The following is a 57,671-nucleotide window of genomic DNA, read 5'->3' as shown; positions in this document are numbered from 1 at the left end:
TTCTACTTATATACTTCGGCGAACGCGCCGGGAATCAGCCTCGCGGCGGCTCGTTCCTGCGATCGCCCAGGTCGCGCCATCTCTTCATTCCGCTTCAGGAATTTTCATAAGGAGTACAAATTGAAAAACGCAAACCCGAATCTTGAAGTAGGGGAACTCGGCCTGAAGTTGGCTAATCTCCGCGTGGATGGTGCCCTCGCCCTCGGCGCGGAGTTCGACGGCCGGATCGTGAATATCACGCAGGCTGGCGCCAACTTCGAAATACCTGCGCCGGAGGATATGGACGATTTGCTTCATAGCGGTCGTGCTGCCGACGTATCGGCTATCGTCAGCCGCCTTCGGGAGGACGGCGGAATCGAATCGGTTGAGGTACGTGAGGCTGCTTTCGCCCCTCTTGTCACGCGGCCGCGGAAGATCATCTGCGTGGGGTTCAACTACCAGGCGCATGCGGCGGAGACGGGAACGCCCATTCCCAAGGCGCCGCCAATCTTCAGCAAGTTTGCGAACGCACTCAATCACCATGACGGCGACATTGAACTGCCTACTATGGTAGACAAGGAATTCGACTACGAGACGGAACTCGTGATCGTTTTCGGGCGGAAATGCAAGAACGTGTCGAAGGAGAATGCGCTATCCGTTGTTGCGGGCTACGCGGTCGGCAATGACTTCAGCGCCAGAGGTTTGCAGAACATCACGACGCAATTCACGGCGGGGAAGATGTCGGATGGTTTTGCGCCATTGGGTCCCTGGCTCGTTACCCGCGATCGCGTGCCTGAGCCGAACAACCTGAGGCTACAAACCTGGGTGAACGGCGAAAGCAGGCAGGACTGCAATACCAGCGAAATGATCTTCGACTGCCGCGAGATCATCCGCTACGTGGCCGGCATTATGACGATCGAGCCGGGCGACATCCTTTTTACTGGGACGCCGCCGGGTGTGATCTGGGGGCAAAAGGTGCCGCGTGACGAGCGTCAATGGCTTAAAGCGGGCGACAAAGTGGTGTCCGCGATCGAAGGGCTCGGTGAGCTCGCCATTCATCTTCGCTGAGAACGGGGGCAGCCATGAGCCATGACGCGACAATCGAGCGACTCTACGTTCTCGACGCCGGCATAGCGCAGGTCGACGATGCCTCGATTTACTCTCCCGGATTCAATGTCGGCAAACCGATGACGTTGAGCTGCAACGCGTATCTCATCCGCCATCGCGGACAATGGATGCTATGGGACACCGGCACCCAGGACGATCTGATCGGCGAGCCGGAAGGCCGGATCATCGCCCACGGTATCCGCGGAACGATCAGTAAGACGATCGCGTCGCAACTTCAGGAAATCGGGGTTGAGCCTGATGAAATCGGTACGCTGGCGCTTTCGCATGCGCATTACGACCATGTGGGCAATTGCCGGCTGTTCGCGAAGGCCGAGTGGATCGTGCAGAAGGCTGAATACGAGGCCATGTTTGGACCGGATCCTGACGCGTTCGGATTCAGGCCTGAACTGTACGGCACGCTGCGTAACAACAGGCTCAGGTTGATCGAGGGTGACTACGACGTTTATGGAGATGGCGCCGTCCGTATCATTTTCACGCCCGGCCATACCCCTGGCCATTGCTCGCTGTTGCTGAATCTTCCCGAGGCCGGGCGAGTCGTGTTGAGTGGCGATATTGCTCACAATCGGCGCAACTTCCAATGCAGATGTGTTCCTTCTTTCAATGTCGACGCACTGCAGTCAATTGCGTCGATGAACAGGGTCCAGGAGCTTTTGGAGGCTGAAGGTGCGACGTTGTTCGTCAATCACGACGTTGCCCAGAATGCAACTTTGCCTCATGCGCCTGACTGGCTCGCTTGATAACGGTGTGTGTGTGGGTGAGCGGCTGCGTCTTTATAGTGAAGGTTCGCGGCCGCGCGGTGCAATGTTCAACGCGGTGCAATGTTCAATTACGCGAATCGCATCGGAACGGGAGTGAGGGTGTCGGCTGGATTGTGGTTGAAATCAATGACGTACGATGATCGTGAAGTGACTCTGCTGCGATATGGTGAACCTGAGCGTCAATGCAGACATCGAGCCGGTCGTGTTCGCAAGAAAGGTTGTCGCAACGATCATCTCCGACCAGTACGGAGAGTATGGTGCCCTGGTTCCGGCTATTGCATCCGTTCAACCTCGGGCGCCTGCTTACGTCCATGAGCTGAAGGCGTTGCTCCAGCGATTGCAGGAGCAACCACACGGAGGGATAGACGGCTCGTACGCTGAGCATGGCCGCGTCTTGCAACGAGGCTTGCGTGAACTGGATTCTCCGAGTCGTGTAGTGCAGCCAGCGTCAGCTGTGCGCTTTGCAGGACGGCCACTCGACCGGGCAGCGCATATTGACACGAGTCAAAACACACCGCAAGGCGGTCAGATTGAGGACGCAGCGGTCGCTCTGCCGCGCAGCCAGTTCATCGCGGTGAAGAGTAATGTCGCGAACACGATCAGCACCGTCGCCACTGCAAGGATCGATGGATCGATCTGGTCGCGGATGCCGCTCCACATCTGACGCGGCACCGTGCGCTGCTCAGGGCCGCCGATGAACAGGATGACGATCACCTCGTCGAACGACGTGGCGAACGCGAACACGCTGCCCGTCGCCACAGCCGGCGCGATCAACGGCAGCGTGACGCGGCGGAAGGTCGTCCACGGTCGTGCGCCAAGACCGGCGGCGGCGCGCAGCAGGTTCTGGTCGAACGACAGCAGCGACGCGGTCACCGTGACCACGACGAACGGCGTGCCAAGCGCCGCATGCGCGAGCACCACGCCCGGATACGAGTTAACGAGCCCGAGGGGCGAGAAGATGAGATAGAAGCCGGCCGCAACCACGACGATGGGAACGATCATCGGCGAAATCAGCAGCGGCATCACGATCGCGCGAAACGGGAACACCGAACGGCTCAGCCCGAGCGCGGCGAGCGTCCCAAGGCTGGTCGCGATCAGTGTCGCGACCGCGCCGATGCCGATGCTGTTCGCGAATGCGCGCTGCCAATCGTGCGAGCCGAACGCCTGCGCGTACCACCGCAGCGAAACGCCGTCCATCGGATAGGAAAAGAACGAGCCCGAGTTGAACGACAGCGGCACGATTGCGAGGATCGGTGCGACGAGAAACAGGAAGATCAACGCGCAATGCACCCGCAGTCCCGCGCCTGCGATACGCTCGGACAGCATTCGGTGACGTTGGGGTTGCATGCTGGTCTCCCCGCTAGCCGAATCGCAGCCGATCGATACCGACCAGCCGGTTGAAGACGAAATAGAACACGGCGGTGAAGATCACGAGATAGCACGACAGCGCGCCCGCGAGTCCCCAGTTGAGTTGCTCGTTCGTCTGCGATGCGATTAGCTGGCTGATCATCTCGTCCCCTGCGCCGCCGAGTAGCGCAGGTGTGATGTAGTAGCCGAGCGCGAGCACGAAGACGAGAAAGCTGCCCGCGCCGACACCCGGTAGCGTCTGCGGAACATAGACCCGGACGAACGCCGTTATCGGATGCGCGCCCAACGACTGCGCGGCGCGCACGTACATCGGCGACACGCCCTTCATCACCGAGTAAATCGCGAGGATCATGTACGGCAGCAGGATGTGCGTCATGCCGATCAGCACGCCGGTGCGGTTAAAGATCAGCGGCACTGGATGATGAACGATGCCGAAGCGCATCAAGGCGGTGTTGATAACGCCGCCCGGCTGCAGCAGCACGTACCACGCGGTCGTGCGCACCAGCAGCGAAGTCCAGAACGGCACGATCACGAACAGCATGAGCCGGTTGCCCTGTTTCGGCGGCAGCGTTGCGAGCAGATACGCGACCGGGTAGCCGAGCAGCAGGCACAACAGCGTGACGGTCGCGCTGATCTGGATGGTGCGCACGAAGGCGGCGCGATAGACGGCGCTGTCCGCGGGCAACGACGTGACGGAGCCGTCCGCCGAAACCTGCGCATCGATCGCGTTGAGCAGGTAGTCGGGCGTCGGCGACGTGGCGGCGCGCTTCAGCAACCGCCATGTTTCGGTATTGCCCCAGCGCGGGTCCATAGCGATCAGTGCAGGCTTCCATGCGTCAGGCGTTTGCGAGCGCGACTCGCGCGCCGTTTTCATCAACAGGCTGCGGAATTCCGGCTGATAGAAATTCATCCGGCGTGCGACGTTGCCGAGTTCGCCGGCTTCGGCCGAATGGCGCAAACCTTGCGCGAGCGCGGCAAATGCCGGCTCGCCGGGTACGCTGCTGCCATCCCACGCCCGCAGCGTTAGCGTCAGTTGCGGCATGCTGCCGCGCACTTCGGGATTCTGCACGCTGCGCGCAAGCAGGCTGGCGATTGGCGCGATGAATGTGGCGAGCAGGAACACGAGCAGCGGCAACGCCAGCAGTAGCGCCTGCACGGCCGCCTTGCGACGCGCCCGCCGCCAGGCGTGACGATCGCCGCCGCGGTTGCTGGCGCCGATCGACGCCGTGGGTTGCAGTGACGTGTTCATCGTCGCGCCCATTCGCGTCATTGCGTGAGCCATACCTGGAAGCGCTTGTTGACCGCATCAGCGTTGTCGGCCCAGAACGTCGCGTCGATCTGCAACGGCCGCTTGAAATTGGCCGGCGCGGTTGGCAGATCGCCGAGACGGCTCTTTTCGATTAGCGGAATCGCGTCCTTGCGTGGCGGTGCATAAGCGATGTACTTCGACAGGTCCGCGTAGGCCTGCGGGGTCGATGCCGAAACGATGAACTTCGCCGCGTCGGCCGCGTGCTTCGCGCCTGCCGGGATGCCCCACCACTCGTAGTCGTACACCTGCGCATCCCACACGATCTTGAAGGGTTTGCCGTCCTTGTGCGCAGCATCGTCGATGCGGCCGTTATACGCCTGCGTCATAACGACCGCGCCGTCGGCGAGCAGCTGCGGCGCCTGCGCGCCGGCGTCCCACCAGACGATGCTCGACTTGATGGTGTCGAGCTTCTTGAATGCACGGTCGACGCCTGCGGGCGTGCCGAGCACCTTGTAGACGTCCTTCGGCACGACACCGTCGGCGATCAGCGCCCATTCCATCGCCACCTTCGGCGATTTGCGCATGCCGCGCTTGCCGGGGTATTTCTTCAGATCGAAGAAATCGTTGATGGTGGTAGGCGGTGTCTTCAGCTTCGTCGTGTCGTACGCATACACCGTCGACCACACCATCGCCGACACGGCGCAATCGCTGATCGAGCCGGGCAGAAAGTCGCTGGTATTGCCGAGCTGCTTGCGGTCGAACTTCTGCAGCAAGCCTTCGTCGCACGCCGTGATGGCGTCGTTGGTTTCGAGGTCGATCAGATCCCACGTGGGGTTCTTCGCCTGTTCCATCGCCGACAGCTTTGCGAGGCCGCCGTCGTACGATTCCGTCGAGAAACCAATGCCGGTCTTCGCGGTGAACGGCTCGAACCAGGCCTTTTTGGCGGCGTTCTCGTAAGCGCCGCCGAATGTGACGACTGACAGCGTGTCGGCGGCGTGCACCGTCGACGACAGGACGGAGAGGACCGTGACGGCGGTGAGAACAGCGCCGTGCTGGATACGGGAGCGGGTAGCGTGCATGTTTAGTTGACTCCTGCGATGAGTGGCGACGCGGACGATGAAGGCGAAAACACGGTGCGGTCGTCGGCGTTGACCGCGACGCGCGACGAAACGGCGGGAAGTACCTTGCAGTCGTCGCGGCGCCACGTCACGGCCGTGGTATGGCCGAGTGCGGGCAGATCGCGATGCTGCGTGTTAGGCACCTTCACGACGACGCCCTCGCCGTGCGCCAGTTTCAGATGCACGCGATGGTGGTCGCCGCAATAGACGAGCTCCTGCACGAGTGCATGGACGACATTCGATTCGCCTTCGCCGCGCGCGGCATCGGCAGTCGCGGCTGCAGCCGCCGCGATGTGCGCGCGCTCGGGCCGCAATGCCAGCATCGCTTCGCCGCCGGTACTTAGGCCGGTGCCCGCACGGCCGCTGATGGTGGTGCCGTCGGCAAGCTGCAGCGTGGCCCACTCGGCGTCGCTCGCGACGACGCGGCCCGTCAATCCGTTGTTTTCGCCGACGAAGTTCGCAACGAACGCATTCGCGGCGTTCTCGTAGAGTTCGGTCGGTGTCGCGGCCTGCTGGATGCGGCCGTCGGAAAACACGGCGACGCGGTCCGACATTGTCAGCGCCTCGTTCTGGTCGTGGGTCACGTAGACGATCGTCAGCGACAGTTCGCGATGCAGGCGCATGATTTCATATTGCATGCTTTCGCGCAGGCGCTTGTCGAGCGCGCCGAGCGGCTCGTCCATCAGCACCACGCTCGGCTCGAACACAAGGGCGCGCGCCAGCGCGACGCGCTGCTGCTGGCCACCCGAGAGCTGCGCCGGCCGCCGCGCCGCGAGGTGCGGCAGCTCGACCATCTCGAGCGCCCGCGCCACGCGCGCCTTCTGTTCGCTGCGACCGATCTTGCGTACCGACAGCGGAAACGCGACATTCTCCGCGATCGTCATATGCGGGAAGAGCGCGTAGTTCTGGAACACCATGCCGATATCGCGCTGATGCGGCGGCTTGTCGTCGAGCCGCTTGCCGTTCAGGCGGATCTCACCGCGCGTCGGCGACTCAAATCCCGCAAGCATCATCAGCGTCGTCGTCTTGCCCGAACCGGACGGGCCGAGCAGCGACACAAATTCGCCGCGCGCAACGTCGAGATCGAGACCCTCGACGACGCTGTGCACGCCGTCGTAAGACTTGCTGACGCCTGCGAATGAAATGAACGATTGGCTGGACATGGTCGTGTGGTCATCCGGTCCGGTGCGCTATGTCGCGCGTCATGACGTAGCGGTTCGCCGTGCGAGGTAGCGCGCGAATTCGTAGTTCGGTCGCTCGAGATGGCTCAGGTTGCCTGGCTTCGCGAGCGGTGCATGCACACCGCGAAACACGGCTTCGACACCGCGCCGGTCTTCCGCATTGACCTCGTCGAGCAGCGTTTTCAGCGTGGCCATGTATTCGGCCGCTTTCGGATCGTCGACGAACTCGGGGGAAAGTCCGCCGCCGAATTGGATCTGTACCCGGCCCACGCCGCACGGCTGCAGCACGAGGTACCAGAAGTAGCCCGGCGTGAGCGTCACGAGATGCGTCGGGTAGATCGCAAGTAGCGCGGTCGTGCGCCGCCAGTGTCCCTGCAGACGCGTGTTGTCGGGGTGCGCGTTGCCGATCGGCAGCGACGCTTCCTTCGTGATCCAGTGATAGTTGAATGTCGGTCGCCCGGGTGGACACTCCATTTCTTCGAGCCGCGAATGCGGGCCTACCGTCGCGCGATGCAGCATCGGCAAGTGGTAGCTCTCCATGAAATTTTCCGCGAGGATCTTCCAGTTGGTGTCCCACACGTGTTCTTCGTGGAAGGTCTCAACGTAGCCCGACATGCCGTACGGCTCGATCAGCCGCGTGAGCTCCTCGAGCTGCGTCGCGACAGGCGGCAGGTCGGCATCGAGCGTGACGTAGATCCAGCCCAGCCAGGTTTCGCAGCGGATCGACGGCAGGCGATAGCTTTCCTTGCAGAAGCCTGCCTGCCGGTCCATCATCGGCGCGCCGGCGAGCGTGCCATCAAGCGTGTAGTTCCATGCGTGATAGGGGCACACGATGCGTCTGACGTTGCCGCGTCCTTCGAGCAGCACCGACATGCGATGCAGGCACACGTTCGACAGTCCGCGCAGGCCGCCGTTTTCGTCGCGCAGAACGACGACGGGCTGCCCGTCGATCTGCGCGGTCAGATAGTCGCCTGGGCTGCTGAGCACGCTGGCGCGCCCAACGCACAGCCATTCTTTGCGAAAGATCTCGCGCTGCTCGAGCGCGAGAAACGCATCGGACGTATAGACCCTCGGCGGCATTGCGCGCGCGTCGTCGAATGGCCGCTCGCAGTTCGCCTGCAGTTCGCGGGCGATCTCGGGTCCAGCATCCGGCGACGTTGCAAGGATAGCCATAAGGCCTCCGGCTCAGCATTGCGTTGCGATGGACATCAATCTATCAAGTCAAATTGCTAGCCAAAATATTGTTTTCGGATGTAAAAGCCAGTTTTTTCCTATGCAGCACGCCGGCCATCCGATTCAGCCATTGCGATGCAATTCGCGGATCTGCGTCTCGCAAAACTCCGCGAAGCGCTTCACTACCTGACGTGGTTTCAGTTCGCGCGATTGCGCAACGCCAAGCGTCGTAGCCGTTACGTCTTCCTTGAACTGCTTGATCACGAAGTCCGCTCCGTCCACGGTTCTGAACGATTTCAGCGGGAAGTTCAGGATGCTGTAGCCGAGCCCGTTCGCAACCATGCCGCGCACCACTTCCGGCTGCGTCGAACGGAAGGCGGGTACCGGCCGCCTGCCCGCCGCGTCGAACAGCGCCGCGAAGTATTCGCGGCTGTGCGGCAGGTCGAGCATCACGTAAGGCTCGTCGAGCAGTTCGGTTAGCGAAACGGCACGTGCGCGGGCGAGCCGATGCAGCTTCGGCAGGATCACGTAGGGCGGCAGCGAGACCAGTGGCGTGAACGCGATTTCGTCGGTGAGATCGAGGCTGTAGGTGAGCGCGAGATCGAGCGTGCCGTCGCGCAAGCCTCGCAGCAGGTCGTCCTGATGCGCTTCCTGGGTCCGAAAATTGACGCCCGAATGGCTCGCAATGAAACGGCTGATGAGCACTGGCATCACGGGCGGCGCGAGCGAGACCATGCAGCCGAGCGCGATCGCGCCCGACATGCCGCCATCCATCTCGCGCGCGGCTGACTGCAGTTCTTCCGCATTCTTCAGCAGATTGCGCGCCTGTCCGAGCATGTCACGACCGGCCTGGGTGAGCGACAGGCCGCTCGCGTGATGACGGATGAACAACTGCACGCCGAACGACGTCTCCAGTTCGGCGAGCGCCGTCGAGACCGATGGCTGCGAGATGTGCAGTTTCCTCGCCGCCGCGGTGAACGACAGCACTTCCGCGGTGACCACGAAGTACCGCAACTGCCGCAGCGAATAGTGCAATTGGCCCGCTTCCATCGCATGTCCTTCGACGTTCCATCTGTCGCGATTGTGCGCCGACAGAAATTCGTTTGCATAGGTAAAAGCGATGAGTTGCATTTTTGAAATATGTTTTTCGGATGCGCAGTGCGAGCGTAGATTGCACTCATCAGTGCGGATAGCTTTCCGCGATGGCGGCCTTTACACCGACGGCGAAGCCATGACCGCCCCGAATCAAGCCGCCTTTCAAAGGGAAACAGCCATGACAGCTGAAAAAACGTCAATCGATACGCTTGTTGTGGGCGCCGGCCAGGCCGGCGTGGCCATGAGTGAACACCTGAGCAGACAAGGGGTGCCGCACCTCGTCCTGGAACGCAGCCGTATCGCTGAACGCTGGCGCACGGGACGTTGGGATTCGCTGGTTGCCAACGGCCCGGCCTGGCATGACCGGTTTCCGGGGCTGGAGTTCGACGATCTCGATCCCGACGCGTTTCCCTCGAAAGAGCGGGTCGCGGACTATTTCGAAGCCTATGCCAGGAAATTCGACGCTCCCATCCGCACCGGCGTGGAGGTGAAGAAAGTGGTACGTAGCGCGGGCCGGCCCGGCTTCACCGTTGAGACATCGGAGGGCATCGTCGAGGCCAACCGTGTAGTGGTCGCTACCGGAGCGTTCCAACGTCCCTTGATTCCGCCGATCGCGCCTAAAGACGAGAAACTCACGCAGATCCACTCTGCCGATTATCGCAATCCAGGCCAACTGCCCGCGGGTGCCGTGCTGGTGGTTGGCGCCGGGTCGTCAGGCGTGCAGATCGCGGATGAACTGCAGCGGTCAGGCAAGAAGGTGTATCTGTCGGTCGGGCCGCACGATCGGCCTCCACGCTCCTATCGCAACCGCGATTACTGCTGGTGGCTGGGCGTTCTTGGCGAATGGGACAGGGAGGTCGCGACGCCGGGCAGGGAGCACGTCACCATTGCTGTAAGCGGTGCGCGTGGCGGTCATACGGTTGACTTCCGGGCGCTTGCGAATCAGGGAATAACGCTTGTCGGTTTGACGAAGTCGTTCGATTGCGGCGTCGTCGCTTTCGAACCGGACCTTGCAGGCAACCTGGCTCGCGGTGACGAGAACTACATGGCACTGCTCGATGCAGCTGACGCGTATATTGCCCGGAATGGACTGGATCTTCCGGAAGAACCCGAGGCCCGCAGGACCCTTCCCGATCCGGAGTGCGTGACTCATCCCCTCCTCGAACTCAACCTCGCCGAGGCTGGCGTTACCTCGATCGTGTGGGCGACCGGCTATTCGGTCGACTACGGCTGGCTGAACGTCAATGCCTTCGCCGCAAACGGTAAGCCGCAACACCAACGAGGCGTGTCGACCGAACCCGGCGTCTATTTTCTGGGCCTGCCGTGGTTGTCGCGTCGTGGCTCCAGTTTCATCTGGGGCGTTTGGCACGATGCCATGCACATTGCGGACCACATCGCCACGCAGCGCAGATATCTCTCGTATCGTGATGCGTCGCAGCGTCAGGCAGAGGACTGTCAAAAGCCTGGACCTGATGGCGCACAACCTGATTCGCAACCTCTCGCGGACCTTCTCGACTGACACGGTAGGGAAGTCCGTCGGCGCCGCGGCGGCCTGTCGGGCTTCCTCTTCATCGGGCTGGACGGAATTCTCTCACTACGATCAAGGCGCATGATGAACCAACCTACACACACCCGCATCCGCATGTTCAACACCAGGGAGACGTACCCGAACCAATCGCTGGATAACGACCTCTGTCAGGCCGTGCGGGCCGGCAACACCGTCTACGTGCGCGGACAGGTGGGCACGGATTTCGAGGGCAACCTGATCGGGCTCGGCGATCCGCGGGCTCAGGCCGAGCAGGCCATGAAAAACGTCAAGCAATTGCTCGGGGAAGCGGGTAGCGACTTGTCCCATATTGTCAAAACCACCACCTACCTGACCGACCCTCGTTATCGCGAGCCGGTGTATCAGGAAGTCGGCAAATGGCTGAAGGGGGTCTTCCCGATTTCGACCGGCCTCGTGGTTAGCGCCCTGGGTCAGCCTCAGTGGCTGATGGAGATCGACGTGATCGCGGTGATTCCGGATAACTGGAAGCCGAATCAGGCTTAAGGATGAGGACATGACATTCTCCATCGTCGGACGCTGCCCGGAAACTGGCCAGCTTGGGATCGCTATCAGTTCATCCAGCATCTCGGTGGGTGCTCGATGCCCGTGGGTGCGCGCGGGTGTAGGGGCAGTGGCGACACAAAATGTCACGCTGCCCGCCCTCGGGCCGCAGATCCTCGACTTCCTCGACGACAGGCAGCTTGCGCCTGCTGCGGCCTTGGGCCGGGCGCTCGACGCCGACGGATGGAGCCAGTATCGACAGGTGACGGTAATCGATGGTCAGGGCCATACGGCGTTTTTCACCGGTGAGGAAGCGCTGGGCGTTCATCACGCCGTGGCGGGTGAGCAGTGCGTGGCCGCCGGCAACATGCTGGCGGGCGCGGAGGTGATCGAAGCCATGGTTCAGGCATTCGAGAAAACGCCCGGCATGCTTGCCGACCGCCTGCTGTCGTCGATGCGCGCCGCAATCGCGGCCGGTGGTGAAGCGGGACCCGTGCACTCGGCGGCGCTCAAGGTGGTGGGCGACGTGATCTGGCCGATCGTCGATCTGCGGGTCGACTGGGCCGATGCAGGCCCGATCGGACAACTGGATGCGCTGTGGCAAGCCTATCGACCGCAAATGCAGGACTACCTGACGCGGGCGTTGAATCCGACTGCAGCGCCAAGCTACGGAGTGCCCGGTGATGAATGAGTTGTCGAGCCGTCAACTACTCGACCGGCTGATTTCGTTTTAGTAGATGCATGCCTGACGGAGTGGCGCTGGATAAGCTGCGCACGTTCATTCCCGCGGCCATCACGGTCAGCTTTTCAACTGGACGAGCCGCAACCCGACACTAATCAATGCCGACTGAGAAATGGATAACGGGCAGTAGCGCGGAATACCTCAACTGCTCTTCACGCGTGCGGATGCGCGGGGCCGATTACCGGATTTGCCCGAACGTGATTCGGCCTTGTCCGAACGTTGCGTCTCCGGTTGTTTCCTGAAGACGAGTGCCTCGACCATCTGCCAATACGCATCAACAACGGCGGGATCGGACGCAGAAACATTGCTGGTCGCCAGCATTTCCGGGCCGAATCCAGAAAGCGTTGAGGTCAGGCTGATCATGAGATAGTGCAAGAGGATCGGTTCGACTCGTGGCAAGGCGTGTTCGTCCTGAGCCGCGCGAATCTGTGGAATTAACCAGTTGATCAATGGCTTGAGCACGGTGTCGGCGAGCCACTGCAAACGAGGGCTGTACACGAGGAACTCTTGAAGCATGAAGCGATGAAACTGCGGAAAATCAACCGTGAATCGAAACAGGGCTCGATACACAAGTTTTACCCGGTCCGCCGCCATGGCAGGGGGAGTATCGGTCAGGTAGGCGTCCCATTCATGGCGAATGCGTTCGAACACAAACTCCGCCACCGCCTGCCAGAGGTCGTCCTTGGATCGGTAGTGGTATGTGATAAGCGGATGTTGCAATCCGATGCGATCCGCGATGCTACGAATACTCGCGGCCTCAAAGCCCTTCGTGGCGAATTCGGCAAGTGCCGCGTTCAGGATCGCGGAGCGGGTTTCCTGCGCCCGCTGCTGCTCTGCACGTCTGAGTTCGGTTGGTCTGCTTTTGTTGCCAACGTTCTTGGAACCTGTGCTGTCCGCCATTTGGTTTCTCGATTGGAAATTTCGTTATTTCGTTGCTTCTGTGCTCCAGTGCCTTCCGCCTTCTGACAGGCCAACACTGCGTAGGCGTTGCAAGCCGCGACCGTTAACGAAGGCGGGCTTCACAACGGTATCACACACTCGCCGCCGAATCCTGACCGTCGCTGAACCCGTTGAGCACAGGCGATTTGGCCGGCACAGTAACACACTATTTGACTACCGCCGGCCTCACGCGGCGACAACTTCGAGCGAGACGAGGCATGCCGTCCGTATAGCTTTGACGTCGCCCGAGGTCGCTCGCAGACGATCGTTGCCTGAGAACCGAATGCCGTTGTCAATATGCTCATGGGTGATCGCCGTGATGCAATCCTGGTTCGGCAAAATCACGAGGCTAAAGAAGTCCAATCGTCAGACAAAAATTGTATCGCACATGCCGCGTGTTCAGTCGATCCGTCGTCCTATGCTGTCCGATTTTCCTTTAAATTTACGTAACGTAAAGTATAATGAAGATAGCTTGACTGGTCCAGGTGTTCCGCCCGGCCGACGACAGAACTGAATCCGCCTACAGATTTGATTAACGGATCAAGGACAGATGGAAAGCAAAATCACGCTGACATCAAGTGACGACATCGCCTTCGTCACGATGGTGGACGAGGCTCGCGCGAACTCGATCGACAAGGTCTTCTGCGATGAACTGTTGGGCGCCCTCCGCGAGGTTGAGGGGTCGTCGAAGTATCGCGCAGTGATACTTCAAGCCAGAGGCAGAATATTTTCAGCCGGCGGAGATCTTCGCCAGATTTTTGACGGACTGCAGCGTTCCGATTCCTACCTCGAATCGCTAATTGGCGCACTGAACGCCACGATTGTGGCGATGCGGCGCTTGCCGATACCTGTGATCGCTAGCGTTCAAGGGGCGGCAGCAGGTGCGGGCTTTTCGCTGGCAATGGCGTGCGACCTGGTGGTCGCGTCGAGCGCTGCCCGCTTTGTCGTCGGCTACGCCAAGCTGGGAACATCTAGCGACGGCGGTCTGTCTTTTCATCTGGCGCGTCGATTGGGGGCGGCGAGGGCATTCGAGATCCTGTTGACGCGCGACTCGTTGAATGCGGACGAGGCTAGACAGCTAGGGCTCGTCCAGAGCATTGCCGAACCCGCTTCCTTGCAGGACGCCAGTCTGGCGCTCGCGCGGAAAGTCATCGATATACCCGCGGCAGCGGTCAGAGAAATGAAATCGCTTGTTGGGATGGTGGCCGAAGATAACCTCGAGCGCCATCTTGAACAGGAAAAACGTGCGTTCCTGCGATGCGCGTCGACGAAAGCGTTTTCCCAGCGAGTCGCGCAATTCGTCGCGGACTCTGATTCACCCAGAAGCGCATCGACCTGATGATGAAAGTCCTGTCTCAAGGAAAGTCTGCAAAAGTCCTGAATTGAGCTGCTGTTATCTGACGCTGGTCAACACATCCATATCTCCTTTGCCAGTTGGCGTCTTCGTAAAGTCGCTACTGCGCGACGTCAGCATCGATTTCCGATCTGATGGGCTGCCAGATTCAAATTCCCTTCCAGGTCCCTGTGTGGTGTCAGGCACCCGTTCCCTTCATTCGTCAGGCGAAGCATACCTGGGGATACTCCTATCCAAATTAAACTATACGAACGGAAAATTTAGACATATCCTTCTTTCAGCACCTCTGATGTGCCAGTTGGTAGTGCATTCAAAATGACAGAGGAGACTGGAGATGAAGAAATTGTTGTGGGCCGCCGCGCTTTTTTGTGTCACGCCTGCGGTGGCGTACGCCCAAAGTTCCGTCACACTGTACGGTCTGTTGGATGAGGGCTTGACCTACGCAAGCAATCAAAACGGACATTCAGCCTGGTTGCTTCAAAGTGGAGGTGGATCGCTGTCCAGATGGGGGCTGCGTGGCGCCGAAGACCTGGGTGGAGGTTACAAAGCGGTCTTTACGTTGGAAAACGGCTTTGACGTGTCTAGCGGAAACCTGTCGAACAATGGCCGTCTGTTCGGCCGACAGGCGTACGTTGGAATCTCAAGCCCGTATGGGACGTTCACGCTTGGGCGTCAATACGAGGAAGTAGCCGAAATGCTCTCCCCCGTTGCTGCCGGTTTGAACTGGGCGGTCTACTTCGCTCACGCCGGTGACGTCGACAACGTCGGAGGGAGCATACGCATCAACAACTCGGTCAAATACGCTAGCCCCAAAATTGGAGGGTTCACATTTGGTGCGCTCTATAGCTTTGGTGGGCAGCCCGGACAATTCTCCACGAATAGCGTGACGTCGGTGGGACTGAGTTACAGCGGGATAAGCTTCCCACTGCATGTTGCGGCTGCCTATACGATCATCAAGAATCCGTATGCTGCCGCATTCGATAGCATCACGCCGCGAAACATCATATATGCCCCGTACGTGCAGAACGCGGAAAGCGAATCCATCGCAGGGGTAGGTGCATCGTACAAGATCGGCGGCGCTTCAATTGCCTTCGTGTACACGTCGACGCAATTCAAGAAAGGCTTTCTTGGCAGTGACGTGCGGTTTGACAACTACGAGGCAAACGTCGGCTACTTCATTACGCCCTTTCTGTTCGCAGGTGCGGCGTACATCTACACGCACGGCAAAGTGGATGCGACCTCGGCGACGCCAATCTATCGGGCGATCGATCTCTACACCAACTATTTCCTCTCGAAGCGGACGGACGTTTACTTTGCGGCCGAACTGCTGAAAGCGGCGGGTTCGGCGACTCAGGCGCAAATCACGTTGATTCCTTCACCGTCGCGTGGACAAACCCAGGGCTTGTTGCGGGTTGGAATCCGTCACCGGTTTTAACGAACAGGTGATGTCGGTGACGTCGAGAGACAAATGAAATCAGATCGACACCGGAACCAGGTGGCCGATCATCAAGGACAATGCGATGAACAGCATAGGCGATGCCAAGCGGGATGTGCGCGAGATTTTTAACGATATGCCTATGGGGCGTATGCAGTGGACGGTGTTCCTCATCTGCTTCGCGGCAACAGCGATCGAAGGTTTCGACACCATCGTGATCAGTTTTATCGCGCCTGCGATAAGCCAGCATTGGCAGCTATCGAGCGCCGCGCTCTCACCTCTGGTGGCCTTCGGACTAACGGGATTACTGATTGGATCGATCGTTGGCGGAACACTGGCTGACCGTGTCGGTCGCCGAACAGTGAGCATTGTGGCAATCGCCTGGTTTGGAATCGCGGGTGTGATATCGAGCGAAGCACAGTCGATATTTCAGCTGGTTGCCTTGCGTTTCATAACCGGCCTCGGTATCGGAGCAGCGATGCCCGCTACGTCAGCAATCGTCGCGGAATATAGCCGCGACCGTTCACGGTCAGCGATGCTCGCATCGACTTACTGTGGATTTCTTTTCGGTGCGGCAGCCGCTGGTTTGGTGACGTCCTTGGCTATCGGGACACTGGGGTGGCGAGGCATGCTGGTACTCAGTGGTCTTTTGCCGCTGGGGGTCGTTGCCTTATTCGCATGGCAAGTACCGGAGTCGCCGCTCTACATCGTGGCCAGTGGAAGGTCCAATGACGAGGCGCAACGAATTCTCGGCAAAGTGTTTCCGTCTTTAGACTGCTCTGGAATGTATTTATTCATCGCCGAAACACGCGAATCGATACGCGGAAGCAGGGCACTATTGAGCGGGAAATACCGGCTCGGCACCGTGTTGACGTGGCTTGCGGAGTTCGCGGGCTATCTGGTGTTCTTTCTTATTGGAAGCTGGATGCCGACACACCTGAAGCAGATGGGGCTATCGATGCACGACGCCTCGCAAGTGTCGTCAATGTTCCAGTTCGGTGCGCTCGGCGGCGCGGTTCTTTTCGCTATCCTTGTCCGTCGCTATAACGTGGCGTCGGTCGTTTCCGTGGCGTTCGGCGCAGGCTCGCTGCTTGTCATAGCCTTGGGCATGTCCGAAGCCACCCAGTGGCGCGCGAGCGTGGTCTTCTTGTCCGGCATAGCTGTTGGAGGCCCGCTGATCTGTGTCAACACTATTCCGGGTATTTTCTATCCCACTGCGCTTCGCGCGTCCGGCGGTGGCTGGAACGTTGCGATCGGACGGCTGGGGTCAATTGTCGGTTCGTCGTTGATTGGCCTGATAGTCATATCGGGTTTTCCTTATCTGCTCACCTGCGCGTTGTTGTCGATACCGCTCCTGGTGGCTTGCGTATGCATGACCGTCATGGCCCGAGTGCTCTCTGCTCAACGGCGAATATCGAACGAACACGCGACGGACATCAGTACGGGATCGGCAGGTGATCCACCGTTGCCAAACAGCACCACGCAGTGACGGTATGGCACTAGCACCCGAGATCCTGGGCGTGTAGCAGTTCCGGAGTCGCAACTCATTTGGGATTCAAATTTTTATCTTCGGCACGTCGTTCGTCTTGCAGACTTTACGATCGTGAAGTATAGTGAGTTACGAAACCTGCCTGATCGTGCGGCTCTCGAAGAGCGAACGCGAAGCGCATGTCGGCGGGTAAAAGCACATTTTCGGCCTTAAGAGGGCTGTGTGTTGACGCCGAACAGGTCAACGAAGGAGGAGACATGATTGAAGAACGCGACATCGTCGTAACGATGCGGGACGGAACCCGTCTCGCGGTAGACGTCTATCGACCGGATGCGGACGGCAAATATCCCGTGCTGTACGCTTCAGCGCTGCACAACAAGGATCTTCAGGGTCCGGATATTGCGGATGTCTTGCCCCCGCAACCTGCGCATGCGCCGCTCTGGTTCGGGCCCATAGAAGCCGGGGACACTCGCCGCTTCATCGCCAATGGTTACGTGCACGTTATTGCGCAACCGCGCGGCTCCGCCAAGTCGGAAGGCCACTACGGCTCGGAGAATACTGACCACTACGACATGATCGAATGGATCACACAGCAGCCGTGGTCCGACGGCAAGGTCGGAATGGTGGGGATCTCGGGTTTTGCCGGTGAACAATGGCGGGCGGCGGCACAGGGACACCCCGCGCTCAAGGCAATCTTTCCGTACGACGCGTGTAGTGCATACGGCGGTATGTTCGGGTTTCGGGACTTCAATCCCGGTGGCGTCATTCACACGTTCCCGTACCTGCTTGACGTTTTCAGTACTGTGCATGAACCGCGCGGTGTGCCGGGCACGTTACCTGATGCGCAAGAGGAACTCTGGCGCGCAGCCATGCGCAATCCCGACTACAAGATGTACATCAACCTGTACAACATCCTGACGCAGAAGGGGCAGCGCACGGGGGTGATGTACCACATCATGACGAACCCTTGGGAGCCAGAAGGGACTGTCGAGCGCGCCGAGGAAATTTTCAAGTCGATCAAGGTGCCGTTCTATACGGGTTCTGGTGCCTACGCTTACACGTACAAATTGCACTGGCTTGGCGCCCAGCATTACTTCGGCAATGTCAAACAGCCGCGCAAGCTGATCTTTACGGGCCCTGCGCATCTGGAGCGGCCGTTCCATCAATACCACGACGAAGTTATTCGCTGGTATGACTACTGGCTGAAAGGTATCGATACGGGCATCATGGATGAACCCCCGGTTCGTTACTGGGTCATGGGCGCCAACGAATGGCGCACGGGCACGGATTGGCCTTTGCCTGAGACGCAATGGGCGAAATACTACCTTGCAGGTTGGGAGCAGCTTTCCACAGACGCCCCTCGACCTTCGGCGGAGGTTGGTAACGCGCATCGGGAGCCTGATGTTTTCACGCAAATGCCGCTGAAAAAGACATCCAGGGTCGAGCGCCTGCGCTACATGACCGAGCCGCTTGCACAGGACGTATTGGTGGCGGGTCCCATTGCGCTGACGCTCTACGCTGAGATTGACCAGACAGACACGAACTGGATCGTTGTACTCAAGGACGTGGGTCCGGACGTATCGGTCGTTACTGCCCGCGTCGGCGAACGAGCGGTTCCAGAGACGCTGCCAGAGCGTGAACTTACCCGCGGCTGGCTGAAAGCGTCATACCGCGCAACTGATCCTGACCGAACCAAGCCTGCGGAACCGTTCCACAAATTGACGAAAGAGTCGATCGCGCCGGTCACACCCGGCGAGATCGTCAAGTATGAAATCCAGGTGCTCGCAACGGCAAACCAGTTCAAGGCCGGCCATCGGATCTGTATCGAGATCTGCAGCATGGACGCGCCAACGGGAACGGGCGCGATGACCGACGTCGAGTACATTCCGTATCACGTAACCAGCAGCAATACGGTCACTCACAAGGTTTACCGGGACGCGGATCGTCCCTCACATCTGCTTCTTCCAATCATTCCACTGAATAAACAGAATTCCTGAATTTTATGAAACATTCCTGAGCGTCACGGACGCCTGGTGAATTTGACTGAATAGTGAGGTTAGGCGATGAAAAGCATACGTTTCGAGCGCGACGGGAAGGTTGGGCATATCGTTCTGGCGAATCCGCCCTACAACCGGCTCGATACGCGGTTTGCGGAGTGTCTGCGGGAGGCGGTTCACGAAGCTAGCGAAAGCGACATCCGGGTACTGGTCATTCGGGCCGAGGGGCCCAACTTCAGTCTCGGTGGAGAGGTTCGCGAATGGCCAGGAAAGGACGTGAACTGGTTTCGTACATTCGTCGCGGAAATCAACACTTCGTATCGTGCGATCGAAGCGCTCCGGGTTCCGACGGTGGCGGTGGTGCAGGGTCTGGCTTTTGGCGGAGGCTTTGAACTCGCGTTGAACTGCGACTTCATCGTGGCGGCGACCGACGCGGTGTTCCGATGCGTCGAGGTAACGACGGCGATGCTTCCCATTGCGGGAGCGCTGCAGCGGCTGGCTGAGCGAGTGGGGCGTAGCAACGCGTCCCGTTTCGCGATGCTGGGTGAATCGATTCCCGGCAGCGTGGCCCGAGACCTCGGGATTGCAACGCACGTGGCTGAACCCGATGCGCTCGAACGTGTTGCTGCCGAGCTGGTTACGCGTCTCTCCGACGGTCCGACGCTTTCGTACGCGGCTACGCGCACATTGCTCAAGGTGTGGTCGAGCGGCGGCGTCTCCGGTGCGGATGCCGTCATGCTGGATGTTTGCATGGATCTATACAACACAGAGGACGCCACGCGAGGTTTCATCAACACGGCCGAGGCGTTCGACCTCGACCAGGAGCCGGGCGAGATGGTTTTTCATGGGAAATAGCCTGCCGCAGGCTGGGGCAGACACAAGCGTCTTCGGTGCGGGGCCTTCGATAAGGTCCGGTGTCGTTGCAACCGTTACATAACCTCGATTCGACAGACTTTCTGGCAGAAACGCGCAGCAACGATGGAGGATGGCTTCATGCACACTTTACCCAGTTCCCTTACGCTCGATGCACCTGCCGATGGCGTTGCCTACGTACGGGGTTCGACGGACGTTCCGTTGAGCGAGTCCACAGTCGGCCAGTTTCTAAGGGAAACAGCACGTCGGTTTCCCGATCAGCAAGCTGTGGCATTCCGGGAACAACTTGTACGGTGGACATGGAAGGAATTCGACGACCATGTCGATCAGCTCGCCGCAGGTTTCCTGTCATTGGGAATAGAGAAGGGGGACCGTGTCGGCATCTGGTCTCCCAACCGGTTCGAATGGTTGCTCACGCAGTTCGCGACAGCGCGCATCGGTGCGGTGTTGGTCAACATCAACCCGGCCTATCGCGTGACGGAACTCGAGTACGCGCTACAGAAAGTGAAATGCAAAGCGCTCGTCACTGCCGAGAGTTTCAAAACGTCGAACTACATTTCGATGTTGCTCGACGTTGCGCCTGAACTCGCATCGCAGCAGTCGGACGAGTTGAGGGCCGCACGTCTGCCGGACCTTCGTGCGGTGATCTCCGTGGGTGATTGGCGCGTATCGGGCGTCATGTCATTTCACGCGGTCATGCAGCGCGGAGAGGGGATTCTTCGAGACAAAGGGCGTGAGGTAATCGATACCGTCGAGCAAACACTTTCTTCCCATGATCCGATCAATATCCAGTTCACGAGCGGCACCACCGGTAGTCCGAAGGGTGCAACGCTGACACATCGGAACATTGTCAACAATGGGCGTTTTGTTGCCATGGCGATGAAGCTGTCCGAAGCGGACTCACTCTGTATTCCGGTCCCGCTGTACCACTGTTTCGGCATGGTGCTCGGGGTACTTGCGTGCGTGTCGGTTGGCGCGCAGATGGTCTTCCCGGGCGAAGGATTCGACGCCGGTGCGACCCTCGCGGCCGTCTCGGAAGAGCGTTGTACCGCGCTTCACGGGGTGCCGACCATGTTTATCGCCGAACTGGGGCATCCGGAGTTCTCATCGTTTGACCTGAGCAGTCTCCGGACCGGCATCATGGCAGGGTCGCCCTGTCCTGTCGAGACAATGTATCAGGTCGTGACGAACATGCATATGCGGGAGGTCACCATTGCGTATGGAATGACAGAGACCAGTCCCGTGTCGTTTCAGAGCGCAACCACGGATCCGCTAGATAAGCGCACGACAACGGTCGGGCGGATTCAACCTCATCTCGAGGTAAAGATCGTTGATTTCGACGGTAATACCGTATCGATCGGTGAGACGGGAGAACTCTGTACAAGAGGGTACTCGGTAATGCTGGGGTACTGGGAGGACGAGACAAAGACGCGGGAAAGCATCGTTGACGGATGGATGCATACGGGCGATCTCGCAACGATCGACGCCGACGGATATTGCAACATCGTCGGAAGGTTGAAGGACATGGTGATCCGAGGGGGAGAGAACATCTATCCTCGCGAAGTTGAGGAGTACCTCTTCAGGCACCCAAAAATACAGAATGTGCAGGTGTTTGGCGTGCCGGATGAGAAGAACGGCGAGGAGTTGTGCGCCTGGATCGTGCTTCGAAAAGGTGAGGGTTCGACTGAGGAGGACATCAGAGACTTTTGCCGAGGGCAGATCGCACACTATAAGGTGCCAAAATATATTCGCTTCGTTAACGAATTGCCAATGACTGTTACGGGAAAAGTACAGAAGTTTGCAATGCGTGAGGAGATGATCCGCTATCTAAATCTGACCGAACACAAGACCGCCTGACAGGTTAGTGAAAGCCGGGAAGGATCGCAAAAAACAGGGACTCGCAAGCTCGCATGGAATTAGGTATCCGAAATATTCGGACGTGGCGAGGTGCGAAGGCATGACAATTGGAGGTGTCGAATGTATGAAATAACCACGGACGTACTCATCGTCGGGACGGGACCAGCCGGCTCCGCCTGTGCCGCGCTGCTTTCGACGTACGGTATCAACAACATGGTCGTCAACCAGTATCGTTGGCTGGCCAACACGCCTCGAGCGCACATCACGAACCTTCGCACCATGGAGGTCCTGCGCGACCTCGGTCAGCAAGTGGAGCAGGAGGCTTACCTGTACGCGACCGATCAGGATCTGATGGGCGGGACGGTTTTCTGCGAAAGTCTGACCGGTGAGGAGATCGGCAGGGTGCCCAGTTGGGGACTGCATCCGCTCTCAAGAGCGGAACGTCAATTGTCGAGTCCGACAAAGATGAACGATTTGCCGCAGACGTTCATGGAGCCGCTGCTTTTCAAAACGGCTTGTGCACGAGGAACTGAGGCGCGGATGAGCACGGAATATCTGAGTCATACGCAAACTGACGAGGGTGTTCTCACGCGCTGCCGTGACCGATTGTCGGGGGAGGAGTTCACGGTCCGATCAAAGTACCTTATCGGCGCAGACGGAGGGAACTCCAAGGTCGCAAAGGACGCGGGCCTGCCTTTCGAAGGGCAGATGGGTGTGCGAGGGTCGATGAACATCTGGTTCCGCGCGGACCTGTCTGAATTCGTTGCGCACCGCCCGGCAGTGTTGTACCCAATCATGCAACCGGGCGCCGAAGTGGGCGGTATCGGGATGGGCCTCATCCGAATGGTTCGGCCTTGGCACGAGTGGTTGATTGTTTGGGGCTATGACATCAACGGGCCTGCGCCGGTAGTGGACGAGGCAAAGGCCACCACGATCGCACGCCAATTGGTGGGCAAGCCGGATCTCGAGATCGAACTGTTGGGCGCGAATACCTGGACCGTGAACAACATGTACGCGACTCGCATGCAGGAGGGGAGAGTGTTCTGCATGGGCGATGCGACCCACCGGCACCCACCGTCCGGCGGGTTGGGTTCCAACACGTCGATTCAGGATGCGTTTAACCTCGCATGGAAGCTCGCGGAAGTCATCAAGGGGCAGGCGGGTGAAGCGCTTCTCGATACCTATTCGGCTGAGCGTGCGCCGATCGCCAAGCAGGTCGTCACCCGCGCGAACCAGTCGATTGCCGAATTTGCCCCGCTCTATAGCGCGCTTGGCATTGACAAATCGAACGACGCGGAAGTCTTGCAAGCGAATATGCATGCTCGAAGCGGGTCCACCGAGGCCGCGGAAAAACAGCGGGATGAAATTCGGGAAGCGTTGGCGTTCAAGCGATATGAACTGGACGCCCAGGGCGTGGAGATGAATCAACGCTATCACTCGAGCGCTGCGGTGACCGATGGGCAAACCGAACCGGTGTTCACGCGTGACCGCGAGCTGTATTACCAGGCGACGACATGGCCCGGCGCGCGTCTACCGCATGCCTGGATTTTTGACTCCCGTGGACGGCAACACTCCACGCTTGACCTCGCAGGACACGGACGATTCGTATTGTTCACCGGTCTTGGGGGCGAAGCATGGGTCGAGGCTGCCTCAAGAGTCGGTGAGGAGATGGGGTTGAAGGTCGGCGTACACGTTATTGGTCCGCGGCAGCCCTATGCGGACCACACAGGCGACTGGGCTCGCGTGCGTGAAATCGGCGACAGTGGTTGCGTATTGACCCGCCCCGACCATCATGTGGCGTGGCGTAGCCTCACGTTGCCGAATGATCCGGCATCCGAGCTTCGCCGGGTATTGAGGCAGGTGCTCTCAAGGTAAATGCGGAAGGTTAGCTGACATGTGGCCATCATTCTTGATGGAACTGTTTCTGCGGTCTCGCAATCGTGCCCCACGCTGCGAGGCGTCGACCCTTGCCACGAAATGGAGTTCAAAATGAATCAGCGGGAACGCTGGAGGGAGGGCATGAATAGCGGTCTTCCAAAGCGCGTACACATTGTCGAGGTCGGGCCTAGAGACGGTCTGCAGGCGGAAAGCAAGTTCATACCGACCGACGTTAAGATCGAACTGGTCAATCGACTCGTTGGCGCCGGCGTACGACGAATCGAAGCGGCGTCCTTTGTGTCGCCAAAATGGATTCCGCAAATGGCCGACGGTGCGGCAGTCATGGCTGGGATAGATCGCGAGGCGGAGGTCTCGTATGCCGCACTGACACCCAACATGAGAGGGCTTGAAGCCGCGATTGAGAACAAGGTCGACGAGGTCGTCATTTTCGGTGCCGCGAGCGAAGCATTTTCCCTTCGCAACATCAATTGTTCTGTCGCGGAATCGCTCGAACGCTTTTCCCCGGTCGCGCGTGTGGCGAAAGCAGCGGGATTGCGATTGCGCGCCAGCATTTCATGCTCCTTCGGATGCCCGTACCAGGGGCCGGTGAGCGTTGATGCCGTCGTCGATATGGTCAGGCGCTTTCGCGATCTGGGGTGTGATGAAATCGACATTGCCGACACGATTGGGGTAGGCACGGTGCACCAGGTTCAGCGAGTTGTTCAAGCGGCTTCCAGGGAGTTTCCGTTGGCGTCTCTCGCTGGCCACTTTCACGACACCTATGGGCAGGCATTGGCAAATATCGTCGGCGCTCTTCAGGTCGGAATGACAATGTTCCACGCGTCCGTTGGTGGACTGGGCGGTTGCCCCTATGCCAAAGGCGCCACCGGCAATGTCGCTACTGAAGATCTGCTCTACCTTCTGGACGGCCTCGGGATTGAAACTGGAATTGACCTGGACGCCGTCGTTTCGATTGGTGATTGGGTGAGTCAGAAAATGGGCCGCGAGAACGGCGCGCGCGCGGGTAAGGCACTGATAGCGCGCAGGGCACGCAACTGATGTTGTTGTGCCAACGGAGATCGGCCGTTTCGAGCGGGCGTCGGCGCAATACCGCGTTGCGGGTCGCGGCGCCTGCCGCGTGTTTTTAAAGCGTGATCAAGCGCCATACTGGCTGGATGGGCGGGCTGAACTTGCAGCATCGTTTCCTCGGCCTCCCTAGCGTGATGCCAATGCTCCAAACATGAGTTGCTCTACGGTGCGCCAATATTCTTCGGCCAGCGCCGGATCGGACGGTGACAGATCACAGGTCGCCAGGAACTCCGGACCGAAGCCCGAGAGGGTCGACGTCAGACTAATCAACATATAGTGGAAAACAATAGGCTCTACGTTGGGTAGCGCGTGTTCCTTCTGGGCGGCGCGGATTTGTGGCAGCAACCAGCTGATTAGCGGTTTCAGGAAAGTATCCGCGAGCCATTGCAGCCGCGAGCTGGAACCTAGCGATTCCTGAAGTATGAAGCGGTGAAACTCGGGAAACTCTACAGTAAAGCGAAATAGCGCTCTATAAGCCAGCTTGAGCCGATCGACCGCGCTAGCCGGACCGAAGCTGAACAGACTTGCATCGCGTTCTTGCCGGACACGTTCGAATACATATTCGGCCACCGCTTGCCACAGAACTTCTTTGGAACGAAAGTGGTAGGTGACGAGTGGATGCTGCATCCCAATTCGGTCTGCAATGCTACGAATACTCGCGACTTCGAAACCCTTCGATGAAAACTCCGTAAGAGCTGCGTTTAAAATGGCCGAACGAGTTTCCTGCGCGCGCTGCTGTTCAGCACGCTTTAGTTCCGTCGGGCGACGCGTCCGGACATTTCTTGCATCAGGTAGTGTTCGTGATGCCATCTGCGAATACGTTGTGACACGTTGAAGTGAATATTGGGTGTCTAGCTCATTTGGTCCGGACGAAACGCGTTCTACAACCCATCATTTGGTGCGCTACCGTCAAATGCCCGCTGCAGCAACGCACGAATTGCTCCGCGTTCAAGCGGACGGGGGTTCCAGTAAGCGTTTTTGCAGGCAATGTCGGCGGCCTGGTCAAGGTGTTCCTCGAGCATGCCGATCTCCTTAAGAGCGATGGGCGCACCGTTTGCGCGCGCGAGTTCGTAAAGACCTTGCGCTGCGCTTTCGTGCCCGAGCGCCCGCGCAATCCGTCTCATCGCACCGGGCACAGCGCAGGTGTTGTACGCCAGGGCGTGGGGCAGCACAACGGTATGGGTGGGTGCGTGCGGTAGATTGAAACTGCCGCCGAGCGTATGACATAGCTTATGATGCAACGCCATACCGACGCTTCCGAGTACCGTGCCGCAAAGCCAGGCGCCATAGAGCGCATCGGCGCGTGCGGAAGGGTCGTTCGGCTGTGCGACGATTTGGGGTAAGCTGCGCGCGAGCGCCGTGATGCCCTCTTCGGCCATCAGGCTGGTAAGAGGATTGGCATCGCGTGAATATAAACCTTCTGCCGCGTGTGCGATTGCGTTGATGCCACTTGTCACGGACATGCTTACTGGCAAAGTCAGGGTAAGGTCTGAATCGTAGACTACCGTTTTGGGTAATACGCGCAAATCGGTGCCTGTCCGTTTCAGGCCCGATTCGGTCAACCCGAATATGGGCGTCATCTCACTGCCAGCGTAGGTGGTCGGCACGGCGAGAATGGGCAGGCTCGTCTCAAGAGCAAGACCCTTCGCGAGGCCGATTGCCGAGCCGCCGCCCACGGCGATGAGGCAGTCGGCATTCAGCGACGCGGCAACCGTGCGTACTTCCGTGATCAGCTCAACGGGCACGTGCATGGCAGCTCGATCAAAGACACCTGCTGCGAGCACACCCAATTGATCGGCAACCGATACACCCAATGTGCGTTGCTCCTGACTGCACAGAACCAGCGCGCGGCGTACCTGAAGCGTGTGCAATTCACGTTCGATGTGGGTGCGTGAGCCGGACCCGAAGACGACACGCGTGCCGCGCCCGTTATAGACGAATTCAGATGTCGACATGGCGGGTTCCGACGAGAATGTGCCTGTTCATGACCCGTGCGCCGAAGGGTTGAGCACGAAGTCGTAATCGAGCGTGTAAAACGGGGTGTCCATCGCAGTGCCGTCTGGTGCGACACCTGGCGAGTGCTCGATCCAGTCGACAATCAAAGTTGAGCGTACGCCGAATACGGCGTCCGAGTCGAGATACTTGTCCCCGTTCCGGAACACGTGTGTAATCAACGGCTCGTACCCTGGCGCCGTGATCCAGAAGTGCAGGTGGGCTGGGCGCCACGGATGGCGTCCGAGCGCATCAAGCATTCGACCAACCGGTCCATCGTGCGGAATGGGATAGGCCTCAGCGAGAATCGAGCGGAAATGAAAGAGTCCGTCAGGCAGCGTCTGCAAACGACCACGGGCTTGAAACTCTACCTTTGTATCCAGAGGGTCTCCGTACTGCACGTCGTAGTAGCCGTCTTCATCGGATTGCCAGACCTCGATCGCCGCCCCGGCTACAGGTTCTCCCGAAAGACCTCGAACGCGGCCGGCAACAAAGCAGGGGAGACCCGCTGCACCGTTGGAGATATCTTCGCCGTTCCTGTACCCGGGGGCGCCTGCAACAAAGAAGGGCCCAAGAACAGTTGCTTCCGTGCATTCGGCTGGCTTGCGGTTGTTCTGTGTCGTAACCAGCATCGACAAACCGAGCGTGTCCGACAGGAGTACGAACTCCTGGCGTTTTTCGTCGGTGATATGGCCAACCTCGGTGAGGAAGTTGATTGCATACCGCCACTCACTTTCGGTCAACTTCACGTCTCTTGCGAACGAATGCAAATGCTGGACAAGACTGGTCATCACACTGCGCAGCCTGTCGTTGTTACAGCCGGTCATTGCCGCGAGCACCGCTTGGGTGATGGTGTCTTCGTTGATATTGCGCATCGTCTTTCCTTGAACTCCGCATTGCCAGTACAGTTAGCGCGCAAGCAACCGGGCAGCATTTTCCCCGTACACCTTGTCCAACTCAATGCCGGGAATCTGGATGCCATCGAGCACTTTCCCGAATTGTCGGATTGCATTTGTCGGTGCAAACGGGAAGTCCGTCCCGAAGAGAATGTGATCGGGGTCTGCTACTTGCGTCAGCGCACTGAGGGGCGAATTGCCGGCGGAAAGTGCGGTGTCGAAGTAGAAGGATCTCACCGCCGCCAACGTGTCACCCACGCGCTCGGCCACCGCGGGCATCATGGAAATCGAGAGGGCGAGGCGGGGTACGAGAAACGGCAGCGTCCCCCCTGCATGCGAAAGGATGAACCGGATGTTTCTGAAGCGATTCATCGCACCTGAAATGATCAGGCTGGTGGCTGTACGTGTCGTCTCGAATGGATACTCGAGCACGGACGCCGGAGCGACCGGCGGCACATCGTGAGGCGGCTGGTTGGGGTGAACGAAAACCACGGTCCCGCGCCTGTTCAATTCTTCCCACAGCGGCGTGAAATGCTCGTCCCCCAGATACAGTCCGTTGTAGTTCGTAAAAGCAATGAAACCATCAACCTTCAACTCGTCAAGACAATAGCTGACTTCCTTCAGTGCTGCATCGACGTCTGGCAGCGGCAAGCTCGCGAAGGAGCCGAACCGTCCGATATGCCGGGATCTGAGATCCGCTGCGTGGTCGTTGCATTTTCTCAGCAGTGTCGCCGCGTCCGGAAGTGTGGGACCGGAGGAGATGGACAGGATTCCCTCGTCGATGCCGTTTTCATCCATCATCGCGATGGCTGCCTCGACGGACCAGGTTGGGGCCACACCGCCCGGCATCGCCGCAGTCAGCAAGTCCAGTCCAACCGCGTCTATGTAGAGCTTTGGCAGAAAATGTTGGTGCGTGTCAATTTTTCGCTTCGGCATGGCCGTCGTCTCCTATGAACAATTCTTTAGCATCGGGAGGGGCTTTCCCTCCTCGGCTTAGATCCATCTTATACGTTATTTTTTACATCTGCAAAGTTTAGTGAGGAATTCAACCGCCCACGCGCTTCCGGTCAGATTGATGCAAAGTCACATCCGCCGGGCCGGCTTGAAGGAGGTCCTAACGTTCTATCAAGTGCAATGATGCTTTGTCACTCAGGAGATGAACGAGTGAATGTTGCGACCATACTATCGATTCACGAACCAACCCGTCGCGGGTTTCGTTGGACTGATATCGGCTTGATTCCACGCGAAAAAATGACCGTTCGGGCGAGGTTAAGGCAGATCGTCAAGTGCGCCTGCGTTTTCGAACAACCTGAGCAGCATGGAGCGCAACACTTTGACGTCGCCGGCGGTGAAGCCAGAGAGAACCACCGACTCGTGGCGCTTTGCGACAGGGACGATGCGCAGAGCAAGCTCTTCTCCTCTGTCCGTCAGGACAACTCTGATCGACCGTCCATCGGTCGCGCTCCTCTCCCGTCGCACCAACTCCTGCCCCTCGAGACGATCAATGATCCTTGAGAGAGCCGAAATATCGGACGATGCATGGAGAGAAAGTTCAGACAAAGTCTGACCCGGAACATACAGAAGCGAGGCACAGACTCGCCACTCGCTGAGATTCAGGCCAAACGGTTTAAGTGCCTTCGAGAACGCGTTTCCCATTCGGCTGGTGGCACGCGCCATCAGGAAGGGAACCGCTTTTTCCAGTTCTTCTGGTCGCTTGGAAGTGTTCAAGATCGTCGCCAAAACTGAGGGTTGGACTACATTTATATACTTGAAAATTCAATTATACGCCATTCGATAGTGATCGCGGATCGAAGTGCGGTCGGCGGTCGTCAACAGGTCGAGGGTTTACATGGAGTACATGTACTTGAAAAATCAAGTACAGTCAGGTGCATATACTTGAAAAATCAAATATCGAGCCGAGCTAAACAAACCCATGTGATGCCCTTCATCTTCCTTTTGCAGATGAGGTTGCGACGCGTTGAACTGGAGCAGATTGATGAGAAACAAGATTGCGCTTGAAGAGCACTTTGCGATAGACCTCACTATCGAGCAGTCGAAAATTTATGCGCCTGCGCCCGTTTGGGAAATGCTGAAGTCCAATCTGATGGACATTGAGCAGCAGAGACTCGAGCGGATGGAGCAGGGCGGGACCGAGTATTCGATCCTGTCACTCAACTCGCCGGGCATTCAGGGCATCCCGGACGCCAAACAGGCGATTGATGTCGCGAAGCGAGCCAATGACGTCCTCGCCGAACATGTTTCCCGGCATCCAACTCGCCTGGGCGGGTTCGCCGCGTTGCCGATGCAGGACCCCGAAGCTGCGGCACGTGAGCTCGAACGAACTGTGAAGGATCTGGGATTTCACGGCTTCATGGTGAATGGCTTTTCCCAGGTAGGCAATGCGGAAAATGTCGTGTACTACGACGCCCCGCAGTACACCGATTTCTGGACGAACGCGGCGGCGCTTGGCAAGCCTTTTTATATGCATCCCCGCGATCCGTTGCCGTCCCGTGAACCGATCTACGACGGTTTTCCGTGGCTGACCGCTGCGACCTGGGCGTTCGCGGTTGAAACGAGTACTCACGCACTGAGGTTGATAACGTCGGGTCTGTTCGACCGCAATCCCAAGCTTCAAATGATACTTGGTCATCTCGGCGAGGGGATTCCGTTCAACGTCTGGCGTGTCGACCACATTCTCCAGAAGGCGCCGCGAGGACTGCCCTGCAAGCGCAGCGTCGGCGAATATCTCAGGGAGAACGTCTACGTCACAACGAGCGGGAACTTCAGAACCCAGACGCTGCTGTCCACAATGCTGGAAATGGGCAGTGACCGGATCATGTATTCGGTCGACTATCCGTTCGAAACACATGACGAGGCGTCCCAGTGGTTCGACACATGCTCGATCAGCGAAACTGATCGCGTCAAGATTGGACGGGAAAACGCAGGGCGTTTGTTCGGTCTTGAATGATACGAGGAATAGGGAGAAATCGAATGTCCGTGACTGAATTGGCATCAGCAGCCGTGTGGCGCAACAAGATCCATAGCGGCGGGTGGAAAACCGGGGCCGCGGGTACGATCCCGGTGACCGAGAAGGCGACCGGCGCGGAAATGTGCTTGACGACGTCGATGTCGAAGCTGCGGCGAGCGCTGGGGCGTGGGGATCGTTTTTGCATCAGGGGCAAGTCTGTATGTCCGCGGGCCGGCACCTCGTACATGAAAGCATTGCTGACGCGTACATTGAAAGCCTCGTCCGGCGCGCCAGGGCGCTATCGGTTGGTGACCCTTTCAAGGGCAATTTCCATCTCGGCCCCATCATCAATGAACGGCAGGCCGCAAACGTCGACCGCATCGTCGAGGAGCCGGCGGGCAAGGGCGCGAAAGTTCTCGCCGGTGGTACACGCGACGGGTTGTTTTTTAAGCCGACCGTCATGGTAGACGTCGCACCGGGAATGCCTGCGTTTGAGGAAGAGATCTTCGGTCCCGTCGCCGCAGTGACTGTGTTCAAGAACGATTACGACGCGGTAACGCTCGCCAAGTGGGTGACGAGCCGCGACGATCTCCCGGCTTATCCGTTCTAGTTTAAACACCACGAGGTGAATAGTGACCCCCGATACTGCGCAGCGCGCGGAAGAGACACATGCTTCGATCGTCGACATTGGTGCGCTGATCGATAGCCAGCCACTGAGCACCTTCCAGAAATGGATCATGGTAATGATCGGTTGCTCGGTGGTAATGGATGGATTCGACGTGCAGACAATGGGATTTGTCGCACCTGCGATTGTTCGGACGTGGGGCATCAGTCCGGCCGAACTCGGCCCTGTTTTCGGCGCCGGCCTGTTGGGGATGCTCGTGGGCGCCATCGTTCTCGGCGCCATGGCCGATCGCACGGGGCGCCGGCCGGTGCTGATCGGAGCGACCGTCTTCTATGGGTTATGCATGCTCGGGACCACCCTGGTTCAAAGTGTGCCGGAATTTCTTGTCATTCGTTTCCTGACGGGTTTCGGTATCGGTGGCGTGATGGGTAACGCTATCGCGCTGGTCAGCGAGTACAGTCCGCAGAGACATCGGGCGTCTCTGATGACATGGGTTTCGTGCGGCTTCACGGGTGGGGCAATCGCTGGAGGGCTTCTCTGCGCAGCTCTTCTCCCGTCGATCGGCTGGCGGTCGGTGTTCCTCGTTGGGGGCATGTTGCCGCTGGTCATTGCCGCCGTGATGGCCAGGTATCTGCCAGAATCGCTCCAGTTGCTGGTGGTCAAACAGCGCAGCCGCGAAAGGATTGTTCAGTGGCTTGGGCGAATCGCACCGAACGTCCGGGTTGGTCCTGGGACCCGCTTTGCCGTTCACGGGCAGCCGCAAGCGAAGGCCTCAGTTGGCGAGCTCTTTCGCAATGGCCGCGGCGCGATTACGCTGTTGCTGTGGGGGATCAACTTTGCGAACCTGCTTGATCTCTTTTTCCTGTCGAACTGGCTTCCGATGCTTTCCTTGCGAGTTGGCCACGAAGTGTCGACGGCTGTGCTCATCGGTACCTCATTGCAGATCGGCGGCACGGTGGGTGCGCTGATGCTGGGCCCGTTGATGGACCGCTTCGGCTTCTATCGTGTCCTGGCGCTCAGCTTTCTGGTGGCGACAATTTCGGTCTCGTCCGTCGGTCTCCCTGATCTATCGACAGGATTACGCTATGCGGTCGTGCTGATTAGCGGGATCTGTATTGTAGGCGGGCAACCGGCGGTCAATGCGTTGACCGCGACACTCTATCCAACCTCGCTGCGGGCCACCGGGGTTGGCTGGAGTCTGGGAATCGGCCGGGCGGGCTCGATTATCGGTCCTGTAGTGGCGGGACAACTGATCGAACTGCAATGGTCGAACACGGCGTTGTTTGTCGCGGCCGCGGTGCCCGCACTCGCATCGTGCCTGATGCTGGTTTTCCTCAGCCATGTTTCGGGGAGAAATCGGATCGATTGCATCGAGTGCTAGCTGGTCGAGAAAATCTAGAGACAATATTTCTATCATTAAATTAGTATCGCTAATGTAAAAATAGAATCCGCGATGGCGATTTTTGCGCGGTTCCGATCCACAAAAAATGGCATCAGGGATAGGAATTCAAGGAGGATGACATGGGTATTTCGATCACGGTGAACGGCAAGCGACACCTTCTGACCGTAGCGGCTGATTCACCACTGCTCTATGTGCTGCGCAACGATCTTCAGTTAAACGGTCCAAAGTTCGGTTGCGGCGAGGCGCAGTGTGGTGCATGCACGGTTATGGTCGGCGACGATGCGACGCCCTCATGTGTTTTTCCGGTTGGCGCGGTAGGTGCGGCTCGGGTGACCACGATTGAAGGCCTGGGCCATGGCGAACAGCTTCATGCGCTGCAGAAGGCCTTCCTCGCTGAGCAGGCCGCACAGTGCGGCTATTGCTCGAGCGGGATGTTGATGGCCGCGAAAGCGCTGCTGGAGCGAAATCCCGATCCGGACCCGGCGACCATACGGCGCGAGTTGGCCGGCCAGAAATGCCGGTGCGGCGCGCACAATCGAATCGTCCGTGCGATTCAGCGTGCAGCGCAGGAGTTGCGCGGATGAACACCGTCAGACTTTCTCGACGCGCGTTTGGCAAGCTGGCCGGGGCGGTAGTCGCGACGTTCTCGCTTGCGCCATTCGCTGAGTTTGCGTGGGGCGAGCCCGACCTCCCGATTGATCTTCGTGCCAATCGCAGGCTTGACGGCTGGATTCGAATCGACGAGGAAGGCTCGGTCACGATCTTCACGGGAAAGGCTGAGCTGGGGCAGGGTATTCTCACAGCGCTCTTACAGATCGCTGCGGACGAACTCGATGTGGATCTGGCTCGCGTGCACATGATTTCTGCGGATACGGCCCGCAGCCCTAATGAGAACTATACCTTCGGCAGCCAATCGGTCGAGCAAAGTGGGGCGGCGTTGCGTTTTGCCGCGGCCCAGGCGAGGGCGGTCCTGCTTGGCGTGGCGTGCCGGCGATTCAACGTGTCCGCGGCGGATCTGCGCGTCGAGAACGGTGTCATGCTGACCGCCGACGGCCGCCGCATGACGTACGCGGAGATCGCGAGGGACGAACGGGAACTTCTCGCACGCGAGGTGACGGCGGATGTCACGCCAAAGCGTCCGTCGGAATACAAACTGGTCGGCAAATCAGTACCGCGAATTGACTTTCCGGCAAAGTTCACCGGCGGCGCGGCATTCGTTCAGGATATGCGTCTGCCGGGCATGCTTTTCGGCCGTATCGTGCGGCCGCCGAGGTATGGCGCGCAACTGTTTTCATTCGACGACGCATCTGTCAGGGCGCTGGCGGGTGTCATTGCCGTTGTTCGCAATGGCAACTTCCTCGGTGTTGTCGCCGAGCGCGAAGAGCAGGCGATAGCCGCGCGCCGTGCGTTGCAGCAGGCGGCGCAGTGGAGCGCGGACTATGTCGCGTTGCCGGACGTGGACCATCTCCAGCCTGCACTGCTGCGTTGGCGAAGCGCGGATGCCGTGATTGGCGAATCGGGACAGGATACACCCGTGCCTGATAGCGTGACGCAACTGGAGGCGACCTACTCTCGCCCCTACCTTTCACACGCGTCAATTGGGCCTTCGTGTTCCGTTGCGCTGCTCAAGGACGGACACATGACCGTCTGGTCCCACACGCAAGGCGCGTTTCCACTGCGCGGCAATCTCGCTACGGTGCTTGAAATGCCTATGACCGCGGTCGATGTGGTGCACGTGCCGGGTTCGGGGTGCTATGGCCACAATGGTGCTGACGATGTGGCGCTGGACGCGGCGCTGCTTGCTCGCGAGGTGGCGGGACGGCCGGTCAAGCTTCAATGGATGCGCGATGAAGAATTCGCGTGGGCGCCGATCAGTCCGGCTATGGTGATGCGGGCTAAGGCGACCCTCTCCAGGGAAGGCCGCATAGTCGACTGGAACTATGAGGTATGGAGCAATTCGCACGCAATGCGGCCGGGTCAACCCGGTGGTGTGAATCTGCTGGCCGCCTGGCACCTTGCCAAGCCCTTTCAGCCGTCGGTGCCGGTGCCGATTCCACAGCCATACGGCAATGGCGACCGTAATGCGGTGCCACTCTACAATCTGGCGCGCAAGAGGGTGACGAACCATCTGCTGCTGGACGCACCCATTCGCACGAGTTCGCTGCGCACGTTGGGCGCTTACGGCAATGTATTCGCGATCGAGTCGTTCATGGACGAGCTTGCGCTCGCAGCAAATACTGATCCGGTCGCGTTTCGCCTCGCGCACCTCAGTGATCCGCGTGCGATTGCCGTGGTGCGTGAGGCGGCAAGCCAGTCCGGATGGCGGGTCGGGTTGAAGGGCGACGGGCAGCGCGGACGCGGATTCGCGTATGCACGGTACAAAAACATCGGGGCGTACGCCGCGATCGTCGTCGACGTGCACGTTGACCGCTCCACGGGTGTGATCAGTGTGACGAAAGTGACCGCTGCCATTGACGTGGGTCGCGTGATCAATCCTGACGGCGTGAAGAATCAGATCGAGGGTGGCATCGTGCAGGCACTGAGTTGGGCGCTCAAGGAGCGTGTTATGTTCAGTCGCACCGAAATCACCACACGCAGTTGGCAAGACTACCCAATCCTGACCTTCGCCGAGGTGCCGCCGATCGACGTCGTGTTGCTGGGGACTCCGGATGCGGCTTCCCTTGGCGCAGGCGAATGTTCCCTCGGCCCGACGGCAGCTGCGCTAGCGAACGCGGTGGCCCATGCCAGCGGCGCCCGTTTGCGCGATTTGCCCATGGTGCCGGCCAAGGTTCTCGAGCATGTCGTCTGAGGTGTGCTCGTCCCCGATCAGGGGGGCGGTCGAGCTCAAGCTTGAATCCGGTGACATACCAGACATTTTCGAGCCAGTTCATTTCAGTCGCCCTCATCCGGTGGGTCGAGGGTTTACATGGGTGTATATACTTGAAAAATCAACTATACTCCATCTCATATATGATTGAAAAATCAAATAAATATCCCGGTCGAATGCGAATAGTTTTCCTCTGGCCGTGGTGTCTGCACCGGGATCGTGTCTGATACTTATTTTACTCGGCTATGCTTTAGGGAGGAATCGAACCGGTCGAGCACAGGGTTAGCTGACCATGACCGATCCCAGGATAAGTTTTCGATAATGTTATTAGTATAGCTAATTAATAAAGTCATCGAAGCGGCGGGTCTTCCATGCTGGGCTGATCTAAAAAAAGTGGCGCCAAGGGTGGACGGTTCCGATCCGGATCAGGCGGCCATGCGGCGCGAATTGACCGGCTAGAGGGCGTTGACGTCTTGGAGAGACGCCTGAAGCGGAAGTCAGGTTGCGACACGACCCCGGAGCACGTCCGGTAGACAGGGGTAGAAAAGCGGAGATCGGTTTTGGAAACTCAAGTCATCATTGTCGGAGCCGGCCCAGTAGGACTGACACTTGCGATCGACCTCGGCGGGCGCGGCATAGCGTGTGTGCTTGTTGAGCAAAAGGCGGAGTCCCAGTTTCTGCCGAAAATGGAGCGTTGCAACGCGCGGACCATGGAGATTTTTCGGCGGCTGGGTCTCGCGGACCGTATCCGGGCCGCCGGCATGCCCGAGGACGTCCCCATGGATGTCCAGATCATCCGTTCCATGGTGGAGCCGCCAATCCTGCGTTTGCCTTATCCATCGGTGGCGGAGGCGCTCGCGCTGACACGCGAGAGCCACGACGGCAGCCTGCCGCTCGAACCTTATCAGCTCATTTCGCAGTACACACTGGAGCCGCTTCTTCTGGAGGTGGTTGAGCAATTGCCATCGGTCACCGTGATGCGGAGTACCACGTTTCTGGAATTCACCGAAGAGGGTGGCGGCGTTCTGGTGGTGGTCAATGACGCCGACGGTGCGAGAAGGACATTGAAGGCGGCCTACCTGGTGGGTTGCGACGGTGGCGCGAGCCGCGTGCGTAAGCAACTGGGCATCCGTCTGGAGGGCGAGGGCGACATTGCACGGCTGAGGCAGGGCCTGTTCTACTGTGAGCAACTGTACGAGCGACTGCCAATAGGCAACGGACCGAGCCGGGGGCGGCACTATCTGGTTGCTGGCGGACCGCCTACCTTCATGATCATGCAGGATTCGACGCGTCACTGGACGGTCCATTCCGCCGTCGAGAGCGATGACGAAATGCGACGGATGTTCGAGCAGATCGTCCGCGTTCCACTACCCTACGAGATGCTCTATTGCGCGGAGTGGCGGCAGAACCTGCTGCTGGCCGAACGCTATGGAGAGGGAAGCGTATTCCTCGCGGGCGATGCAGCGCACCTCGTGATTCCTACTGGCGGTCTCGGCATGAACACCGGTGTTGGCGACGCCACCGATCTTGCCTGGAAGTTGGCCGCGACGTTGCAAGGGTGGGGCGGACCGGCGTTGCTGGCCTCCTACGAAGCTGAACGGCGCCAGATTGGCGAGCGGGTTGTCGGCGCATCGCGCTACGCGTCGCTAGGATACCGCGCCTGGTTGGCCGAGGTGCGTCCGGAGATCGGAGACGATACGCCCGCTGGGGTGGCTGCTCGCGCTCACCTTGTCGAAGTGGCGAACGTGCAGCAGCGCAAGTCGAACGAGATGATCGGCGCAGAGTTGGGCTATCGCTATGTAGATTCGCCAATTATCGACAATGCACCGGGCGGGCCGCAGCACGATCTGCGTGCCTATTTTCCCACTACCTGGCCGGGCGCGCGGCTTCCCCATATGTGGCTTGCGGACGGAAGCGCCATCCAGGACCGGCTACGGTCGGACCGCTACACGTTGATCGATGTCGCGGGTGGGCACGGTGCGGGCTCGCTTCTCGCCGCGTTCGAAGCACTCGGCGCGCCACTCGATGTGCTCGTGGTTCCGGATTCCGCGCTTCGCGCCATTTATGAGCGCGATCTCGTCCTGGTCCGGCCCGACATGCATGTCGCGTGGCGTGGCGACCGACTACCACAGGCCGCCAATGATCTCGCCGCGAGGGTGATCGGACATAGCAACATGAACCACGCATCCGGTTCGATCGGCCGCCATTGATCGAGCCGTGCTGAACCGAATCGATATTCGGTCAGTCCGTACGCTGCAAGCCCGACGTGCGACGGCGCGGGTGTACCGCCGCCTTGTTGGGTGCCTCACCCGGACGCACAGCGTGACCTTGTACTTGACCCGATGACCAAGGCCTTGCCTGTATGGTCAATCGGCGCTGAAATTATATAGATAAGTATAACTTATTAAATTTCAATAACATTGGAGGCGGACGAATGAGTTCACGGTTAAATCGGGCCAGAGGTGGCCGTTCATGGCGCCAGCTGGTTTGGTGGGCGTTTTCGTTTCTTGCCGCACTTGTGTCGAGCGCAGCGCATGCGCAGAGCTCGGTCGTCCTGTATGGGATCATCGATACCGGCGTTGAATATGTGACAAATGTCGGTCCTCGGAAGTCCAGCTCAGTGCACACGCCGACGCTCACGGCCTCGCTGCCATCATTGTGGGGCCTCCGTGGCAAAGAGGATCTGGGCGGCGGTCTGAGTGCCGTCTTTCTATTGGAGTCGGGTTTTGCCCCGGCACAGGGCACGCTGAATCAAGGGGGGCGTTTGTTTGGCAGGCAGGCCTATGTCGGGCTTTCCGGGCCATGGGGGACGTTGACTCTCGGTCGGCAATATTCGCAAATCTTTTGGGCGGTACTAACGGGCGATACGTTGGCGCCGAATATTTATGCTGCTGCCGATCTGGACCCCTACTTGACCCAGCCGCGAGTTGACAATGCGATCACCTATACCTTCACGGCATCGGGGCTGACCGCGGCCATGACGTATTCGTTTGGACGTGACGCGGTGGATAGTGCGCCGGCCGGAGGGTGCGCCGGCCAATCACCGACCGACTGGCGGGCGTGCAAGGCAATATCCGCCATGATGAAATATGACGCGGGGAAATGGGGCGTAGCAGTGGCCGTCGATCGTAACTACGGTGGCGGGGGCACCGGCTCGCCCCTGCCGCTTAGTTCGCAAACGGATACGCGCGCCGTCATCGATGGCTACGCGAAGTTTGGCAACTCGACTTTCGGCGCGGGATTCCTCCATCGAATCAATCACGGAGTGCTGACCCCGACCATTTTCGACGCGATCAGCAACTACTGGTGGATCGGTGGCTCCTATCTTCCCCTTCCGGACATTGCTCTTGACGCACAGTTCGGCCATATCACCGTGAGCGGCCATGCCGCGGGGGGCTCCGTGATTGCAGCGCGCGCGATGTACTTTTTCTCCAAGGGCACGTCGGTGTACGTCACTGCAGGGCGCGTGTTCAACCAGCGCAACGCAGCTTTCTCGATTGACGGTGGCGTGGTCCCGCCCACCTCGACGCCGTTGCCAGGCGTGAATCAAACCGGTGCGATGGTGGGTATTCGCCATCTGTTCTAAATGGCCCGTCGCCGCGCGATATCGCGGCACAGTGGGCCGGGGTCGTTCGCCGAGGCGGCGGCCCTGCGCCTTCTGACTATGCGTCGCTAGTCCCTGTCTTACGACACACCTTGACTTTATACTTTCCACATGTATAGTAATATACAGGGACTGGCCGGGGCTATCGAAACGGGAAGAGCTATCGGAAAAACCGTGCTGGAAGGCTTCCAATAACGGTTGTCGTCTCCGTGTGGTGCGGTCAGCGCCGCTTCATGATTCCAGCTTTAACCGGCACGGTTTGCGGGCTGTGATTGAGTCTTGACATTATATTTTACAATCGTATAGTAATGCGTTGAGACGTGTCCAGAGCGACACGACTTACGACGTGACGTTTCCTGGTCGATCACGCGAGATTCGCAAATATGCTTTGTTACAAGAACCGCTATAACAGTCTTTGAAACCGGTTCGGATGCTGACACAAAGGATGGCTGAACGATGTGGAAAGCAATGGTGGATGACCTTGCTCAGCGAGATGAACTTGAATCCGACTCGTTGCGAGTTGCACGATCCGCGATCCATCGAAAGAACGGGAGACGTCCGCAGGCTGCAACGGGCGATCTCCGGAACATCATTCTTGAAGCCGCAGTAGCGCTTTTCTATCGCGAGCCGATCGAGTCGTTGAATCTCGATCGGCTCGCCGATCAAACGGGGCTCGGTAAGCGGCACATCTATCGGATTTTCGGGTCGCGTAAGGCGTTTCTACAGGCTTATGCTGACTTGCTTTGTGATCGTGAGCGTGCGCAATGGCGGGCAGCTGGACATCGATCTGGCGAGGAGCCTGTCCAACACTTGCTCGAACTCTTTATCGATGTCGCCGTTGAACTGGCTTCCGATGATTATCCGCCAGGGCAACCTCAGTTGTCGGCGGTACAGTTCGCCGACCAGGATCATCCTGTCAGGCTATCGCGTACCAAGCTTGGCCAGGAGTTTCGAGCACTATTGATACGACTGGCTATTGCCGCAAATGCGGTAGACGCCGAAGCGTTGGCGGATACGTTAATGATGCTTTGGGAGAATGCAACAAGCAACTTCAAATCAGGCGGCGATTCGCGGCGTGTCGCTCAGCGTTTGCCGACCTTGGTCGACCACATAATCAAGAGCTACGTGGTGCTGTAGGCAAGTTCACTTCCAACAAATAGACAAGGAGTAGCCAATGCGTTTACCGGATCGAGCGTTTTGCAAGGAGGAGGTCGCATCATCCACGCTCGCACGCTTGGTGGCGACGTTGGCCGATTGTTGACGCACGTGAAACGGAGAATTGGAAAAATTAGTACTTACCCTGACGATTTTTACCCTTTAGACTGCGTTCAACCATAGCAATGAAGCTGGTCTTTGTAGCGCAACTAACAAAAATCGTTGAGGTAGGTCACCATGAAGTCGTTCACCAGGATCGTTCTTATTGTTGCCCTTTTTGCAGCACCCGTTGCGTCGTTCGCACAGTCCAGTCAGCCGGTAAGTCGTGCGCAGGTGCGTGCCGAACTGGTGCAGCTCGAGAAAGCTGGCTACGACCCGCACGACTGGATTCACTACCCCGAAAACATCCAGGCAGCTGAAGCAAAGGTCGCGGAGCAGAATGCCACAGCCCAAGCCCCTGTTTCAGGATACGGTGGTGGTGCTGACGGAACGTCTCGTTCGGGCGCAGCAAGCGGTCTGTAATATTGCGTGTAAAGGCGCGATTTTCGACAATTGCGCAATTTGCGGCTGAGTCTTTCCCGCCTGTATCGGTGGGAAAGACTCAGCCGTTTTGCTTTATGTGCGCGGATACTTTGATTAATTCTTGTCGTGCTGCCAAAAGCAACGATCCATTGCAACCGTGGAGATATGCGCCTAAGCGTTTCGGACGTAACCTTCACGTTGAGTCGTCATTCCAGTTCAGGAACTCGTCATGGATCGTGACAGGTTTCTTCCGCTGTTGGATCGTATTCTGATCCGGCACTCGCCACCAGGGCGAACTGATCGCCCGCACGGCCAACAAGCTGTTTGGCTGAACGTCAGGCATATTCGCACCGTTGACGCGCGCGAGACGGCCAGGCAGATCCCCGCCTGGCCAACACCGATCCGGATATCGAATTGACCAGGATACAGACCGTCGTTCGACATTGGCCGAGGACCGGTGCCATTAACAACCCATCAATTCGAAAGAGCCGACTATGCAACGTCCGACGACTGAAGGTCCGTTGGGGGATTTCGTCGTAACCCATCCGCTTGACCCGGAAGATGGGGTGATCACCACTGCCACGCGAGCGATGGCGAGTCCCATGTAAGGCAAATTGAGGGGCATCGAAGCACGCGAGCCTTTCGATGCCATGATGGAGGGCGTTTTGCCCCGCGATGACGTCACCTTCGAAGCCGACACGGTTGGCGGCATTCCTGGGCTCTGGGTTCGTCCTGCGCATTGTCGATCTGACGAGGCGATCCTCCATCTGCATGCCGGATGGTTCAACCTGGGAACTGCCAAAGCATTCCGCCACCTTGTCGGGCATATCGCTGCGAGGGCGGGAGCGAGCGCATTTATCCCGGACTATCGGCTTGCTCCCGAGCATCTTTTTCCTGCGGCCGTCGACGATGTGCTGGCGTGTTACCGCGGGCTTGAGGAAAGGGGAATTCGACGGATTGCCATCACGGGAGATTCTGCCGGAGGCAATCTCGCACTGGTCCTCGCCGCGCGCGTCTCCGCCGACGCCGTCTCCTCAAAGGCGGCTCTTGTTGGCGTGGTCGCACTATCGCCGGTTACCGATCTGACGCTCTCGGGCGAGACGTATGTGACGCGTGCGGATGCCGATCCGTATTTCACCCTTCCGCAAGTCGCGGAACTGGTGCATTCCTATTTGGGTAGTGCCGACCCGAAACTTCCGCTGGCTTCGCCGCTTCACGCGCGGCTTTCCGGATTGCCTCCCGTCCGCATTCACGTCGGAGACGACGAAGTACTGCTCGATGATTCGCGCAGATATGTCGAGCGTGCGATTGCCGCAGGAACCGATGCCCGGCTTGATGTCTGGATAGGGATGCCGCATGGATTCGCCGGCAGCATCGGAAGGTTGAAGGCGTCTGCACAAGCGCTGGATGCCATCGGCAGATTTCTCACGGAGAAGCTGCCGGCAGGTGCCGGCCCGAGTACTGCACGCTGAAACCACGGCGCAAGTTGCAGAGCACAACGCGGTTGACCGCTCTAGCGCTGCCGGTTCTGACCTTCGAATCCTGCCACGAGCGCATCGAGCAAGTGACGCACGGCCGGAACCATGCCTCGGCGCGTGGGGAAGATCGCATGCACAAGGCCCGGTGTGGTAGCCAGACCTGGCAGCAGGTGCTGCAGGCGGCCGGCCTGAATATCGGCCTCAACCAGTTCCTTGGGCAGCATTGCCACGCCGACGCCAGATATCGCCGCAACCCGAAGGCTCGCCAGGTCGTCGGTCGCCAGGCGGGGCTGATGCGCCCATGATGTCACGCGTCCCTCAACGTCGACCAGATTCCACACAAATCGCTCGTTGCTGCTCGCCATGGAGAGGGTGGGCCATTCCTTCACGGATTCTATCGAGCTGGGCGCCGGATGGCGCAGCGCCAATTCGGGACTGGCAACCAGAATGTGGATCGACAAGCCCAACTGGCGGACGGCAAGATCGGTGTTGTCCAACGGAGGAAGCCTAACCCGGATGGCAAAGTCCAAACCCTCCTCGACGACATCCACGCGACGGCTGGTTGCATCCAGCAGGACCTGGACATCAGGATTGTCTTGTATGTATCGCGCGATGATCGCGGAGATGCCGGACTCCAGTAAGGCCACGGGGCAGGCGATGCGGACGGTGCCCTGCGGCTTGGACCGCGTCCGGTCCACGATTTCTTTTGCGGCCGTTGCTTCTGCCACCAGCGCGAGGCAATGCTGGTGGAACTGCCGCCCGGTTTCCGTCAATGACAGGCTCCGGCTGGTGCGATTGAGCAGGCGAACGCCAAGCTCTTCCTCCAATGCGCGAACGCGCCGGCTGAGTTTCGACGTCTGTAGGCCGAGGCCGCGTGCGGCCGCCGTGTAGCTTCCACGCTCGACCACCTCCGCGAAGAGCCGAAGATCATTGAGGTCAGTGATTGCGTTCATGGGCAGGCTTTAACTCCTTCCGATCGTTCTGTCTGCAGCAATGATGCATTCCAATACAGGATCTATGCGCGAGTTCGTTGCAAATATAGCATTCGTCTCATCACCTGCACCAGCGCCAAATCCGGCGGCTCGCACAGATGACAAGCGTCGCATTTGCGGTGCCAGGAAACGGAGAAGGACATGCTCACACACAGGCGTTGGGAATCATTGGACAGGGGAGACCTCGACTGGCTGCGCGCGAAATACCATTTCGCGGTGAGCGCCGACGGCAATCTCGAGCACGCCGCCCTAGGTCCCCTGATTGTCTGGAACGACGACGAGATCGCGGTTGGCAACGGTTTCCCCATGCACGGGCATCGTGACATGGAAATCATCACCTATGTGCGCCAGGGCCTGCTCGGGCATCGAGACACCTTGGGATCCGAGGGAACGATCCACGCAGGCGATGTCCAGGTCATGAGCGCCGGCACGGGCATACGCCACGCCGAGTTCAACAAGGGCGAGGTGCCGCTCAAGGTCTACCAGATCTGGCTGCTGCCTCGTGAAGCCGGTGGTGAACCCGCGTGGGATACCAGGCCATTTCCAAGAGGCGACCGGTCAGGGCGCTTCGTAGTCCTTGCCAGCGGCTTCGCCGACGATGAAGGTGCGCTTCCTATTCGTGCCAATGCACGTGTATTCGGCGCAATGCTCAAGGCAGGCGAAAGCGTTCGACACGAGTTGAGTCCGGCACGTCGTGCCTATCTCGTCGTGGCCTCGGGACACATCGAGGTGAATGGCGAGCCCGTTGGGCCGCTAGACGGCGTGGCGATTACGACAGTCGCTGCGGCGCAGATTTCCGCTCTTGAAGATTCCGAGCTGGTGATGGTGGACGCCGGCTAATTCCCTTTTTCATAATCCACCTACGCAAATTCAATTTAGGAGTTCGTAATGGAACGTTTCAAATTTCTTCCGTTGTTGGGTCGTATTCTGATCGGGGCACCGTTTGTCATGAGCGGGCTGGGTAAGCTCGCGGCGTACGGCGCGACGGTTGGCTATATTGCGGCCATGGGGCTGCCCGTGCCGCCACTCGCGTTCATTCTTGCCGTGCTGACCGAGCTGGGCGGCGGCCTGCTGCTGCTGTCGGGCTACAGGACTCGCGTCGTGTCGCTGGGGATGGCGGTGTTCTGCGTGGTCACTGCGATGTTCTTTCACCACAACTTCGCCGATCAAAACCAGATGATTCACTTCCTCAAGAACGTGATGATGGCCGGTGGCCTTCTGCAGATCACCTGGTTCGGTGCCGGCGCGTTCAGCCTGGACGCGCGCTCCGGTCGGACAGCTTTGCGTGTTTCGCCTGTGAACGCGAGCTGAGAAGGCTGATCCGCTGAGACGACCGGCTGACCGGCTGGATCGTCTCACCTGGATCGGCGCTCGCTGCAACGCCAGCGGGTAGCCACCATACCGCTTATTTCCAGGCATCCCCATCCACTGGTGCTCGGCTACTACTCGGTGCATACGAACACAGATGCGCTTGCGCTGGGCGAGGCCGAGATCCGCGCATCGGTCGCGATCTGACCGTGCAGCGTCGCACCCGGTAAGAGAGGACACCGATCGAACGAGTGCGAAACTCGCAGCAACGTTTCATTTCGTGGAGGGCGGGCCAGCGCTATTCCTCTTCGTAGGCATCGATGCTGCTGAGCGCAACCAGATTTCGAAGCGGATCGTCAAGGTGGGAGCGCGTGGAAACCATGCTAGCTGCAGGCGTCCGACCTGCCTCAAGTGAGACTAATACACGCTCATGGCCGGCCGCCCGCTTTCAATGCTGGGCGGGAATACACACCACGAGCCGTCATCGTGCCTGAAGAAAAGAATCGCCAGCAGGCCGGTCGAACGCAATGCCTCGACGCGCACATAGCGTTTGCGATTCGCACTCGTGCGACCGAAGCGTGTGACGCGAACCGGCGTCGCCGGGGTCGGCGCCAACCATTTGTCGACCAGCAAACGCAAGGACATCTGACCGCTGTTCATCGCCTTCTCCTTCGACCTCATTCCCGTCAAATGCGCCGTCAACCGCTGCTTCGGCGATTGGACCGAACCTGCAAGCGACCATGGCGGCTCGCCTGTGCCCAATTAAACGCATGGGCTATGCCAGCATTCCTAGGTCAGTCTGTAAATGGTTGATTTCATGTTGATTTTTCTGGCAGCCCGTCGCCAGGACGCGTGAGAGATGCACGCAGAGATGCACAAAGCGTTCGATTTCCGGACGGTCCTGTTTTTCAGGGATAGAATTTGAACGGAGGTTCGTGTTTGCATGGCAACTGCGCTGTGACGGCGCGCCGACGAGAGCAGCCACGGCGTCAGGAACGCTCCGACCGACGGCCACGATAGCGCCACGGCCTGTAGCGGACAGCGAAGCGTTCGAAAACACTACGTTCGAAGCATCGAGGCCGCCCCAGCGCTCACCGCCCGCCGGCACCGGAATGCGGGATGAGTGGGCTATCAACTGGACCAAACGCGCTTCACGACCCAAAAAAAGAAAACCATCATCAGCAGGGTGAGCCCGCTGGTCGGGCGAAAAAGTCATGCTCATACGGTGACGGCATGAAAGAGACAGGTACACCAATGGACTGGTTCTCCAGTCCGGATCGCGACGCCAGTGTCATGGCGACATGGGAACGTTTGATTCAAGGTGACACGTCGGCCAACGGCGCCCTGCGTGGGGTAGTGGACGATTCCTGGCGCCGCTGCCTGGACGCGAGCGTGGACCCCGGTACGACTTCTGCGCCCCCGCCTCTGGAAGAAGGGCGTCTGTTCGACCTGCGCGCCAGGAGCGACCGCCTGATGCATGCCAGCGTGCCGCTTATCCAGCAGACACGCGAGTTCCTTTCGCAGACGGGAACGATCCTGCTGCTCGCCGATCCCGACGGCATGATCCTCGAACTGGCTGGCGATACGCGCATCGTCGAGCCGGCAGGCGAAGTTCGCTTGATACCCGGTTGCAGCTGGACAGAACTCAGTTGCGGCACCAATGCGATCGGCACGGCCCTCGCTTTGCAGCAACCGGTGCAGATCCATGGTGCCGAGCATTTCTGCGCGGGCATCAAGCAGTGGACCTGCTCCGCCACGGTGGTCCGCGATCCGCTGGATGGCCGGGTACTCGGCGTGCTGGACGTCTCAGGGCTGGCGCAAACCTACGGCCAGCATAGTCTGGCGTTCATCGTCTCGATGGCAGGACGTATCGAGAGCCGGCTCGCCAAATGCGCCATGGAGCGGCGTTTGCGCCTGATGGAGCGGTGCATGGCCTATTGCTCCGGGCGTGTGGACGGTGTCGTGGTGGTGGACGAGTGCGGACGGCTTGTCAAAGCCAACCCGCAGGCGCCAGCCGCCTTTGCTCGTCTCGGTCTGTCTGGCGCACTGGAAGGCGCTTTTCCCATCCCGGACATCTCGAGGATTGCCGATGGCGCCCTGTCGCCGCAATCACCCGCGTGGCTGCGCGTCGCACGAATCGAACGGGTCAAGGAAGACGCCGACACCCTCGGCTTCATGCTGATCGCCCCCGCCGCTAGCCGGCGCGCCGCTGTGCTGCCTGACGCGATGCCGGCCGCTGAAGCCACGCCTGCGCCGGCGTTCTCTCGTATCGTCGGCACGAGTCCGGCGCTGCGTGCGGCTGTCCAGAAAGCGCAGCAGCTTGCCAAAGCCACGGTCCCGGTGCTGTTGCTCGGTGAAACGGGCGTCGGCAAGGAGTTGTTTGCGCAAGGCATCCATCAGGCCAGCGCGAGGGCGGACGGCGCCTTTGTCGCCCTGAACTGTGGCGGCTTGTCTCGCGACCTATTGACCAGCGAGCTGTTCGGTTACGCGGAAGGGGCATTCACTGGCGCGCGCAAATCCGGCATGACTGGGAAAATCGAAGCGGCCAATCACGGCACGCTGTTCCTCGACGAAATCGGCGAAATGCCACTCGATATCCAGCCGCATTTGCTGCGCGTGCTGGAGGAAGGGGAGATCTATCGATTGGGTGAGAACACGCCTCGCAAGGTCGACTTCCGCCTGATCGCCGCCACGCATCGCGACCTGCGTGCCGACGTGGCCGATGGCAAATTCCGCATGGATTTGTATTACCGGCTGGCTGTCACGAACATCTCGATACCACCGCTACGCGAACGCAAGGCGGACTTGCCCGACATGATCGCGCATTGGGTGCGCGTCTCGTGTGAACGCTACAACGTGGCCGATGCCGTCTTCGACGATGTCGCGTACGAATCTCTGCTCAACTATGGATGGCCCGGCAACGTTCGCGAGTTGCGCAACGCGATCGAGGGGGCGCTGCTCATGGCCCGGGATGGCGCAATAACGGTGGATCACCTGCCGCCCGAAATCGGCGCTTCAGCTGTTCTGTCAGGCGCTCAGGATACGGTGCCCTCGGTGCAGTCCGCGCTTGCACGCCAGAAGGTCCGCTCGCTGGAAATGGCGGAAGCCGAGTCGATCCGCGTGGCGATCCAGCAAAGCCGGGGCAATCTGACCCAGGTGGCCGCGCAACTCGGCATAGCAAAAAGCACGCTTTATCAGAAGATCAGGAAGTACTCGCTGATGCAGGACCTTGGAACCACCCGGCAGGTCACCCGGCGACATTGAGCATCGTCGATTGCGACCGGGGATCATGACGCCGCTGCGCTGAATCCCGGTTCGCGTTGGCTGAGGCGACGCGCCACCGAAGCTCGCGGTCCACCCTGCCGCAGCCGCAGCAACCCGCATTCACGCAGGTCCTCCTGCGCGTCGCTCATCCCTTCAGACCTGCGTTCGAAATCCGCTCTCCAAACGGCCGACCGTCCAGGAATCGGTCGCTGCACGAACGCGTCGGCCGTTTCCAGTCCGTCAACAGACGCCCTGAAGCGCCACGCCCGTCAAGGGCTGGCCGATTCCACGCGGGTTCGGCCGTCCAATGGCATATCCCTTGCAATTATCTGCTCCGAAGCGAATCGCAATGCTCGCTTCGCATCGCGCCTTGTCGTTGAGGCGATGTTCAATCAAGGAGAGCTGGAGACACTAATGGAACAGCAACTTTCACACGTCCAGGTATTGGGCATCGATGCCGGCGGCACGATGACCGATACCTTCTTCGTGCGTTCAGATGGCCGCTTCGTGGTCGGCAAAGCCCAAAGCAATCCCGCGGACGAATCGTTGGCCATTCTGGAATCGTCAAAAGACGCGCTGACGCAGTGGGCTCGCGAAGTGGACGAGGTCTACCCGGAACTGGTGACATGCGTCTATTCCGGAACGGCGATGCTCAATCGCGTGGTTCAGCGCAAAGGCCTGGATGTGGGGCTTCTCTGCAATCGAGGCTTCGAACAGATTCACTCGATGGGGCGGGCCATCCAGAGCTATCTCGGCTACGCGCTGGAAGAGCGCATCCACCTCAACACCCACCGCTACGACGAACCGCTGGTCCCGCTTTCGCGCACCCGTGGTGTGACGGAGCGCACCGACGTTCAGGGTGAAATCGTCATCCCGCTGCGCGAAGACGAAGTGCGCAAGGCGACGCGGGAACTCGTGAATGCCGGATCGAAAGCGATTGCCATTTGTCTCCTCCAATCACACAAGAACGAGTCGAGCGAAAAGCGCGCACGCGATGTCTGCCGCGACGAACTGAAGAAAATCGGCGTGGACATTCCGGTCTTCGCGTCGGTCGACTACTACCCGTCGCGCAAGGAAAGCCACCGCACCAACACCACCATTCTCGAAGCCTACGCGGCCGAGCCGTCCCGGCAAACGCTGAAGAAGGTCAGTGACCGTTTCAGGAAGCACGGCGCGAAGTTCGATCTGCGGGTGATGGCCACGCACGGCGGGACGATCAGCTGGAAGGCCAAGGAGCTCGCCCGCACGATCGTCTCCGGTCCGATCGGCGGCGTGATCGGCTCGCGGCTGCTTGGCGAAAGACTGGGCTACGAGAACATCGCATGCAGCGATATCGGCGGCACCAGCTTCGACATGGCGCTGATCACCAAGGGCAACTTTGCGATCGCCTCCGACCCGGACATGGCTCGTCTGGTGCTCTCGCTGCCGCTGGTAGCGATGGATTCGGTGGGTGCGGGAGCGGGCAGCTTCGTGCGGCTCGACCCCTATAGCGGTTCCATCAAGCTCGGGCCCGATAGCGCGGGTTATCGCGTGGGCACATGCTGGCCGGAAAGCGGACTCGATACGGTGTCGGTGTCCGACTGCCACGTGGTGCTGGGTTATCTCAACCCCCACAACTTCCTCGGCGGCGCGATCAAGCTCGACGTCGAACGCGCACGGCAACACATCAAGGCCCAGATCGCCGATCCGCTTGGCCTCTCGGTGGAAGATGCCGCTGCGGGTGTGATCGAACTGCTCGATCTCAGCCTGCACGAGTACTTGCGCGCCAACATCAGCGCGAAGGGTTACAACCCGACCGACTTCGTGTGCTTCTCGTACGGCGGCGCAGGGCCGGTGCATACCTACGGCTATACGGAAGGCCTGGGCTTCAAGGACGTGATCGTCCCTGCATGGGCAGCCGGATTCTCTGCGTTCGGTTGCGCATGCGCGGATTTCGAGTACCGCTACGACAAGAGCGTGGATATCGCGGTAGCGCCGGACGCCCCCGATGAACAGAAAGTGGCGGCCTGCGCGGTGATTCAGGACGCGTGGAGGGAGCTGGCCGACAAAGTCGTCGAGGAGTTCGTCATCAACGGTTTCAAGCTGGAGGACATCACGTTGTTACCCGGCTACCGGATGCAATACATGGGACAACTTAACGATCTGGAGATCACTTCGCCGATTAGCGCCGCCACCACCGCGGCGGACTGGAAGAAGATCACCGAAGCGTTCGAGGAAACCTACTCGAGGGTGTACGCGAGTTCCGCCCGCTCACCGGAACTGGGCTTCAGCGCGACCGGCGCGATCATGCGCGGCCTTGTCGCCACACAGAAACCGGTGCTGCCGGAGGACCCGGAAGCGGGCGAAACACCGCCCAAGTCTGCGTACCTGGGCAAGCGCCCGTTCTATCGGCACAAGACGTGGGTCGAAGCCGACATCTGGCAGATGGAGTCGCTCATGGCGGGTAACCACATCGTGGGGCCGGCCATCATCGAGTCCGCCTCCACCACCTTCGTCGTGCCGGATGGTTTCGAAACCACGCTCGACAAGCACCGTCTGTTCCATCTGCAAGAAGTGAAGTAAGGAGAGGCAAATGAACCTCATGTCATCCAAGGAAGTCGGCCAGCCCGAATTGCTCGCCAACGGCAAGACCCTGAAGGCGTTCCGTGCCGAGATCATGGCGCGCACCAGCAAAACGGGTCATTACAACGGGCTCGCCCGGCTCGAGTTGCGCGAGAAGGATCCGATCGGCTACGAGAAACTGTTCTCCAAGATCCGCGGCGGTCTGGTGCACGCTCGCGAAACCGCGAAGAAGATTGCAGCGTCGCCGATCGTGGAGCAGGAAGGCGAATTGTGCTTCACGCTGTACAACGCGGTCGGCGACTGCGTGCTGACCTCGACCGGCATCATCATCCACGTCGGCACGATGGGCGCCGCGATCAAGTACATGATCGAGAACAATTGGGAGGACAACCCGGGCATCAACCCGGGGGACATGTTCACCAATAACGACTGCTCGATCGGCAACGTTCACCCTTGCGACATTGCGACAATCGTGCCGATTTTCTGGGCGGGCAAACTCATCGGCTGGGTGGGCGGTGTGACGCACGTGATCGACACCGGCGCGGTAACGCCGGGTTCGATGTCGACGGGCCAGGTCCAGCGCTTCGGCGACGGCTACCAGATCACCTGCCGCAAGACCGGCGTGAACGACCAGCCGCTACGCGACTGGCTGCATGAAAGCCAGCGTTCGGTGCGCACGCCGAAATACTGGATCCTCGACGAGCGCACCCGGATCGCCGGTTGTCACATGATCCGCGACATGGTCGAAACGATCATCGCCACCGAGGGACTGGACGCTTATGAGAAGTTCAGCTATGAGGTCATCGAAGAGGGCCGTCGTGGTTTGCAAAGCCGCATCAAGGCGATGACGCTGCCCGGCAAATACCGCAAGGTCGCCTTTGTGGATGTGCCCTACGCCCACGAAGATATCCAGACGCCCTCGGCCTTCGCCAAGATCGACACCATCATGCACTCGCCGGTGGAAATGACGATCCGCCCCGACGCCACATGGCGGCTGGATTTCGAAGGCGCGAGCCGCTGGGGATGGCACACCTATAACGCGCACCACGTGGCGTTCACGAGCGGCATCTGGGTCATGATGACCCAGACCCTGGTGCCGACCCAGCGCATCAACGACGGCGCCTACTTCGGCACGGAGTTCCGCCTGCCCAAGGGCACGTGGATGAATCCGGACGATCGCCGCACCGGGCACGCCTATGCATGGCACTTCCTGGTATCGGGGTGGAGCGCCATGTGGCGGGGGCTCGGCCAGGCGTACTTCAGCCGTGGCTATCTGGAAGAAGTCAACGCCGGCAACGCCAATACGTCGAACTGGCTGCAAGGCGGCGGCATCAACCAGGACGGCGAAGTGCACGCGGTCAACAGCTTCGAGGCTTCGTCGTGCGGCACGGGCGCCGGCGCCATCAAGGACGGTCTCAATCACGCGGCTGCGATCTGGAACCCCGAAGGCGACATGGGCGACATCGAGATCTGGGAGATGGCCGAACCGTTGCTCTATCTCGGGCGCAACGTCAAAGCCAATTCCGGCGGCTATGGCAAGTATCGCGGCGGGTGTGGTTTCGAAACGCTGCGCATGGTCTGGAAGGCACAGGACTGGACCATGTTCTTCATGGGCAATGGCTACATGAACAGCGACTGGGGGTTCATGGGCGGCTATCCGTCCGCCACCGGCTACCGGTTCGAGGCGCACAAGACGGGCCTGAAGGAGCGCATTGCGCAGGGACTCTCGCTGCCGCTCGGCGGCGACACGAATCCCGACGCACCGGACTACGAGCGGCACATCGATGCGACTTCCAAGGTCAAGCGCGACAAGCAATGCATGACGACGGAGGATTGCTACGAAAACCACGACCTGTACCTCAATTATCTGCGCGGCGGCCCGGGCTTCGGTGACCCGCTCGATCGGGAAACGGAAGCGATTGCGAAGGATCTCAACAACGGCTTCCTGCTGCCCGAATTTGCCGAGAAGGTGTACGGCGCGGTGTTGTCGCAGGACGCCACGGGAATCTGGGCGGTCGATGCGCAAAAGACCGTGAAGCGCCGCGGCGAAATCCGCAATGAGCGGCTCGCACGCTCGTTGCCGACGCGGGAATGGATGAAGGAAGAGCGCGAGCGGGTCCTCACCAAACATGCGTCGCGCCCGGTGCGTCACATGTTCGCGACCAGCTTCGGGTTGTCGGAGAAATTCCTCAACGACTTCCGCAAGTTCTGGGACCTGCCTGCCGACTGGAACATGACCGAGGCAGAACTTGACGTGCCGTCCTACGGCTCGAAATACCGGATGGATCTCTCGTTGCTGCCCGACGTGACCACGGTGGTTCAGGTCGAAGAGTAATCCATACCGGTATCGACATCGAAGCGAATCAAGGAGTATCGAAATGTCTGCTTACACGAAAGAACAGGTCAGCAATCTGGTCGATGGGCGACTCGACTGGGACACGACCGCGCGCATGTTGTCCATGCCGAAAGATCACGAGCGTTTTAGCCAGTACCTCGAAGTATTGCAGGGCAAGGTCGCATGGCCCGACAAGATCGTCTTGCCGCTCGGGCCGCACCTGCATATCGTGCAGGCCGCGAAGAGCAAGCACTGGCTGGTCAAGTGCGACTGCGGCCATGAGTTCTGCGACTACCGCGAGAACTGGAAACTGTACGCCAACGTCTATGTGCGCGACACCGAGGAGGCCATGCTCGAGGTCTATCCGAAGCTCATGGCCCCCGACACCCAGTGGCAGGTCTACCGCGAGTACTACTGCCCGAGTTGCGCAACCATGCACGACGTCGAAGCGCCGACGCCGTGGTATCCGGTGATTCACGATTTCGAACCGGATATCGAGGCGTTCTACAAGGAGTGGTTGCAGTTGCCGGTTCCCGAGCGCGCCGACTAGCGTAAAGGGCAGGGCGCGGCTTTTACCGCGCCCGATTGTCCCGCAGTCGGCTGCGGGACGTCGCTGGGTTCATCGGCCGCTCCATGAGCACAGTTTGATGCGGCGCAAAAAGGATGATCCGGACGAGCGCGCCGGCGCGCAGACACCGTTCGAAAATCGAACGATGTCTGTCCGTCCGTCGTCCGGGAATCGAACGCCGGGTGGCGTACCGAACATTCTCCTGTGGCATTCGGTCGATGGCATCGATCTTGCCCTTCTCCTTGCATGAGCCGAATGGGTTTGCCATGTTGCGGCGCGGCAGCGATCACCGCGCAAGCGGCATGACACGCCTAACCGTTAGTACGAGGCGATATAAAAAGGAGACAGGTATGGGCATGTCGGATGCCGCACAGATGTTCTCGAACCCCGGTGACGAAGCGGTCATCATGGCTGCATGGGAGCGATTCCTGAACGGCGGGGAAGTACCGCACAGTGTCGTGCGGCACCTCGTCGACACGTCGTGGCAACGCTGCGTCGAGCGCCAGGTCGATCCCGGATTGGGTCACGCGCCGCCGCCACTGGACGAGCACCTGCTGTACTCGTTGCAACGCAATCACCGCGATCTGGTTGAGGCAAGCGCGCCGGTCATGGCGCACGCCCGCGATTTTCTGGCTCAAACCGAAACGATCATGGCCCTCGCCGAACCGGCCGGCACTATCCTTAACCTGGAAGGCGACCCGGCCGCCATCGCGTCGGCCCACGGAATCCAGCTCCTGCCCGGCGCGTCCTGGAACGAGATGATTTGCGGCACCAACGCGATTGGTACCGCGATCGAGGTTGGCCAGCCCGTGCAGATCCATTCCGCCGAGCACTTCTGCGTCGGCATCAAGCGCTGGACCTGCTCGGCCAACGCGATCCGCGATCCGCGCGACGGCACGATCATTGGCGTCATCGATGTGTCCGGCTTATCTGAATCCTACAATCGTCATAGCCTGGCACTGGTCGTCACGGCAGCGAGCCGCATTGAAAGCCGTCTGGCCGCGCGGGCCATGGAACTTCGCTATCGGCTGCTCGATCGCTGCGTGAGCCGAATGGCGAGACTCGCGACCGATGGTGCGGTTGTGTTCGATCACGGCGGCTATCCGATCAAGGTCAACGAACACGCCGAAGCAGCGATTGCGGCCGCCGGCGGCGATCTTTCGCTCACCCGGCCAAAGCGCATCCTCGCACTCGCCACCGATTCCTCATCTGCATACATTTCGCCCGCCGATCTGCCGCACTGGATCCAGCCCGACTGGATCGAGCCGGTGATCGACGACGGCAGGCGCATCGGCAGTTTGCTTGTCATTCCGTTCGTGCGTCGCACGGCCTCCGTGCGTAGAGCGGTCGGCACACTGCGTGGCTGTGCCGACGACAAGCCGGCGGCCGGTTTCGAGAGCATTCTGGGCGAAGCCCCGGCACTGCTCGATGCCGTCGACAGGGCTCGCCAGATCGCCCGTTCACGCGCACCGGTCGTACTGCTGGGCGAGACCGGCGTAGGCAAGGAACTGTTTGCGAGAGGCATTCACCACGCAAGCGAGGCGAACGATGGCCCCTTCGTTGCGCTCAACTGTGGCGGCCTGTCGCGCGAACTGCTGGCGAGCGAATTATTCGGCTACGGCGACGGCGCGTTCACTGGCGCGCGCCGAGGCGGCGCACTGGGCAAGATCGAAGCGGCCAATGGCGGGACCTTGTTTCTCGACGAAATCGGCGAAATGCCGGTGGATCTGCAACCGCACTTCTTGCGCGTACTGGAGCAGGGGGAAATCTATCGGCTCGGTGAAAACGTGCCGAGGAAAGTGACGTTTCGACTCGTCGCGGCGACCAATCGCGACTTGAGAAAGGAGGTCGCAGAAGGGCGCTTCCGGATGGATTTCTTCTATCGCGTCGCCGTCACGAGTATCCATATTCCGCCGTTGCGCGACCGGCCGGGGGACATTCGCCGCCTGGCCGAACATCTTGTCCGTCAATTCGCGACCGAACTAGGCAGGGCAAGCCCGGAGATCGACGCCGGCGTGATTGCGGCGCTCGACGCGTATTCATGGCCTGGCAACGTCAGGGAGCTTCATAACGTGGTCGAGAGCATGCTTCTCACAGCAAGCGCGGAGAGGCTGACGCTCGACGATCTGCCTGCGGAGCTGCGCTCGGGCAACGGGCAGGTAAGCGCCGGCGGTGACGAGCCGGTTTCGCGCGACGGTCGTGTGACGTTGGAAACGACGGAGCATGGTGCGATTCGCAACGCGATCATCATCTCTCATGGGAACCTGACGTCCGCCGCCCGGCACCTGGGCATAGCGAAAAGCACGCTGTATCAGAAGCTCAGGAAATATGGTCTGGATCGCACGCTGATCGATGCCCGGGGGGCGGGTAGTTAGGTGGGTGGCGGTACACGGCATGGCACAAAGGTGCGCATGACGTGCGTAACGTACGCGAGCCGGCGATAGGTTAGTGGCAGAGGCAAAGATAATCGGGTGGAGAGTTTGCTGATCTAAAGGCATGGAAGAGGGCGCTGCGGCGCCCTTTTTCATTGCTGTGTGTTGCTGCGGTTTTGGCATGGCAGGCGCTGCGGCGATGCATGCCGCCAACCTTCGCGTCCGGGGCAACTGCGCACCGATCTCATCCGACATCCTGTTTCTGTTTGGGTACGACGCATTGTTCTTCGCAGCGTCAGCCAGTACTTCCAGCTTTTTCGGCATTTCCAAGTTGCTGTCGATACTGTATGAATGTACAGTATTGGGCGTGGTCAGCCCGCGAGTGCAAGCGCGCTCTGATTTTCCAGACGCGCGGGCAAACACGCACGACTGAACGGAGATTCAATTCTATGCCCGCCTCACCCACTCAAGCGCACCATGCCTGAACAACTCTGGTTGCCCGGCCTCGAGGCGCCGCCTGTCCCGACAGACGGCCTGTTCTTCGCCGTCTTTCCAGATACGAATACGGCGACCAGCATCTCGAAGCTGGCGCAACGGCTCTGTGGGCAGACGCACTCGAAGGGCAAGCCTCTAGCGGCCAACCGTTTGCACGTCACGTTGCTTCACCTCGGTAACTTCGCAGGCGGTTTGCCGCCCGCCTGGGTGGATGCGGCGATGAACGCGGCCGCGTCGATCAGGATGGCGCCTTTTAGCGTCGAGTTCGACAGTGCGGTCAGTTTTGCGCTGAAGCCGCGGCCGGGGCCATTGGTGTTGGGTGGAGGCGAGGGCGTGGTTGGACTCCACGCACTTCACGACGCGCTTGGACTGGCATTGCGCGCCGCTATATCCGGAGATCGTGCAGTCTCGCCGAGCGTGCCGTATACCCCGCACGTGACCCTGGCTTACGGCATGCCTTGGGCCGCCACACGTCCTGTCGAAGCCATCAGTTGGAACGTGCGTGAGTTCGTCCTGGTGCACAGCTTGCTCGGGCGTACCCGGCACGTCGCTCTGGCTCGCTGGCGGTTGGCGGCTGAGTGAAACGTTCTGGCTCGCGTCGGCCGTCGTGAAGCACATGCGCCGAAGCGCTTCGGACTAGAACCGCACGCCGGTTGCGCAACCGCCTGCAAAGCCGCTTAGGCCGATTGAACCGAACTCGGACTTCGCGCCGGCAAAGTGACTTTGAACGGCTCAGTTCGACCCTCAACAGCCGCTCACGGTCGCGTGGCATCAATGGCCGTTTCGTGAGGTATAGCGGCCTGCGAGTGCTTTCAATCGGCTCTCTAATCAATCTTCAGATTAGCTCGTCGCCTGCAATCATCCCGGGCAGACAGCCAACCTCCATCAGCCGGTTCGACGACTGCGGTACCTCGCTTGTCAATGCAGCATCTTGATGGGCTTGTGTTCTCGACGGCGAGAATGTGGCTGGTGTGCCGCGACGATCGCCGTCGGGCAGCCACTTCTCGCCGCGACGAACCGTCAGGTTACAGTTCCGCCCGCGCGCGGGAGTAACACCGAAAATGAGGTCTCCGTCTCGTCGGACCGCGCCTCGATCGCACCGTGGTGTGCCTTGGCGATTTCGCTTGCAATGTACAGACCTAGTCCGAGACCGCCCGGCTTGTCCACTTCGCCCGGATGATCCGGCCCCCGCGTTAGGGGATCGAAGATGCGCGCCAGCGTTGCGTGCTCGATGGCAGCGCCGCAGTTTTTAACTTCGACACGGACATGCGTTACATCACCGGTAACCACCACGCGCACGGGAGTGTCCTGTGCCCCGTACTTGACGGCATTGAGTACGAGATTTCCAAGCAGTTGCTGCAGGCGCCGCCCGTCCCAGAGCCCCTGTAAATTGCCACTTACCTGCAGCTCAATCTGCCTGTCAGGATGAACTGCGCGCACATCTGCAAGGTTGACGCTCGTGGCTGTTGCGCTGATGCCTAGGCCCAGCCTGGTCCGGTTGAAATCGGTGAGGTCATCAAGCAACGCCTGCATCCGGGCTCCGCTACGTATCAGGCG

At 59.6% G+C, this 57,671-nt stretch carries 48 protein-coding genes; 32 read left to right on the top strand and 16 right to left on the bottom strand.

Annotated elements, in window-relative coordinates:
* Positions 1-120 precede the first annotated feature (120 nt).
* On the top strand, positions 121-1,047 hold the full coding sequence (locus SB772_RS00240) for a fumarylacetoacetate hydrolase family protein (RefSeq protein ID WP_410831260.1): 927 nt from the start codon (positions 121-123) through the stop codon (positions 1,045-1,047).
* A gap of 14 nt (positions 1,048-1,061) precedes the next feature.
* A complete protein-coding gene (locus tag SB772_RS00235) occupies positions 1,062-1,844 on the top strand; it encodes an N-acyl homoserine lactonase family protein (protein ID WP_410831258.1) in 783 nt (260 codons plus the stop codon).
* Between the two features lie 546 nt (positions 1,845-2,390).
* On the opposite strand, the gene SB772_RS00230 is transcribed toward SB772_RS00235, so the two are convergent.
* The 6 genes from SB772_RS00230 to SB772_RS00205 all read right to left on the bottom strand — a co-directional run bounded on the left by SB772_RS00230 (position 2,391) and on the right by SB772_RS00205 (position 9,004).
* On the bottom strand, positions 2,391-3,212 hold the full coding sequence (locus tag SB772_RS00230) for an ABC transporter permease (RefSeq protein ID WP_410831256.1): 822 nt from the start codon (positions 3,210-3,212) through the stop codon (positions 2,391-2,393).
* Between the two features lie 13 nt (positions 3,213-3,225).
* The gene (locus tag SB772_RS00225) at positions 3,226-4,482 is read right to left on the bottom strand and encodes an ABC transporter permease (protein ID WP_410831254.1); all 1,257 of its coding nucleotides are present in this window, start codon (positions 4,480-4,482) and stop codon (positions 3,226-3,228) included.
* Between the two features lie 17 nt (positions 4,483-4,499).
* Positions 4,500-5,561 (bottom strand): ABC transporter substrate-binding protein, encoded by a 1,062-nt coding sequence (locus SB772_RS00220; protein WP_410831253.1) that lies wholly within the window; start codon positions 5,559-5,561, stop codon positions 4,500-4,502.
* A gap of 2 nt (positions 5,562-5,563) precedes the next feature.
* A complete protein-coding gene (locus SB772_RS00215) occupies positions 5,564-6,763 on the bottom strand; it encodes an ABC transporter ATP-binding protein (RefSeq protein ID WP_410831251.1) in 1,200 nt (399 codons plus the stop codon).
* Between the two features lie 39 nt (positions 6,764-6,802).
* Positions 6,803-7,954 carry an SRPBCC family protein gene (locus SB772_RS00210; RefSeq protein ID WP_410831249.1) on the bottom strand — a complete coding sequence of 384 codons (1,152 nt, stop codon included), beginning with the start codon at positions 7,952-7,954 and terminating at the stop codon, positions 6,803-6,805.
* 123 nt (positions 7,955-8,077) lie between these two features.
* Complete coding sequence (locus SB772_RS00205; protein ID WP_410831801.1) at positions 8,078-9,004, bottom strand: LysR family transcriptional regulator; 927 nt, start codon at positions 9,002-9,004, stop codon at positions 8,078-8,080.
* Between the two features lie 223 nt (positions 9,005-9,227).
* Between SB772_RS00205 and SB772_RS00200 the strand changes: the two genes are divergently transcribed.
* The 3 genes from SB772_RS00200 to SB772_RS00190 all read left to right on the top strand — a co-directional run bounded on the left by SB772_RS00200 (position 9,228) and on the right by SB772_RS00190 (position 11,787).
* Entirely contained in the window at positions 9,228-10,568 is a 1,341-nt protein-coding gene (locus tag SB772_RS00200) for a flavin-containing monooxygenase (RefSeq protein ID WP_410831800.1), read from the top strand.
* Positions 10,569-10,661: 93 nt separating this feature from the next.
* Positions 10,662-11,099 carry a RidA family protein gene (locus SB772_RS00195; RefSeq protein ID WP_410831799.1) on the top strand — a complete coding sequence of 146 codons (438 nt, stop codon included), beginning with the start codon at positions 10,662-10,664 and terminating at the stop codon, positions 11,097-11,099.
* Between the two features lie 10 nt (positions 11,100-11,109).
* Complete coding sequence (locus SB772_RS00190; RefSeq protein ID WP_410831247.1) at positions 11,110-11,787, top strand: DUF1028 domain-containing protein; 678 nt, start codon at positions 11,110-11,112, stop codon at positions 11,785-11,787.
* Between the two features lie 192 nt (positions 11,788-11,979).
* On the opposite strand, the gene SB772_RS00185 is transcribed toward SB772_RS00190, so the two are convergent.
* Complete coding sequence (locus tag SB772_RS00185; protein ID WP_410831245.1) at positions 11,980-12,738, bottom strand: TetR/AcrR family transcriptional regulator; 759 nt, start codon at positions 12,736-12,738, stop codon at positions 11,980-11,982.
* A 589-nt stretch (positions 12,739-13,327) separates the two neighbouring features.
* Here SB772_RS00185 and SB772_RS00180 point away from each other — a divergent pair.
* The 8 genes from SB772_RS00180 to SB772_RS00145 all read left to right on the top strand — a co-directional run bounded on the left by SB772_RS00180 (position 13,328) and on the right by SB772_RS00145 (position 24,719).
* A complete protein-coding gene (locus SB772_RS00180) occupies positions 13,328-14,116 on the top strand; it encodes an enoyl-CoA hydratase/isomerase family protein (protein WP_410831243.1) in 789 nt (262 codons plus the stop codon).
* A gap of 349 nt (positions 14,117-14,465) precedes the next feature.
* Positions 14,466-15,566 carry a porin gene (locus tag SB772_RS00175; protein ID WP_410831241.1) on the top strand — a complete coding sequence of 367 codons (1,101 nt, stop codon included), beginning with the start codon at positions 14,466-14,468 and terminating at the stop codon, positions 15,564-15,566.
* Between the two features lie 85 nt (positions 15,567-15,651).
* The gene (locus SB772_RS00170; protein ID WP_410831239.1) at positions 15,652-17,055 is read left to right on the top strand and encodes an MFS transporter; all 1,404 of its coding nucleotides are present in this window, start codon (positions 15,652-15,654) and stop codon (positions 17,053-17,055) included.
* A 257-nt stretch (positions 17,056-17,312) separates the two neighbouring features.
* On the top strand, positions 17,313-19,052 hold the full coding sequence (locus SB772_RS00165) for a CocE/NonD family hydrolase (protein WP_410831237.1): 1,740 nt from the start codon (positions 17,313-17,315) through the stop codon (positions 19,050-19,052).
* A gap of 66 nt (positions 19,053-19,118) precedes the next feature.
* Complete coding sequence (locus SB772_RS00160) at positions 19,119-19,907, top strand: enoyl-CoA hydratase/isomerase family protein (RefSeq protein WP_410831235.1); 789 nt, start codon at positions 19,119-19,121, stop codon at positions 19,905-19,907.
* A 138-nt stretch (positions 19,908-20,045) separates the two neighbouring features.
* Positions 20,046-21,782, top strand: a complete 1,737-nt coding sequence (locus SB772_RS00155) for an AMP-binding protein (protein ID WP_410831233.1) — start codon at positions 20,046-20,048, stop codon at positions 21,780-21,782.
* A gap of 120 nt (positions 21,783-21,902) precedes the next feature.
* On the top strand, positions 21,903-23,657 hold the full coding sequence (locus SB772_RS00150; RefSeq protein WP_410831231.1) for an FAD-dependent oxidoreductase: 1,755 nt from the start codon (positions 21,903-21,905) through the stop codon (positions 23,655-23,657).
* A gap of 114 nt (positions 23,658-23,771) precedes the next feature.
* The gene (locus SB772_RS00145) at positions 23,772-24,719 is read left to right on the top strand and encodes a hydroxymethylglutaryl-CoA lyase (RefSeq protein WP_410831229.1); all 948 of its coding nucleotides are present in this window, start codon (positions 23,772-23,774) and stop codon (positions 24,717-24,719) included.
* A 156-nt stretch (positions 24,720-24,875) separates the two neighbouring features.
* On the opposite strand, the gene SB772_RS00140 is transcribed toward SB772_RS00145, so the two are convergent.
* The 5 genes from SB772_RS00140 to SB772_RS00120 all read right to left on the bottom strand — a co-directional run bounded on the left by SB772_RS00140 (position 24,876) and on the right by SB772_RS00120 (position 29,365).
* A complete protein-coding gene (locus SB772_RS00140) occupies positions 24,876-25,559 on the bottom strand; it encodes a TetR/AcrR family transcriptional regulator (protein WP_410831227.1) in 684 nt (227 codons plus the stop codon).
* 71 nt (positions 25,560-25,630) lie between these two features.
* Positions 25,631-26,704, bottom strand: coding sequence for a maleylacetate reductase (locus tag SB772_RS00135; protein ID WP_410831225.1), 1,074 nt, complete (start codon positions 26,702-26,704; stop codon positions 25,631-25,633).
* 27 nt (positions 26,705-26,731) lie between these two features.
* Complete coding sequence (locus SB772_RS00130; RefSeq protein WP_410831223.1) at positions 26,732-27,616, bottom strand: intradiol ring-cleavage dioxygenase; 885 nt, start codon at positions 27,614-27,616, stop codon at positions 26,732-26,734.
* A gap of 33 nt (positions 27,617-27,649) precedes the next feature.
* A complete protein-coding gene (locus SB772_RS00125; protein WP_410831221.1) occupies positions 27,650-28,573 on the bottom strand; it encodes an amidohydrolase family protein in 924 nt (307 codons plus the stop codon).
* Between the two features lie 333 nt (positions 28,574-28,906).
* On the bottom strand, positions 28,907-29,365 hold the full coding sequence (locus SB772_RS00120; RefSeq protein ID WP_410831219.1) for a MarR family winged helix-turn-helix transcriptional regulator: 459 nt from the start codon (positions 29,363-29,365) through the stop codon (positions 28,907-28,909).
* A gap of 268 nt (positions 29,366-29,633) precedes the next feature.
* Between SB772_RS00120 and SB772_RS00115 the strand changes: the two genes are divergently transcribed.
* The 10 genes from SB772_RS00115 (at position 29,634) to SB772_RS00070 (ending at position 42,212) form a co-directional block, all read left to right on the top strand.
* The gene (locus tag SB772_RS00115; RefSeq protein WP_410831217.1) at positions 29,634-30,605 is read left to right on the top strand and encodes an amidohydrolase family protein; all 972 of its coding nucleotides are present in this window, start codon (positions 29,634-29,636) and stop codon (positions 30,603-30,605) included.
* A gap of 142 nt (positions 30,606-30,747) precedes the next feature.
* Complete coding sequence (locus SB772_RS00110; protein WP_410831215.1) at positions 30,748-31,215, top strand: aldehyde dehydrogenase family protein; 468 nt, start codon at positions 30,748-30,750, stop codon at positions 31,213-31,215.
* 22 nt (positions 31,216-31,237) lie between these two features.
* Positions 31,238-32,611 carry an MFS transporter gene (locus SB772_RS00105; protein ID WP_410831213.1) on the top strand — a complete coding sequence of 458 codons (1,374 nt, stop codon included), beginning with the start codon at positions 31,238-31,240 and terminating at the stop codon, positions 32,609-32,611.
* A 140-nt stretch (positions 32,612-32,751) separates the two neighbouring features.
* A complete protein-coding gene (locus SB772_RS00100; protein WP_410831211.1) occupies positions 32,752-33,216 on the top strand; it encodes a (2Fe-2S)-binding protein in 465 nt (154 codons plus the stop codon).
* Complete coding sequence (locus tag SB772_RS00095; protein ID WP_410831209.1) at positions 33,213-35,441, top strand: molybdopterin cofactor-binding domain-containing protein; 2,229 nt, start codon at positions 33,213-33,215, stop codon at positions 35,439-35,441. The genes SB772_RS00100 and SB772_RS00095 overlap by 4 nt, the downstream gene beginning before the upstream one ends.
* Positions 35,442-36,019: 578 nt before the next feature.
* The gene (locus tag SB772_RS00090; RefSeq protein ID WP_410831207.1) at positions 36,020-37,669 is read left to right on the top strand and encodes an FAD-dependent monooxygenase; all 1,650 of its coding nucleotides are present in this window, start codon (positions 36,020-36,022) and stop codon (positions 37,667-37,669) included.
* 224 nt (positions 37,670-37,893) lie between these two features.
* The gene (locus SB772_RS00085) at positions 37,894-39,045 is read left to right on the top strand and encodes a porin (protein ID WP_410831205.1); all 1,152 of its coding nucleotides are present in this window, start codon (positions 37,894-37,896) and stop codon (positions 39,043-39,045) included.
* Positions 39,046-39,519: 474 nt separating this feature from the next.
* Positions 39,520-40,200: a TetR/AcrR family transcriptional regulator gene (locus tag SB772_RS00080; protein WP_410831203.1), complete on the top strand. Its 681-nt coding sequence runs from the start codon at positions 39,520-39,522 to the stop codon at positions 40,198-40,200.
* A 255-nt stretch (positions 40,201-40,455) separates the two neighbouring features.
* Positions 40,456-40,740, top strand: a complete 285-nt coding sequence (locus SB772_RS00075; RefSeq protein WP_410831202.1) for a DUF4148 domain-containing protein — start codon at positions 40,456-40,458, stop codon at positions 40,738-40,740.
* Between the two features lie 614 nt (positions 40,741-41,354).
* The gene (locus tag SB772_RS00070; protein WP_410831200.1) at positions 41,355-42,212 is read left to right on the top strand and encodes an alpha/beta hydrolase; all 858 of its coding nucleotides are present in this window, start codon (positions 41,355-41,357) and stop codon (positions 42,210-42,212) included.
* 41 nt (positions 42,213-42,253) lie between these two features.
* Here the strand turns inward: SB772_RS00070 and SB772_RS00065 are convergent, their stop codons facing one another.
* The gene (locus tag SB772_RS00065; protein ID WP_410831198.1) at positions 42,254-43,171 is read right to left on the bottom strand and encodes a LysR substrate-binding domain-containing protein; all 918 of its coding nucleotides are present in this window, start codon (positions 43,169-43,171) and stop codon (positions 42,254-42,256) included.
* Positions 43,172-43,351: 180 nt separating this feature from the next.
* Between SB772_RS00065 and SB772_RS00060 the strand changes: the two genes are divergently transcribed.
* Complete coding sequence (locus SB772_RS00060; protein WP_410831196.1) at positions 43,352-44,050, top strand: pirin family protein; 699 nt, start codon at positions 43,352-43,354, stop codon at positions 44,048-44,050.
* 48 nt (positions 44,051-44,098) lie between these two features.
* Positions 44,099-44,521, top strand: coding sequence for a DoxX family protein (locus SB772_RS00055; protein WP_410831194.1), 423 nt, complete (start codon positions 44,099-44,101; stop codon positions 44,519-44,521).
* A gap of 414 nt (positions 44,522-44,935) precedes the next feature.
* On the opposite strand, the gene SB772_RS00050 is transcribed toward SB772_RS00055, so the two are convergent.
* Together SB772_RS00050 and SB772_RS00045 are read right to left on the bottom strand one after the other, a co-directional pair.
* Positions 44,936-45,178, bottom strand: coding sequence for a hypothetical protein (locus SB772_RS00050; RefSeq protein WP_410831192.1), 243 nt, complete (start codon positions 45,176-45,178; stop codon positions 44,936-44,938).
* Positions 45,179-45,293: 115 nt separating this feature from the next.
* A complete protein-coding gene (locus tag SB772_RS00045) occupies positions 45,294-45,740 on the bottom strand; it encodes a hypothetical protein (protein WP_410831190.1) in 447 nt (148 codons plus the stop codon).
* Positions 45,741-45,751: 11 nt separating this feature from the next.
* Here SB772_RS00045 and SB772_RS00040 point away from each other — a divergent pair, with 11 nt between their 5' ends.
* The 7 genes from SB772_RS00040 (at position 45,752) to SB772_RS00010 (ending at position 56,696) form a co-directional block, all read left to right on the top strand.
* Entirely contained in the window at positions 45,752-47,782 is a 2,031-nt protein-coding gene (locus SB772_RS00040; RefSeq protein WP_410831189.1) for a sigma-54-dependent Fis family transcriptional regulator, read from the top strand.
* A gap of 414 nt (positions 47,783-48,196) precedes the next feature.
* Positions 48,197-50,344 carry a hydantoinase/oxoprolinase family protein gene (locus SB772_RS00035; protein WP_410831187.1) on the top strand — a complete coding sequence of 716 codons (2,148 nt, stop codon included), beginning with the start codon at positions 48,197-48,199 and terminating at the stop codon, positions 50,342-50,344.
* Positions 50,345-50,354: 10 nt separating this feature from the next.
* A complete protein-coding gene (locus tag SB772_RS00030; RefSeq protein ID WP_410831185.1) occupies positions 50,355-52,679 on the top strand; it encodes a hydantoinase B/oxoprolinase family protein in 2,325 nt (774 codons plus the stop codon).
* 43 nt (positions 52,680-52,722) lie between these two features.
* Positions 52,723-53,229: an acetone carboxylase subunit gamma gene (locus tag SB772_RS00025; RefSeq protein ID WP_410831183.1), complete on the top strand. Its 507-nt coding sequence runs from the start codon at positions 52,723-52,725 to the stop codon at positions 53,227-53,229.
* Between the two features lie 368 nt (positions 53,230-53,597).
* The gene (locus SB772_RS00020; protein WP_410831181.1) at positions 53,598-55,622 is read left to right on the top strand and encodes a sigma-54-dependent Fis family transcriptional regulator; all 2,025 of its coding nucleotides are present in this window, start codon (positions 53,598-53,600) and stop codon (positions 55,620-55,622) included.
* Positions 55,623-55,743: 121 nt separating this feature from the next.
* Entirely contained in the window at positions 55,744-56,052 is a 309-nt protein-coding gene (locus tag SB772_RS00015) for a hypothetical protein (protein WP_410831179.1), read from the top strand.
* Between the two features lie 44 nt (positions 56,053-56,096).
* Positions 56,097-56,696: a 2'-5' RNA ligase family protein gene (locus SB772_RS00010; RefSeq protein ID WP_410831177.1), complete on the top strand. Its 600-nt coding sequence runs from the start codon at positions 56,097-56,099 to the stop codon at positions 56,694-56,696.
* Between the two features lie 438 nt (positions 56,697-57,134).
* Here the strand turns inward: SB772_RS00010 and SB772_RS00005 are convergent.
* Positions 57,135-57,671: sensor histidine kinase (locus SB772_RS00005; RefSeq protein ID WP_410831176.1), on the bottom strand; the 537-nt coding region annotated here is incomplete at its 5' end.

It is taken from the genome of Paraburkholderia sp. SIMBA_030 (assembly GCF_046535245.1).
GTDB lineage: Bacteria > Pseudomonadota > Gammaproteobacteria > Burkholderiales > Burkholderiaceae > Paraburkholderia.
Note: the sequence above shows the minus strand (reverse complement) of the source record. Positions and strands in the feature narration are given on the sequence as shown.

Excerpts from the sequence above, each read along its gene's own strand:
- SB772_RS00235 (WP_410831258.1), top strand. The coding sequence starts at position 1,062 with ATGAGCCATGACGCGACAATCGAGCGACTCTACGTTCTCGACGCCGGC.
- SB772_RS00230 (WP_410831256.1), bottom strand. The coding sequence starts at position 3,212 with ATGCAACCCCAACGTCACCGAATGCTGTCCGAGCGTATCGCAGGCGCG.
- SB772_RS00225 (WP_410831254.1), bottom strand. The coding sequence starts at position 4,482 with ATGAACACGTCACTGCAACCCACGGCGTCGATCGGCGCCAGCAACCGC.
- SB772_RS00220 (WP_410831253.1), bottom strand. The coding sequence starts at position 5,561 with ATGCACGCTACCCGCTCCCGTATCCAGCACGGCGCTGTTCTCACCGCC.
- SB772_RS00215 (WP_410831251.1), bottom strand. The coding sequence starts at position 6,763 with ATGTCCAGCCAATCGTTCATTTCATTCGCAGGCGTCAGCAAGTCTTAC.
- SB772_RS00210 (WP_410831249.1), bottom strand. The coding sequence starts at position 7,954 with ATGGCTATCCTTGCAACGTCGCCGGATGCTGGACCCGAGATCGCCCGC.
- SB772_RS00205 (WP_410831801.1), bottom strand. The coding sequence starts at position 9,004 with ATGGAAGCGGGCCAATTGCACTATTCGCTGCGGCAGTTGCGGTACTTC.
- SB772_RS00200 (WP_410831800.1), top strand. The coding sequence starts at position 9,228 with ATGACAGCTGAAAAAACGTCAATCGATACGCTTGTTGTGGGCGCCGGC.
- SB772_RS00195 (WP_410831799.1), top strand. The coding sequence starts at position 10,662 with ATGAACCAACCTACACACACCCGCATCCGCATGTTCAACACCAGGGAG.
- SB772_RS00190 (WP_410831247.1), top strand. The coding sequence starts at position 11,110 with ATGACATTCTCCATCGTCGGACGCTGCCCGGAAACTGGCCAGCTTGGG.
- SB772_RS00185 (WP_410831245.1), bottom strand. The coding sequence starts at position 12,738 with ATGGCGGACAGCACAGGTTCCAAGAACGTTGGCAACAAAAGCAGACCA.
- SB772_RS00180 (WP_410831243.1), top strand. The coding sequence starts at position 13,328 with ATGGAAAGCAAAATCACGCTGACATCAAGTGACGACATCGCCTTCGTC.
- SB772_RS00175 (WP_410831241.1), top strand. The coding sequence starts at position 14,466 with ATGAAGAAATTGTTGTGGGCCGCCGCGCTTTTTTGTGTCACGCCTGCG.
- SB772_RS00170 (WP_410831239.1), top strand. The coding sequence starts at position 15,652 with ATGAACAGCATAGGCGATGCCAAGCGGGATGTGCGCGAGATTTTTAAC.
- SB772_RS00165 (WP_410831237.1), top strand. The coding sequence starts at position 17,313 with ATGATTGAAGAACGCGACATCGTCGTAACGATGCGGGACGGAACCCGT.
- SB772_RS00160 (WP_410831235.1), top strand. The coding sequence starts at position 19,119 with ATGAAAAGCATACGTTTCGAGCGCGACGGGAAGGTTGGGCATATCGTT.
- SB772_RS00155 (WP_410831233.1), top strand. The coding sequence starts at position 20,046 with ATGCACACTTTACCCAGTTCCCTTACGCTCGATGCACCTGCCGATGGC.
- SB772_RS00150 (WP_410831231.1), top strand. The coding sequence starts at position 21,903 with ATGTATGAAATAACCACGGACGTACTCATCGTCGGGACGGGACCAGCC.
- SB772_RS00145 (WP_410831229.1), top strand. The coding sequence starts at position 23,772 with ATGAATCAGCGGGAACGCTGGAGGGAGGGCATGAATAGCGGTCTTCCA.
- SB772_RS00140 (WP_410831227.1), bottom strand. The coding sequence starts at position 25,559 with ATGGCATCACGAACACTACCTGATGCAAGAAATGTCCGGACGCGTCGC.
- SB772_RS00135 (WP_410831225.1), bottom strand. The coding sequence starts at position 26,704 with ATGTCGACATCTGAATTCGTCTATAACGGGCGCGGCACGCGTGTCGTC.
- SB772_RS00130 (WP_410831223.1), bottom strand. The coding sequence starts at position 27,616 with ATGCGCAATATCAACGAAGACACCATCACCCAAGCGGTGCTCGCGGCA.
- SB772_RS00125 (WP_410831221.1), bottom strand. The coding sequence starts at position 28,573 with ATGCCGAAGCGAAAAATTGACACGCACCAACATTTTCTGCCAAAGCTC.
- SB772_RS00115 (WP_410831217.1), top strand. The coding sequence starts at position 29,634 with ATGAGAAACAAGATTGCGCTTGAAGAGCACTTTGCGATAGACCTCACT.
- SB772_RS00100 (WP_410831211.1), top strand. The coding sequence starts at position 32,752 with ATGGGTATTTCGATCACGGTGAACGGCAAGCGACACCTTCTGACCGTA.
- SB772_RS00095 (WP_410831209.1), top strand. The coding sequence starts at position 33,213 with ATGAACACCGTCAGACTTTCTCGACGCGCGTTTGGCAAGCTGGCCGGG.
- SB772_RS00085 (WP_410831205.1), top strand. The coding sequence starts at position 37,894 with ATGAGTTCACGGTTAAATCGGGCCAGAGGTGGCCGTTCATGGCGCCAG.
- SB772_RS00080 (WP_410831203.1), top strand. The coding sequence starts at position 39,520 with ATGTGGAAAGCAATGGTGGATGACCTTGCTCAGCGAGATGAACTTGAA.
- SB772_RS00075 (WP_410831202.1), top strand. The coding sequence starts at position 40,456 with ATGAAGTCGTTCACCAGGATCGTTCTTATTGTTGCCCTTTTTGCAGCA.
- SB772_RS00065 (WP_410831198.1), bottom strand. The coding sequence starts at position 43,171 with ATGAACGCAATCACTGACCTCAATGATCTTCGGCTCTTCGCGGAGGTG.
- SB772_RS00060 (WP_410831196.1), top strand. The coding sequence starts at position 43,352 with ATGCTCACACACAGGCGTTGGGAATCATTGGACAGGGGAGACCTCGAC.
- SB772_RS00055 (WP_410831194.1), top strand. The coding sequence starts at position 44,099 with ATGGAACGTTTCAAATTTCTTCCGTTGTTGGGTCGTATTCTGATCGGG.
- SB772_RS00050 (WP_410831192.1), bottom strand. The coding sequence starts at position 45,178 with ATGAACAGCGGTCAGATGTCCTTGCGTTTGCTGGTCGACAAATGGTTG.
- SB772_RS00045 (WP_410831190.1), bottom strand. The coding sequence starts at position 45,740 with ATGAGCATGACTTTTTCGCCCGACCAGCGGGCTCACCCTGCTGATGAT.
- SB772_RS00040 (WP_410831189.1), top strand. The coding sequence starts at position 45,752 with ATGAAAGAGACAGGTACACCAATGGACTGGTTCTCCAGTCCGGATCGC.
- SB772_RS00035 (WP_410831187.1), top strand. The coding sequence starts at position 48,197 with ATGGAACAGCAACTTTCACACGTCCAGGTATTGGGCATCGATGCCGGC.
- SB772_RS00030 (WP_410831185.1), top strand. The coding sequence starts at position 50,355 with ATGAACCTCATGTCATCCAAGGAAGTCGGCCAGCCCGAATTGCTCGCC.
- SB772_RS00025 (WP_410831183.1), top strand. The coding sequence starts at position 52,723 with ATGTCTGCTTACACGAAAGAACAGGTCAGCAATCTGGTCGATGGGCGA.
- SB772_RS00020 (WP_410831181.1), top strand. The coding sequence starts at position 53,598 with ATGGGCATGTCGGATGCCGCACAGATGTTCTCGAACCCCGGTGACGAA.
- SB772_RS00015 (WP_410831179.1), top strand. The coding sequence starts at position 55,744 with ATGGAAGAGGGCGCTGCGGCGCCCTTTTTCATTGCTGTGTGTTGCTGC.
- SB772_RS00010 (WP_410831177.1), top strand. The coding sequence starts at position 56,097 with ATGCCTGAACAACTCTGGTTGCCCGGCCTCGAGGCGCCGCCTGTCCCG.